The organism is Shewanella sp. VB17, assembly GCF_013248905.1.
In the GTDB taxonomy this organism is placed as follows: domain Bacteria; phylum Pseudomonadota; class Gammaproteobacteria; order Enterobacterales; family Shewanellaceae; genus Shewanella.
On the sequence record NZ_JABRVS010000001.1, the window covers coordinates 1,844,854 to 1,902,524 of the forward strand.

Consider the following 57,671-nt stretch of genomic DNA (forward strand, 5'->3'; position numbering starts at 1 on the left):
CCCCCAGGGTGACGGATAAAAAGTTCAACATTAAGCTGCTGTTCAAGCTGTGATATTGCTGCAGTTATAGAAGGCTGAGAAACGAAGCACTGGCGTGCAGCAGCTGTAATACTGCCTTGTTCATAGGTGGATTGAAAGTAGTATATTGATTTTAATTTCACTGAATATCCTTTAATCAGCCACTATCGATGAGATACGCTCTATTTACATACCTTCGGCACGTTCTATTTTACACTCGTAGGAGCCCATCTCAAACTCTCTACATACCCAAGGGCGATTTTCGTAGATAGTACACATTTTTGTTTCACGATCTAATGCAGCACACCAGCCATCATCTAAACGGCGCATTACATCTCCGCCCCAATCTGCCACTTCTATATATTCTTCCGGTACACCTGTTTCAGAGATAATAAGCACTTGAAGTCTACAGCAACAAGCCTGACAGGTTGCACAGGTTATTTCAGGATCGGGGAGGTTGATTAATTCTATTGTCATAGCAAGCTTTGGTGATCTTAGTGGCTGATAGGATAACGCAGAGTGAGGTGGTTTGTCAGTGCTAACCTTATGTCGGTATAAATTTGGCTCGATAGATATTCTGTTTTTTTGTAGGAATTCATCAATCTAGGCTTTTATTTTTTTGAACACTTGTAATTAGTCTAATGAGTTAATTCAGTAAAATAGACCACTATGCACAGATATCTAGAAACAGTTGCTCGGCTAATTCTTGCAGAACTTCAGCTTGAGGATGAGTGTGTGCAAAGGTCCTTAAACCATAAATTCCCATAGCTAAAAAACGTGCTAAATGTTGGCTATCACGCTTAGAAGTGAGTTCACCTTTTACTTGAGCTAGCTCAAAGATATTTGCTAGCCCTTGTTGCCAGTTTACTAGGTTATCGGTAATAATTTTCTGTACTTCTTCATCTTGCTGAGCCATTTCGTTGAGGGCTTTTGTCAGTAAGCAGGATTTTGCTGCTTCACAACTGATGCACTCCTGAACGGTATTATCCAGATAAGCTTTTAGTTCAACTAATACCGGTCTATTGCCAGAAAAAAAATACTGAAATTCAATATTTCTATCAATTTTATATTGTTCTAAAGCAGCTAACAAAAGGCCACGTTTATTATCGAATGCACAATAGATAGAACCCGGATGTAAGCCCGTGGCTTTAGTTAGATCTTGCATACTTGTTTTGCCGTAACCTTTGTCCATAAATGCGGTCATGGCAGATCTCAGTACTTTTTCTCTATCAAACTCGGCATTACGCATTAGTGGTTTGTGCTCATTAATGATCTATTCACTGATTGTACTTACTTTTTAATATTTGTTCAAAATAATTATTGAATGATCATTCAAATAAGGATATCTTGAATAAACATTCAAGATATAGAGATTGGTATGACTGATAACTTATTTCAAACAGTGACTCTTAACGAGACGATCACTTTACAAAATCGTATTCTGATGGCGCCCCTGACGCGTAGTATGGCAGATGAGAAGTTAGTGCCAACTCAGGCTATGGCCGTATATTATGCTCGTCGTGCTGAAGCGGGACTGATCATTTCTGAAGCCGTGATTATTCGCCCTGATGCTCAAGGTTATCCTAATACTCCGGGTTTATTTACCCCTGCTCAAATTAATGGCTGGAAAGTCGTGACGGATGCTGTCCATCAAGCTGGTGGTAAGATATTTGCGCAGCTATGGCATACTGGCCGAGTCGCACACTCTCACTTTTTCGACCAATCAGGTTCAACTCAGGTATTAGCTCCTTCCGCTGTTGGCGTAGAAGGAAGTGTTCCCAGGATGCGTGAGCTTACCTATCAAGTGCCTAAAGCTATAAGCCATGATGAGATAATTCAATTAATTGCCGATTATTCACAAGCTGCAGCCAATGCGATAGATGCAGGTTTTGATGGCGTCGAAATCCATGGCGCTAATGGCTACCTTATTGATCAGTTCCTGCATTATGACAGTAATCGTCGTACAGATGAATATGGTCAAACTGCTGAAAATATGGCTCGTTTCCCACTCGCTGTTGTTGATGCGATTACGGCTCGAATTGGCAGTGACAGAACCGCATTGCGAGTTTCACCTGGTGCTTATTTTAATATGAATGGAGATAGCAAAGACCGCGCAGTGTTCGATTACTTGTTAGCTAAGCTTGAAGAGCGTGATTTGGCTTTTTTACATATAGGCATTTTTGATGACGCTATGGAGTTTGATTACCTTGGCGGGCGCGTGTCTAGCTATATACGCAGTGTTTATAGTAAGACGCTCGTTGGTGTTGGCAGTTACAGCCCTGAAACGGGTAGTAAAGCAATTGCTGAAGATAAATTTGATTTATTAGCGATCGGGAGACCTTTTATTGCCAATCCAGATTATGTTACCCGTGTTCGAGAAGGTAAAGAACTCGTAGAGTATTCAGCTGAAATGCTGGCCAGTTTACTGTAAACAAATCGTTTTAAATAGCATTCGTATTGTTTAAGGTCGAAGAGGTTAATCATTAGGTTAACCTTTTTTCTTTATTGGTAATGCTTAAGAAAAAGTTTATTTAGCCGATAAATAAGTATTCTGTTATGAGAAAAGGAAAATACAGTGGTGAGAGTATCTCAGCATGGTGATTAAAGGAGACGGCTATGAATATTTATGGCTTAACGAATGCGATTAACTCAGTGGGAAGATCTGTCGCTGATGTAAATATGACGTCAAAGCCAGAGACCGTTATGTTAACTAAAAAGGGAGAAGGTGAAGTTGTTGCTATCTCAGAGATGGGAAAAGCTGCACATCAGTTAGATGTTGGCCGTTTTATGGTCAAGCGGCAAGAGAAAACGTCCGAGGGGATAAAAGACGTCAAGATTGGGCCCACATCAATCATTGATGAACAAATTGAGCATATTAAATTGCGCATTGAGGCATTGAAACAGGCGCTAAAAGCATTATCTGGAGATAAGTCGGAATCGGCTGAAAAGAAGCGTGAGATGCTCAATGCAGAGATCATGCAATTATCTGGTATGCTTATGGTGTTATACAATGAAAAATCTAAAAATGAGGGATCTGAGTAACACAGCTCTTAAAGGTTACTTGATTACATTGTGATGAAAAAGACAGATAAAAAGATTGAGAACAGTATCAGAGAGACTTTGACTCTAGTGTGTGAAACCGCTCAGAATAATGTAGATGGTTTTGAATGGCTTACTCATAGCGTTCACTACGGTAATGTCGAAGCTTCTATGCGTATTACCTGTATCTTTGATACTAACTCAGCTCTTAGTAATATAAAAATATCTAAGCATGATGAGTATCTTTATCAGCTGATTAAACAAGCCCTTTCCTCAATCGATATACACATCAAAGACATTAAGCATCATGTCTATTTTGATACGGAAGAGAACTGCATTGATAAACATAATGGAAAATGGCGAAAACGATTAGCCCATTAATGCTTAGAGTTAACAGATCCACCATAGGCTGATGCTATCTTGCTCGTTTACTTGAAGTGATCTAGCGCTTTAAATTTCCACATTTTATCTTAAATCAATTCTAAGTGAGGTCACCCTTCTCGCTAATATCAAAGCTGAATTAGAGCCATTTTATTTGTAATGAGTCAATGGGTAAGGTAAATGACAAGGTATTAAAACAATCGGTTTACAAAAAAGGCCTAGCAGTGTTATTTTAACAAATAATTTACATATTGGTGGGTGTAGAACCCCACTATTATTGAATAAACGTTTATGATTCTGTGAGGTTACATGCAAAGATCTGAAGAGTTAACATGGCTATTATCTGATCAAATATATGATTTGACGATATCAAGGGCGGTTTTCTTAGATTATTTTGAAAATGGCAATTACGATCTTACCAATAAGAAATATGAAGCCATCACTCGTATGACAGTCAGTTACGCTATTTTAAGTTTATCAAAACTGTGGGAGACACTTGATCACTATGGCGGTGAAATTAATTCATTACCAGAGCCTTTGAGGCTGAAATGTGTTGATTTACGTTCTAAATTAGTAGCATTAGATGTATTCCAATTTAGGAGCGTACATATATCTCATGTAATCGATAAAGAAACAGAATTGCCTATTGATTTAGAAATGAGTAAAACAAATCTAGCTAAAATTATTGGTAATAATATGAATGAGCTATTGAATTTTTTTGATTGGCTATGTCCACCGCAGAAAAATTCTGTTGTCAGTATAGTGCAAGAGCTTAAAAATTATTGCCATGTACTATCTAAAGAATCAGATAGTGTGTTATAACATTAACAGTTAATATTTTCAGAGCTGTGGATAAGATATGAGGGGTTAATTATATTAGCTGTATCCCCATATTGATAATAGTATTATTTACATTTTAGATTGCAAAGGAAGGTGTGTAGTTATGGATTTTAATTTAATAACAGGCTTTTTATACAATGCTCTATATTTTACTGTTTCACTATTGATAATTATAGGTGTATTTAAGCGTCCTTATTTTAATGTATTGTTAAGTGATTTTATAATTACATTTATGCTTAGATTATTTTTTAATAAAAATAAATATCATTTAATTAGTGGTTTAAAGCTTTTTTCGGATGCAGGGGTTACTAAGGTTGATTATGTCTTTGTGTCAGTATACGGTATTTTCGTTATAGATAAAAATAATGTAAAAGGTCGAGTTTTTGGATCTAAAAATAAAAATGAATGGACACTGAAAATAAACAAAAGCTTAAGTAAGTTTACAAATCCTATTGTAACAAGCAATAAAAAAAGTCAAGTTTTAGCGGATTTTCTCAATATCAATTCAGATTCAGTTTATCCTGTTGTTATTTTTGTTGGTGATAGTGATTTTAAAACTAAAATGCCTGAAAATGTTACTCATTTAGGCGGTATAATAAGGTTTGTTAAGTCAAAACAAACCGAAGTGTTTACCAGTGAAGAAACTGCTGTCATTATAAATAATTTTGAGAAATGTAAAGTTAATAAAGAAATTATAACGAACAAAGGGAAAGTCGTTCATGTTAAGTCAGTGATGCTATCAAAATAAGTAAAGCAGGAAGGAAATTTATCGTGAAAATAATTTGGTTGAATGAAATTGGTATTATGAATGGTATAGGGATGTGAATACATTTTATTGCGTTTTATTCATTCTATTGAGGATAATCCAGATAAATTATGAATGAGCTAATTTATTAGAACTATTTTTGGATTATCTTTAACATCAAAAACGATTTAATGAGTAAAGTGTGTCGGTTATCTTTGGGATCTAAGATGTACCTATGTTGTTATTTTTAACCCAGCGGCAGAGCAGTCCTTTTTAATACTTCTCGTAATACAAAGCTTGAATGAACACCTGTTACTCCTTCTAATCGAGTAATGTGCCCGAGTAATAATTGCTCATAATGTTGCATATCACGTACGACGACTTTGAGTAAGAAATCTGCCGATTGGCCCGTTACAATTAAACATTCTAGTACTTCGGGTAATGCGGTTACGGCTTTTTCAACATAGTCAAAACGCTCCGGAGTGTGCCTGTCCATTGAAATGCCAATCATTGCCGTGAGGTTTAAGCCAAGTGCTGACGGTTTTAGTAAGGTGACATGCTTGTCTATTAATCCTGACTCTTCTAGACGTTTGACACGACGAGAACAAGGTGTAGGGGATAAACCGACACTATCTGCTAATTCTAAATTACTGATACGTGCATTATTTTGCATTAATTGTAATATTTTTTTGTCTGTTCGATCTAATTGAATCATTGCTTGCATCTAGGACTCCTAATGTATTAACTCACTACTAAAACTCATTTAAGTAGTGAGTTATTGCATTATTGTGCTTATTTTAAGGTGAATTTGCAACCATTCACTACAAAAAATTATTTATAGTTATACCATGGAATCTGAGCAAAGTTTCTAATTGGAAATAAAGGGTGATACGCCTTACTAAAGGTGCGCCAACTCGCCAATTCATTTTTCTCATTACTGCTGACTCCCCCAATTACAAGGATAATGAATAGTGTCTAATCATATCAATCATCACTTAAGTTTTAACCATAAAAAATACCGCGCTTTTACGCCAATACAGAAAGTAGATAGGCGCTGGCCTAATCAAACTATTCGGGTAGCACCGCAGTGGTGTAGTGTAGACTTACGTGATGGAAATCAAGCATTAATTGAGCCTATGAGCCCCAATCAAAAGCTGGAAATGTTTAAACTATTAGTCGATGTCGGTTTTAAAGAAATTGAAGTAGGTTTTCCAGCAGCTTCGGCCCCTGATTTTGACTTTGTACGCCAGTTAATTGAGCAAAATTTAGTTCCAGATGACGTAACCATTCAAGTATTAACCCAGGCACGTGAGCCGCTAATTGCACGCAGTTTTGAGGCCTTAAAAGGTGCAAAAAATGCGATTGTTCATTTGTATAATTCGACTTCTAAAGTTCAGCGGGAGCAAGTGTTTAGAAAATCGCGTGATGAAATTAAGGCGATTGCTATACAGGGTGCCAAATGGGTCCGTGACTTCTCTATACAGCAGCCTGAAACGAATTGGTCTTTTCAATATTCACCAGAGAGTTTTACCGGTACAGAAATGGATTACGCGGTAGAGGTGTGCGATGCAGTGATTGATATTTGGCAACCCACGCCTGAAAAGAAAGTGATTATTAATTTACCCGCCACTGTTGAGGTATCAACTCCTAATGTTTATGCGGATCAAATAGAATGGGTTTGTGACAATATTAGCCATCGTCAATCAGTCACCATTTGTTTGCATACACATAATGATCGAGGTTGTGGTGTCGCTGCTGCTGAATTAGGAGTGCTTGCTGGTGCAGATCGTATCGAAGGCACTTTATTAGGTAATGGTGAGCGTACTGGTAATATGGATATTGTGACCATGGCAATGAATATTTATAGCCAAGGTATTGATCCAAAGTTAAATTTTTCAGACATGGATCGTATCATTACGACTGTAGAGTCGTGCACGCAATTAGCTGTACATCCACGTCATGCGTATGCTGGAGAGCTGGTCTTTGCTGCATTTTCGGGGAGCCATCAAGATGCGATTAATAAATGCATGACTATAGATATTGAGCAGCGTAAAACGGATCCTGATGCACATTGGCAAGTGGCTTATTTACCCATAGATCCTCGTGATTTAGGGCGTACATATCAACAAGTGATACGAATTAATAGTCAATCAGGTAAAGGGGGCGTTGCGTACGTGCTTGAACAAGATTACGGCATCGAAATGCCACGTTGGATGCAAGTCGATTTCAGTCCGTATGTTCAAACGTTTGCAGAAGATAGTGAAGGTGAAGTGTCATCTCAGCTGCTTTACGATATATTTTCGAAAACCTATTTAAGTCCACTACAAAATACTAAGATAAACAGTTATCAACTGAGTCGTGAAGGTAATATTGATAAATTACACGCTGAGGTATTGGGTATTGATGGCATCGTTGCGATTCGTGGAGAAGGCAAAGGCTTATTAGGGGCCTTTGTTAAAGGATTAAGTGAAGTCATTGCAAGCGATATTGTCCTAATTGATTATAGCGAACATGCATTACCCCGAAAAATGGGAGCGAAAAACGAACAAGTAGAGGCCATAGCCTATGTGCAACTTAGTATTAAAGGCACGCGTTATTGTGGCGCAGCTCAATGTGAAGATATTGTCACTGCATCGATGCAGGCAGTATTAAACGCGTTAAGTAAGAGTCATCATATCATGGCAAGCACCATCAACTTGGCTTAGTCAGTGGCTAATGACAGGTTAGGTGATTGAATGTAATTTATGAGCGTGTTGGGCATGAGAAGGGCTAATCATCTATGCTTTAGTATTCAAATTTACTTGATAAAAAGAGAATATGAGATATGAAAACATTAGTAGGATTGCTCTGTGTGGCTGTGATGTTGTTTTCTAGCAGTATTCTGGCTCAGAATATGACTGTTAACATGGAGCTTTTGAGTCCAAACGGTAATAGTAAGATTGGTACTATTGGATTAAAAGATTCTGATTTTGGACTTGTATTGACTCCTAATCTCACTAGTTTGACACCTGGAATGCACGGTTTTCACGTACATCAGACAGGCAGTTGTGCAGCTGTAACTAAAGAAGGGAAAACCGTTTTAGGCGGCGCTGCTGGTGGCCATTATGATCCAGATAATACGAGTAAACATGGTTTGCCATGGAGTACTGCTAATCATCAAGGTGATCTCCCTCCTTTGTTTGTTGATGAGGAAGGAATTGCCAAAACAGCTGTGCTTGGCCCACGCTTGAAGGTTAAAGACGTTCAAGGTTTATCATTAATGGTACATTTTGGCAGTGATAATCACTCTGACCATCCTGAACCACTTGGCGGCGGTGGTGCTAGAATGGCTTGTGGCGTGATAAAATAACCTAGATTAACGCGCATTGATAATATGAAAGGTGTAGGTAAGGTCGTATGATACTTAATCAACTTTACCCGCACTTAGCTATAATACTATGTTTACTATATAAAATTTAGAACGTAACCACTTAAATTAAAAGATTTACCCCTTAGATTAGCATGGTTCAAGCTTGAATAGATTTATTGGCACTTCTGCGGTATTTAATATTCCTCAATAAGATGTGTCAATATCATTATCGACTTGTTTATTTTTAGTTTTGGTGAAAATAGCATACTCAGTCAAATTAACTCAAATGTATCATACTAATGGTGGATAATAGTGTTGTTTTTCAGTGTGTAATTTGTAAGTCGTGCAAAGTAAGACTATAAAATGTTTCTTAGTTGAAATAGCTAAGCGCTCGATGTGCTTCAAATCAACTTTAAGTAACAATAGGAGTTTTTGCATGAAAAACAACAATCTCTGTCTGCTTTTTGGTTTCACATTATTGGCCTCAGGGTCATCATTCGCCGATGACAATAAACACCATACAAGTAGTCCAATTATTGCAAATGTCGTTAATACAGATTTTAATCTTTCTCCCTTTATAGGCCTTCTATCTACTCAACATGAGCGTCATTTAACACTCTATCAAAGTGATGCTAATTTTATTAAGGTTCACTTTAGTCAGTTCAATATTCCTGACAATGCATGGGTCACAGTGTCCAATTTGGCAGGAACTGAAGTATACCGTTATGATAATAAAACAGGTACTAAACGCACGTTTAGTCAGTCTGCAGGCGAAAATGGTGTTAATCAGTTTTCTAGCATGTCGATATTCGGAGATACAGCAATTGTTACGTTGCACTTACCAGATGTGAATACATGGCGTTCTGAGCATGGTATCAAAGTCGACCATTTTTTTGCTGGTAATGAAGAGAATGATTCATCTGGCTCTGATTTTTCACCGATAACCAGTAACGCTGAAAGTCAGCTGTTTCCTGATAGTGTCGATAAATTGTCTACTTGTGGTGTAAATGAACGCCGTGACGTGCAATGCTGGGCTGGAGACTATTCTAATGAATTTGATCGCAGTAGACCGGTAGCACGTTTGTTGATGGGAGGACGTGGTCTGTGTACGGCTTGGCGTGTTGGTGACAGTAATCATATGTTTACCAATAATCATTGTATGTCAACGCAGAATGAAGTTGAAAATAGTGAAATTTGGTTCAATTATCAATATCTTGAGTGTAATGGTAGGGTGCTGGATAAAGTGGTTAAGGTGACAGGGGCTCAGCTGCTAGATACGGATTATAATTTAGACTACAGTCTATTTACTGTTAATGATTTTGCTGATATTACTCAATTTGGCTACTTCGGTCTTGATGTTCGCACACCTGAAAAAGGTGAACAAATCTTTATTCCTCAGCATGGTGCTGGCAACCCTAAAGAACTTTCGATAGAGAGCGATCAAAATGCGGGTGGTTTATGTCAGATAGACACGGCAATGACTGGAGGACGTGGTACTAATACCGATACTGGTTATTACTGTGACACAACAGGAGGATCTTCAGGATCACCAGTATTGGCTAGCAGCAGTAATAGTGTGATCGCATTACATCATTTTGGTGGTTGTGAAAATCAAGGGGTAAGAATTGACTTAATTTGGCCTAAAGTGGCCAATTTCTTTAATAATAATATTCCCTGTGGTGATGATAATGACAGTTGTGATAACCCAGATCCCATTGCAAAACAATTAGTATCAGGTGTTCCAGTGGTCGATCTGAGTGATGTAAGAAGCAGTGAAGTACTGTATGTACTGACAACAGAGGAGGACAATCTTACGATTAGCGTTCAACTGACTGGTAGCTCTGGTGATGCTGATTTATATGTGGCGAAAAATAGGCTCCCTACCCGAGTTGATTATGATTGTCGTCCTTATAAATCAACAAGCAATGAAAGTTGTGAAATAGTACTTCAATCTTCAGGTAAGGTTTATATCATGCTTCATGGCTACTCCAGCTATGATGGTGTGACATTAACAGCTACGGCAACCCAGCAGCAAGAGCCTTAGTAAGGTGTGGACACGCTTTTGCTGGTAGTTGCTGACAATCATTATTTTTGCTATATCGCGAAAAATGATCGTGTCAGTAAAAAGGTTACCCCCAGTATTTTACTGGGCATTTTCTTTTTATTTAAGATAACGCTGACGTGTCCATATGTTAGTTAACCTAAACGGCTAGGCTAAATGTAAGAGATCTCTCACATGATTGTGAGAGATCTGAAATAGTAGGTAACGAATAAGGACTATGCTCATAGACTTTCTTCTTTATAAACAGTGTTTTGGTATTTGTTTGGATGAATATCTCTTACTTTTTTAAATATTGATTTTTTACAGCCCCTCATTTTTACTCACATTTACTCTAGAATTTAACTCGTAGAAGGAAATACTTTTGATGAATGGATTCATTGTTCGGGATGAGCAAAGTGCTGAAGGATAAGCGCTAGAGGGAATTATCAAGGATGAGACACACTAGGATGGTGTGGTAATACTGACTAAGGAGAGTTGAACAATCTAGGATAGAATGTTGACTGTCAGGAAGACAGTAATACAAGGATAGTGCAGCAAGGATGCAATAAAGGATTTATGTGGACACGCTTATGGATGAGCTAGCTTAGTAAATGGATTAACTGAGATCATGGAAGAGTATTTGTTTATTTATAAACAGAGACATGGAAATAAAAGGGATGTAATAAGGATATAACAAGGATGTGCTAGGACACGCTTATGGATGGGCTAGCTTAGTCAATGGATGGCTAAGTTCATGGATGAGTACTGACTCGCTAGCGAGTTTGTTACAAGGAAAAAGGGAAGTATCAAGGATGAAGCAAGGAGCATGTTAAACGCATGGACGGTGCAGGGAGCACAAAAATAGCAGGATTGCTTAACAAAAGAAATAAGGAGCGCGATTCCATTGGAGACGCGCTTTTTCTTTTTGTGGATGTTATTTAATATTGATAGTATCTAGATGAGTGACACTTACCGAAGTCATCGCTATTTTCGAGAATGACAACTTCCTCCCACGGAACCTTTAGCCTCAGGAGCATCAAACCATTCAGGTTCTGGAAAAATAGGCCATTGGATATGATGTATTTTTTTGCCATGCATCAATATGTGAGCTTGGTATTGGTTAATACCATCGGTGCTAAACTCTAGTAAATATTTTGTTTTCCAGGTAAGCCCACTGCTACCACCAATACATGGCCTAGCTTTCTCCATGGCAATAGCAACCAGCTGCACTTTTTGTTTTTGGCATTCCTTATTGGCAAATATTCGACTTAGTTCTGCCATTTGGCGCAGCTGCCAAAAAAATGCAGCAATCAGTATTACAGCGATAAAAAATAATAAATCGGTCATAATTCCTTTGTCACCTTAAATAATCCACCTATAGCAGCAGAAAGCGTTGCACTCCTATGTGGATTGCGAAGCTCAGATAGTAGTAAAGTTCTTAATGAGGGTATTGCGACAATATCAGCAAAAATTTGATTAAATAAATGTGGTTCTTGCTTTGAAAGCGCTTCTAAGAAAATACTTCGAATTTGGGGATTTTTTAATGCAGTCCAATTTCGTGCTGCAATGGTGATTAATGCATTAGTATCGAGTAACGCTAACTCATCAAGGTGAGATATTCCCATTTGAGAGCTTATTTCATCTGAAGCTAGAGCGCGCAGGAAATAAGGTTTTAATTCGTTATCTACAGTAATGAGTTTCTTTAGTACAGTATCGATAAGTTGGTTATCGATAGTTAAATGTTCGAGACACTGACATACCGCAACTTGTACCTCTTGACTTGCATAATCAAAACTATTGATAATCATTGAGAGGTGTTTGGGTTCATGAAGGCGTACGCAGACATCTGCTATCCCTTGCAATCCAATTTTTTGCCAATTTTCAACACTCATTTGCTTGGAAAGATATTGATAGGCTAATTGATATTGAGGAGATGCTTTTTGACCCAATCGTTTTTTCACTAGTGCATTAAATAAGGCTAGTTTTTCTGGTATTGGCTTGAAAGAAAAAGGGTGGTTGGCCAATTTCTGTTGCTGCTCTTCTGAAATCACTTGTGCAGGATCTCGACCTAATGCTTCGATGATCATTCTAATAAATTGCGTTCTTGGTGCGGGCGACAGTAGGCCTCGTTCATCTAATGGCAATTTTAGAAACCAGATATAATGCTGTTGACTAGCATTCCAAAAAACAATGGCAAATTGTGCATGCCCTTGAATAGGGTATGGGTAAGCAGATGTTAAATTTTCTATTTTTTGGAAGGTTGGCATATCGATATGCTGGACTCTTCTTCCCATGTCATAGATCTGAAATTGAGTATTTGCTGTTGTTAAGAATTGAGTTAAGGTCGTTATTTCTGTCATTTTCCTGCCATAACACTGAAGATTTGCCTTTTTAGTGGTGCTATTATAGTGATAAGTGCGTTGAGATGATATTATTGCATGCTAAATATAATGCGTTGATGTAAGTGGTAAGCGAGTAGATAAAAATAAGGTTTAGTGGCATGCTGTATAGTAAAGTAATCAAAAAACTACGCCAGTTAGAAAGTGAACTTAATGCTCATGGCTTGTGGTCAAAAGAGCCTCCTTCCCAAGAAGCAATGATTAGCACATCACCGTTTAGTTGTGATGTGATGTCATTTGAGAATTGGTTACAGTTTATTTTTATTCCCAAAATATATGCATTGATAACATCAAATAGCGAACTTCCATCAAATATCGCCATTGCTCCTATGGCTCATTATGTGTGGAATGTTAAGCCCCACCTAGAGGCTTTAATTATGATTTTATATGATTTGGATAATTTACTCAGTGAACAATGATAACAATGTTGAGCCAGATAATATTAGCCATTTATCAGAAAATGAGCATGAGATAGCGTTTGAAATAGACATATTATTCGAAGATGATGATATTGTTGTTATTCATAAGCCTGCTGGTTTACTCGTTCACCGCTCATACCTCGCGCGTAGAGAACGCTTCTTTGCTATGCAAATGACACGAGATAAAGTGGGTTGTCATGTGTTTCCCGTACACCGCTTAGATAGGCCAACATCGGGGGTATTATTATTTGCTAAAAGCAGTGAAATGGCGAATGTGTTATGTGAACAATTTGCGGCTAAAAAAGTTGAAAAATATTACCTAGCGATTGTGAGGGGGAACATGTACGATGATGGTACTCTCGATTACGCGTTGAAAGTTGAACTTGATAATCATGGCGATAAAGATGTTGATCCAAACAAAGCTGCTCAAGATGCGGTGACCAGTTATCAGCCTCTACTCAATGCGGAGATCCCCTATTCATCTGGGCGATATTCAACGAGCCGATATGCCATGGTTAAGCTTTCTCCGCATACTGGACGCAAGCATCAATTAAGGCGTCATATGGCACATTTGAGGCATCCTATCGTGGGCGACACAACTCATGGAGACGGTAAACAAAATCATTTTTTTAGAGAGCATTTCGCAATAAACAGACTTTGGCTAATCGCCAAAAGCCTTTCTTTTTGGCATCCAAGGACAGGCATAAAAATGACGGTTGAGACAGAACTTGAACCAGAGTGGTTTAAGTTATTTGATGCTTTTGGTTGGGATGATGAAGAATTGGCTTTAGAGCCGTCATTATTGATTGTATAAATGCGCATTTAACACCATACGTGTAGATAGAGTCGCTCAGGTTATTTAGTGACTTTATTATCGTCTTCAGGGTCAATATTCAAATCTTGTGTGTTTAATGGTGGGTCTTGAACTTGTGAATGACTGGCATTATCAGATCTAACGGTTCTAAAGTAACACATACGTCTGATGTGCGCTGCTCGATGTAAATGTTTGAGATGTTTCTGTCGACTAGAATGACGCATTGAGTTTATATCCTTGCAGTTTCATGTAAAGTGAGTTGGCATGAAGCTGTCAATAAAGTATTGTTTAATTATAAAGCTAAATTAATATCTGAGCGATGTATACCATGAAAAAAGTGAATCTGATTTTTGGAACTGTGTATGGAAATGCCCAATTTGTGGCAGAAAGTTTAAGGGATGATATTCAAGCGAAAGGTAGGGAAGTTAAATTATTTCAAAGTGATGAGTTAACAGATTTTATCCCCCCTCAAGATGAAGTGCTGTTAATCGTGTGCTCAACAACGGGTCAAGGTGATGTGCCAGATGATATTCTTCCTTGGTTTGAGATGCTTAAATCCAAGGGGCCTTATCTTCAACATCTGAAATACGGTGTAATAGGGCTAGGAGACACCAGTTACGATACTTTTTGTCGAGCAGGTATACAGTTTGATGAGTTACTGACAGAGTTAGGGGCTCAGCGTATAGGCGAAGTGTTAAAAATTGACGCTTGTGAAACGATGGAGCCTGAAGCAGATGCTAAAGTATGGTTGGAAATTTGGAATCAACAGATAGAAAGATAAATGCCATTTTTTTGGATGAGATGGTCGTAAATAAAAGAGCCGTATAGCTCTTTTATTTACGCTAAATCCTAATTGTTGATTGCCAATAATTTATCAGAGCTGTAGATCGTAGCGATATCTTTAATCTTAACATTCCCTTTGGTATATCGACTGATGTATTTTGCTGTTTTGTCGGCACCATGATTAACGGTAAATTGATGAAATGTTTCACCGTTGCAGACTAAGCGGGGGTAGATTCTTCGTTCATTAATACGGTAATGTTTTACTGTATTATGCAATTTATGCATGCTGTTACTTGCACCTGCTTTACACACATTAACCAGTGCTTTTTCTATGTCAGAATCCATTGCTTCTGAGGTATTAAAGACCAATGGAGTGAAGATAAGTGTTGCAATGATGAGTGGTTTTTTCATAGGTAGCGCCACGTTTTTTCTCATTATGGATACTACAAAGTAAAGTTGTTTTTAGCAGAATAGCTTGTATCAATATCACGCTTAAATGTATCAAAATGTTAATATGGTTTTGATCTTTTGCTTATGTCGATTAAATAAAAAACCCGTCAAAATACGGGTTTTATTTATCTATCAAGTAATTAATAATGCACTTGGCAAAAATTAGTCAACAATTCTGAGTAATTCGTTAATGCCAACTTTGCCACGTGTTTTAGCGTCGACTTTTTTTACAATAATGGCTGCGTAGAGGTTATAGGTACCACATTTTGATGGTAATGTTCCCGAGACGACGACAGAGCCTGCAGGTACTCGTCCATAGTGAATTTCACCTGTTTCGCGATCAAAAATACGCGTACTTTGCCCGAGGTATACGCCCATCGAAATGACGCTACCTTCTTCTACTATAACACCTTCAACCACTTCTGAACGTGCACCGATAAAGCAGTTATCTTCAATAATCGTTGGCCCTGCCTGTAGTGGCTCTAAAACACCACCAATCCCTACTCCACCTGAAAGATGTACATTTTTACCAATTTGAGCACATGAACCAACGGTTGCCCATGTGTCGATCATCGCGCCTTCATCTACATAGGCGCCAAGGTTAACGTATGATGGCATTAAAACGGTATTTTTACCGATAAATGAGCCTTTGCGAACTGCAGCAGGTGGGACGACTCTGATGGCTTCTTTTTTGAAGCGAGCTTCATCGTAATCGGCAAATTTCATCGGGACTTTATCGAAATATTTTGTTTCCGCTCCATCGATAACGGCATTATCGAAGATGCGAAACGAAAGTAATACGGCTTTCTTTAACCATTGGTGAACATGCCATTGGCCATTAATTTTTTCAGCAACCCTAGCTTCGCCGCTGTCCAGTAGGCTAATTGCTTGCTCTACATCTGCACGTACACTCGTGTCTACAGTATTTGGACTGATCTCTGCCCGCATTTCGAAAGCAGCTTCTATGCGTTGGCGTAAAGCTTCCATGAATGTCTCCTGATTATATCATTGACGAATTTATAGTAAAAAATGATTATATACCTAAGTGGTATAAAAATATCTTGGTGAGCAAAAAATAAAATAATGATCCAGTATAATTGATGCGAATGGCCCCTTATTTGATTATTGACTCGGATAAGATGAACGGATCTTATTTTCAGTTAATCTATGTTTGTTTGTCCAGTGCTTTTATTAGGCTTTGTTGGAGGAGATCCTGTTGTTCAAGATCGAGTGCATCACCTTCGATATTTTGCAGCATAAAAAAATCTTCTGCTCGTTCACCAATCGTTGTTATTTTTGCTGCAAGCAAGCTGATGTGACATCGATATAAGGTCTCACCGACTTTTGCTAATAATCCCGGACTGTCTAAAGTAATCAATTCCATCATGCTGGTGCTACTACGTCGAGAAGGCAGAAAACTGACTTGAGTTCTTACTTTAAAGGGCTTCATTTGTCGTGATATTTTTTTAAATTTGGGTAATTTAACCGTATCACTACTCAGTGCTCTGATCAGTGTTTTTCGCAAGCCTTGAATGCGAGATATTTGTGATACAGAGCTGCCATCTTGCTCTAAAATAACAAAGGAATCGAGTACATAGCCATCTTTAGAGGCCATGACACTGGCATCATGAACATTGATGTTTTTATTGTCTAAAATAGCCATGACAGTTGCAAACAATTTAGGTTTATCGGGTGCGTAAATAAAAAGTTCTGTTCCTCCCCGAGTGATGTGTTTTGAGATAAGCACTAAAGGCTCTGCGTGTTGGTGTTTTAAGATGGCATCGCAATGCCACGCAATTTGACTTGCTTGGTAGCGTAAAAAATAATCAGCTTTAAATCTTTGCCAGAGAATATCGATGCTTTTTTCTTTAACACCGCGTCTGAGTAGCTCTTTCTTTGCTTTAGCTTGATGTTCACGTACTCTAGCACGAACATCCACAGGTTTTTCTTTTCCGCGAGCGAGCACTCGTTGGGTGGAAAAATAGAGATCGCGCAATAGAGAACTCTTCCAGCTATTCCAAGTGTTTTCGTTCGTGGCACAAATATCTGCAACAGTGAGGCAGTAAAGATAACTTAAATGGACAGCATCACGGACTTTATCGGCAAATTCTCCTACAACATCAGGATCGGAAATGTCTCGTCTTTGCGCGGTAACAGACATCACTAAGTGATTTTCTACGAGCCAACTGACCAGCCGACCATCGTGATCGTTGAGCCCATGAAGCTTACAAAAATCTAATGCATCGATAGCCCCCAATTTACTGTGATCCCCACCGCGACCTTTGCCTATGTCATGAAAAATAGCAGCGAGTACCAATAGCCCTTTTTTAGGTAATTGATTGATGAGTACAGAGCCTAAGGGGAATTCCTGTTTTTGCTCTGGTTGTGAGAATCGGTCAATATTTTGTAATAACCGATGTGTGTGCTCATCAACTGTATAGGCATGGAAAAGATCGAACTGCATTTGGCCTTCAATTTCTCGCCAAGCTGGCAGGTAGGCTGATAATACTCCATGCCTGTGCATCAAAGAAAGTGACGCTATGCCCCTGGGATGCCGCAATATTTCAGAGAAAATGGCACGGCAGGAAGCCTTATTCATTAAAGCTTCTGTTTGTGAACGTCTCGCTTTTCGTAAGCTTCTGAGGGTGGGGGCATAAATGCCTTGAATATTTGGGTTTTTAGCAGCATGAAGAAATACGTTTAATATTTCCATTGGATCATCAAACAAATGTTCAGTTAAGCTTTCTAGAAAGAGGCCACGTAATTGATAATGTTGATTAATCACCTTTATTTTTAGTGCTTTAGTATCGCCAAGGGTGGCACGCTTAAAAAGCTGAAGCAGCATTTGATTGAGTTCCATTACACGTCGAACTGTACGATAGTAACGTTTCATCATTTGCTCTACGCCAAGCTCCGTAGCGTCTTCATAACCGAGCAAATCGGCTACCTGACGCTGGAGATCAAACAGTAAGCGATTTTCATCTCTGCCGGAAATTATATGCAGCGCGAATCTAAGCTCCCAGAGAAATGACTGGCATTCAAGTAATTCGTCGAGCTCATCAGTTTCTAAGAAACCATGCCCGACGAGATCTTCTGTTTTGGATGCATCGAAATAGCGCATAGCAACCCAGGCCACAGTGTGAATATCTCTTAAACCGCCAGGGCATGTCTTAAGGTTGGGTTCGAGATCGAAGGCATTGGCTTTTGCATGGCGTGCCAGTTGTTCATCACGTTTGGCGATATAAAATTGACTCGGTGGCCAGAACTCATCATTTCTAATACTTGAATAGAGCGTTTGGTATAGGGATTGAGGACCTGATAATAGTCTGGACTCAATTAAGTTTGTGGCGATGGTTACGTCACATCTTCCCAGTGTTAATGTTTCTTCGATACTGCGAACACTATGGCCGACTTCAAGACCGGCGTCCCATAAAAAAGCGATATAGCCACTTAGTGCTTTTTCTTCACAAGGGGTTAACTGGGTGTCAATCAGAAATAATAAGTCTATGTCTGATTGAGGGTGCAGTTCTGCTCTGCCATATCCACCGACGGCAATGAGTGCGATGGGGTAGCTATCAAGCGCTTGTTCGCGCCATTGTTGCTGCAATAAACAATCGACAAATTGGCATCGTAGAGCCACTAACTGCTTGATGTCGCCTTTGAGACGAAATAGGGAAAGTAGTTCATTGTTTTGTTCAAGTAATGCAGTCTTGGCCAGTAGTGCGGGTGAAGTGGTCATCGAGTCCCTTGAGCAAGCTAAGTATTACCGATTTACATCAACAATATCTTGTTGGGTAAATCAGTAATAGCAATGACGTAACTGAAATTAATGATTAATAATTCTTGGGAAGTCCTCTTCACCACGAAGGGTTAATATTTCGACCCCAGTTTTAGTCACTAGTAAGGTATGCTCCCATTGAGCTGATTTTTTACCGTCAGAGGTGGTGACCGTCCAGTTATCATCTTTATCTAAAATACAGGTGTGGCGTCCTGCGTTAATCATAGGCTCTATGGTAAAACACATGCCTGGGCGTAACACGGTTTTATCACTATTTTTGTAGTGCATAACCTGAGGTTCTTCATGGAAACCAGCACCGATCCCATGTCCACAATAATCTTTAACGATACTGTATTTTTCAAGGCCCGTTTTTTTGGTTTTAATAAATTTTTCTACAATGGTGCCAATTTCACCTAATTTCATACCAGGACGGACCTTACGAATACTGGCATAAAGGCTTTCTTGAGCGACACGGCATAGACGCATATCTTTTGGGCTAACGTCTCCTATAAGGAACATTTTTGATGTATCACCATGGAAACCATCTAAGATCACAGTAATATCTAGATTGGCAATATCTCCATCCTTAAGCGGTTTGTCATTAGGGATCCCATGACAAATGACCTCGTTGATTGACGTGCAAATCGATTTTGGAAAACCATGATAATTGAGAGGGGCTGAGATCGCGCCATTTTCTTCTGTAAATGCCGCACAGATATCATTGAGTTCATTCGTCGTCACGCCTACCTTTACAAAAGGGGCTATCATTTCTAATACTTTAGCGGCTAATTCCCCAGCGGCTCGCATTTTTTCAATTTCTTCAGCAGTCTTTATTACTATACTCATTATGCTATCTCTCGGGTCTCATGTGATGACGAATTCAACGTGCAATTTACAGCAAAAATTTGTGTTTGCAATCAGAATATGATATAAAGCGCGCCGTTATGTTTGACTCTAACATCTCTTTATCGCAAATGCCAAGACGGCTCTAATATTCTGTATTAGCGATTTTAGCAGCTGCTGAGAGGTGGGGATTAAAGTATAGCGGCCATTATACATGGCTAAGTTCGTAAACACTAAATCACACACGTGTCGACACATTCTCCGGGGTGCCTGCAAAGGTCGGGGATATGGGATACGTGGAGGTCTAACCCCTAAACTATTTAAGGTATTAAAATGACAACAGTTTCAATGCGCGATATGCTACAAGCCGGTGTTCACTTCGGTCACCAGACTCGTTACTGGAATCCAAAAATGAAGCCATTCATTTTTGGTGCTCGTAACGGTGTTCACATCATTAACCTAGAGCACACTGTGCCTATGTTCAATGAAGCACTTGCTTTCATTAGCAATGTTGCATCAAAGAAAGGTAAAGTTCTTTTCGTTGGTACTAAGCGTGCTGCAAGCGAAGCTATCAAAGAATCTGCTATCTCTTGTGATCAGTATTACGTCGATCACCGCTGGTTAGGCGGCATGTTGACTAACTGGAAAACAGTTCGTCAATCAATCAAACGTCTTAAAGATCTTGAGAGTCAGTCTGTTGATGGCACTTTTGACAAGCTTACTAAGAAAGAAGCGCTGATGCGTACTCGTGAGCTTGATAAGTTAGAAAAATCTCTTGGTGGCATCAAGAACATGGGCGGATTACCAGACGTTATTTTCGTTATTGGTGCTGATCATGAGCATATTGCGATTAAAGAAGCGAATAACTTGGGCATCCCAGTTGTCGCAGTTGTTGATACTAACTCTTCACCAGATGGTATCAACTACATCGTTCCAGGTAACGATGATGCAATGCGTTCTATCCGTTTATACACAGGTTCAGTTGCTGCAGCTGCTAAAGCTGGCCGTGGCCAAGATCTTGCTGTACAAGCAGAACAAGACGGTTTTGTTGAAGCTGAGTAATAGGATTGATGATTTTCATCTCTCATTATTAGCTTAAGCTAGTTGATTGGCGAGCAGGGGCTAAGGCCCCTGTTTTCCTATTTGAAGAATTATTGATAGAGGATTTAACAATGGCAATTACTGCTGCCCAGGTTAAAGAACTTCGTGAGCGCACTGGCGCTGGCATGATGGATTGTAAAAAAGCATTGACAGAAACCGCTGGTGACATTGAACTTGCGATTGAAAATATGCGTAAAAGTGGTGCTGCTAAGGCCGCTAAAAAAGCGGGTAATATTGCTGCTGAAGGTGCAATACTGATTAAAAGTGGTGAAGGTTTTTCTGCGCTGTTAGAAGTCAATTGTCAAACTGATTTCGTGGCAAAAGATTCAAACTTCCTTGCATTTGCTAATTCTGTATTAGAAGTTGCAGCTGCAACTAAAGTGACAATCGAAGACTTACAAGCACAGTTTGAAGAGACACGTGTTGCATTAGTGACTAAAATTGGTGAAAACATCAACGTACGTCGTGTTGTATACATCGATGGTGAAAATGTTGCTTCTTATCGTCACGGTGATCGCATTGGTGTTGTCGTTGCTGGTGATGCAGATCAAGAAACGTTAAAGCACATCGCTATGCACGTTGCTGCTTCTAAGCCTGATTACGTCAATCCTGAAGACGTGCCAGCTGATGTTGTTGAAAAAGAGAAAGCCGTTCAAATCGATATCGCTATGAACGAAGGTAAGCCAGCGGAGATCGCTGAGAAAATGGTTGTTGGTCGTATGAAAAAATTCACCGGTGAAATTGCACTTACTGGTCAAGCTTTTATCATGGAACCTAAGAAAACAGTTGGCGCTATTCTAAAAGAGAAGGGTGCGACTGTATCAAACTTCATTCGTTTAGAAGTGGGTGAAGGCATCGTAAAGAAATCTGAAGATTTTGCAGCTGAAGTTGCTGCAACGCTTGCTGCTACTAAGGCTTAATCCCCTTATTTAAGCCTCCTAGGACCGTAGCAATCGCTGCGGTCTTATTGTATCAACTTACCCATCGGCATAAACCAGGACAATAATAATGAGCACAAACCCTAAACCTGCATTTCGACGTATTCTTCTAAAATTGAGTGGCGAAGCCTTAATGGGAGAAGAAGGCTTTGGTATTGACCCTAAAGTGTTGGATCGTATGGCTCAGGAAATAAAAGAGTTGGTTGAGCTTGGTATTCAAGTCGGTGTGGTTATCGGTGGTGGTAATTTATTCCGTGGTGAAGGACTTGCAAACGCAGGTATGAATCGCGTTGTAGGCGATCACATGGGCATGCTAGCAACGGTAATGAATGGTTTGGCAATGCGAGATGCTTTGCATCGTGCTTATGTAAATGCAAGATTAATGTCAGCTATCCCACTTAAAGGTGTCTGTGATGATTACAATTGGGCCGAAGCGATTAGCTTGCTCAAAACGGGCCGTGTGGTTATTTTTGCCGCTGGAACAGGTAATCCTTTTTGTACGACGGATTCCGCAGCGTGTTTACGTGGCATTGAAATTGAAGCTGAAGTTGTATTGAAAGGAACAAAAGTAGACGGCGTTTACTCAGATGATCCAGTTAAAAACCCAGATGCTGTAAAGTACGATGAAATGGGTTACGATGAGATACTTGAAAAAGAATTAAAAGTAATGGATCTTGCTGCATTTACAATGGCCAGAGATCACGATATGCCGTTACTGGTATTTAATATGAACAAGCCTGGTGCTCTACGTCGCGTGATTATGGGCGAGCAGGAAGGAACGATGATCAAAGCTAAAAATAAATCCACTGTCAGCGAGTAACTTAGTTGGTTTGTGCATTAACTAAGCGTGGTAAAGTCAGCTAAACGAGTGATGGATTTTTAATCATCTCTTTTTTTAATTGAAAAGAAACAAGCATTCAGAGACCCATAAGGATAATTGACGTGATAAACGAAATTAAAAAAGATGCTAAGGAACGCATGGAAAAATGTGTTGAAGCAACTAAGACTCAAATGGCTAAGGTTCGTACAGGCCGTGCACATCCGAGTTTGTTAGATTCGATTAAAGTGCCTTACTACGGTTCTTTAACGCCATTAAAGCAGGTGGGTAATGTCTCAATTGAAGATTCTCGTACACTGGCTATTTCAGTATTCGACACCACAATGATCCCCGCTGTTGAAAAAGCGATCATGAGTTCAGATCTTGGTTTAAACCCAATGTCAGCCGGTGCAACGATCAGAGTGCCTCTTCCAGCGTTGACAGAGCAACGCCGTAAGGATTTAATTAAGGTTGTACGTGCAGAAGCGGAAAATGGCCGTATTGCTGTTCGTAATGTACGTCGTGACGCTAATTCAGATGTTAAAGGATTAGAAAAAGATAAAGAATGTACCGAAGATGATGTTCGCCGTAGTGAAGATGAAGTGCAGAAATTTACTGATGCTCATATAAAACTGATTGACGAAATATTAGCAGCAAAAGAAGCCGAATTGATGGAAGTCTAATCTCTGACTAAGACACTAGAGTTAATGCGCCGTGTAGAGGTATAATACGCGGCGTTTGTCTATTTAAAAGGTTCTAATAGATGTCGATCGATTCCCAATCAGGTTCAGAGCTTTCAGCTGAGGCATTGGCTGAGCTTGTTAAGCTTTCTACTCCAAAGCATGTTGCTATTATTATGGATGGCAATGGTCGTTGGGCCCAGGCGCAAGGGAAACCTAGGGTCATGGGGCATAAAGCAGGCGTTAAAATGGTGAGACGTGCGGTAAGCACGGCCAGAGAAATGGGGATTGGCTCATTAACACTCTTTGCTTTTTCGAGTGAAAATTGGCGTCGGCCCGATAAAGAAGTGACTCTTTTGATGGAGCTGTTTTTTACCGTGCTTCAACGAGAAATAAAACTGCTGCATAAAAATGGTGTGAGACTGAATATCATTGGCGATGTGAGTCGTTTTTCTCAGCGACTGCAAAAACAGATCGCTGCTGCTGAAGCCAAAACGATTGATAATAGCAGTATGACCCTCAATATCGCTGCGAACTATGGTGGTCGTTGGGATATTATGCAGGCCGCTCAAATATTGGCTAAAAAAGTCGAAAGTGGTGAAATGAACAGCAGTCAGTTCACTGAACAGGCTTTAAATGCGCATTTAAGCATGCAAAATCAACCTGAAGTTGATTTAATGATCCGTACGGGGGGGGATTATCGAATTAGTAACTTTATTCTCTGGCAAGCAGCTTATGCAGAACTGGTGTTTACCGATACACTGTGGCCTGATTTTGATGAATGTGCATTTAAGCAAGCAGTGGCGACTTTTGCTTCACGACAACGTCGATTTGGTTTGACGGGGTGTCAAATAGAGTCGCTGAAAAAAACGACATAATTTTTAGAAGGGACAGTTTTGCTAAAACAACGAATAATAACGGCAATTTGGTTAATACCCTTAGTTTTTGGGGCTATTTTTGGGCTCTCTACTGAATTTTTTTCATGGATTCTTATTGGTGTATTTCTAATAGCGGCAAAAGAGTGGGGACAGATAATTGATAAAAGTTGCCAGATGACACAATGGAGCTTCACTATCACTATTGGCATCTTATTGGTCGCGCTTAATGTGTTTGTGCCAAGTGACGAACTTTGGTTTAAAGAAAAGCTTCACCCTGTCTATTTATCGATTATCTTAATTGGCACTATGTGGTGGTTTTTTTCTTTTTTATTAGTGATTTCATTCCCTAAAAGTGCCAAGTTATGGCAAAAAAGTCATATGTTCAAATCAATGTTTGGTCAGTTGACGCTTATTCCATGCTTTACCGCTTTGGTGGCATTGAAAGGATTGAGCAGTGGATCAGATCCTTATTATGGTGGCTCATTAGTTTTTTTAGTCATGTTAGTGGTATGGGCAACTGATAGTGGTGCTTATTTTGCAGGTAAGGCACTTGGACGTACTAAGTTAATGCCTAATGTTAGCCCTGCTAAAACCTTAGAAGGGTTAGCTGGGGGATTGGTGATGAGTATGGTTGTCGCCTTTGGGATCATGCAAGTCTCACCCCAACAGGAACTAGGATTGGTCGTTTGCGTGACTCTTTTTATTGCTTTGGTTTCTGCTGTTGGTGATCTATCAGAGAGCATGTTTAAACGGGTTGCACAAATTAAAGATTCTGGTAAAGCTTTACCTGGCCATGGTGGAGTGTTAGATCGTATCGATAGCTTAACTGCAGCACTGCCAGTATTTACATTAATCTATATCGTATTCTGGATGTAACGTTATGCAGAAAATGGTTATTTTAGGCGCAACAGGTTCAATCGGGACAAGTACTCTCAGTGTGATCAGTGTTAACCCTGAGGCATATTCAGTTTATGCGCTAGTGGCCAACACTAACGTTGATAAAATGCTTGTTTTGTGTGAACGGTATAAGCCTAACGTCGTTCATATGGTTGATACGCAAGCGGCGCTATCTTTACAGGCTCGTTTAGATAATAAGTTACATATTGAAGTGACGACAGGTGAAGATCAGCTTAATAGTTTGGTGACAGCAAGCTGTGTCGATACTGTCATGGCTGCGATTGTGGGAGCGGCTGGGTTAGTGCCGACTTTGGCGGCTGTTAAAGCTGGTAAACGAGTGCTATTAGCCAATAAAGAGTCTTTAGTGATGTCAGGGAGACTCTTTATTGAAGAGATGCGCAGATCGGGTGCTCAAGTCTTGCCTGTTGACAGTGAGCATAATGCTATATTTCAAGCATTACCAGAATCGGTACAGCAAAATATTGGTGTGTGTGAATTAGATCAAGCTGGGGTTTCTCACATATTGTTAACTGGATCGGGTGGGCCATTTTTGACATCAGATCTCAATTCGTTAGCACAAATGACTCCAGCACAAGCCTGTCAGCATCCCAATTGGACTATGGGTCGCAAGATATCGGTTGATTCCGCGAGTATGATGAATAAGGGACTTGAATATATTGAGGCGCGTTGGCTATTTAATGCTTCGGCTGAGCAGCTAAAAGTCGTGATCCATCCTCAAAGCGTTATACATTCTATGGTTCAGTACCGAGACGGCTCAGTGCTTGCCCAATTGGGGTGTCCTGATATGCGCACTCCTATAGCACATTGCCTGTCTTACCCACAAAGAACTTACTCTGGAGTTGAACCTTTAGATTTTTTCAAAGTCGGACAGTTAAGTTTCTTAGAACCTGACTTTACACGATTTCCCTGTTTATCATTGGCGATAGAAGCCTGTGAACAAGGGCAGGAAGCTGCCACAGTGTTAAATGCAGCAAACGAGATCTCAGTGGCTGCATTTTTGAATAATGAAATTAACTTTACCGATATCGCAAAAGTAAATGAAATTTGTTTAAGTCAAGTTGAAAAACTAAACCTAAACAGTATTGATGATATTTTAGCATTGGATGTACAGACTCGTGTCTATGCTTCAGAATGGGTAAGCAAAATTTAACGGAGCGTAGAGGAAGGGAATGACTGATTTTTTATGGAACTTAGGTTCCTTCATCATTGCATTGGGTATATTGATAACCGTACACGAATATGGCCATTTTTGGGTTGCCAGACGTTGTGGTGTTAAGGTCGAACGTTTTTCTATCGGTTTCGGCAAAGCGATTTGGCGCAAAGTTGGTCAGGATGGAACTGAATATGTACTTGCTCTGATCCCACTGGGTGGCTACGTTAAGATGTTGGATGAGCGTGTCGATGAGGTACCCGAATCCTTAAAAGATCATGCTTTTAATCGAAAAAGTGTTTGGCAGCGAATTGCTATTGTCGCAGCAGGTCCGTTAGCGAATTTTATTTTTGCGATTATTGTTTTGTATTTTATGTACATGATCGGTGTTCCATCGGTCAAACCTGTCATTAGTGGCACTATTTTAGGCACACCTGCTGCACAAATTGACGTGAAAGAGCCCATGCTAATCACCTCAGTAGGTGGAAAGTCAGTGAGTAATTGGGAGGATGTCACTTATGCTTTAGTGGGGCATATCGGCGATCCTAAGGTTGAATTGTCACTGACTCCTGTGAGCAGCATGATTGAGGTTAATGATTCAACGATACCCAATTATGTTAAGCAGTACACATTAAATACTGAGAACTGGCAATTTGATCCTGAAAAAGAATTCCCGGCAACCTCATTGGGTTTGATAAGTTACAGGCCTGAAATTACGCCAGTATTAAGTCTTGTTACTGCTGATGGGGCTGCTGCTGCTGCCGGTATCAAAGTGGGTGATAAACTCATTGCAACGCATGGACAACCTTATGTAGGATGGAAGGCGTTTGTAGAGGTGATAAAGTCATCGGCTAATGTACCTCTAGAGATAACGGTACAAAGAGCCAGTGAATTGCTGACGTTTATTGTCACTCCGCATGAAATAAAAAATGGCGAAGGAAATGTAGAAGGTGTGATTGGCATTGCTCCAACTCAAGCTGCTTGGCCAGACAAGATGAAATTGCAGTTAGAATATGGTTTTATTGAATCATTTGTCGTCGCAACAGATAAAACATGGCAACTTGTCGATGTCAGCTTTAAGATGATCGGTAAGTTACTCACCGGAGATGTTTCGGTGAAAAATTTAAGTGGCCCAATATCCATTGCACAAGGTGCAGGCAATAGTGCTGAATTTGGATTGGTTTACTTTTTAGGTTTCCTCGCATTAATCAGCGTTAACTTAGGTATTATGAATTTGCTACCTTTGCCAGTGCTTGATGGAGGACACCTGTTATATTACTTCATAGAAGTGATCAAAGGCAGCCCTGTACCAGAAAAGGTTCAGGAAATAGGATTCAGATTTGGGGCAGCGATGCTGCTAATGTTGATGAGCATTGCGCTTTTCAATGATTTCTCCCGACTCTGAGCAAGGACACACACATAATTAGAAGTGCTCTATGAGATTGAATAAACTTTTTGCCTCGATGGTATTAGTCGGTGCGTCTTTATCAGGGAACGGTTGGGCAGACACATTCCAGCCTTTTGAAGTCACAGATATTCAAGTGCAAGGTCTACAACGTGTAGCCCTTGGTGCCGCCTTACTGACAATACCAGTCAAGGTGGGGGATACGGTTGATGAACTTAAGCTTCAACAAGCGATAAAAAGCTTGTATGCCTCAACTAATTTTGAACATATTGAAGTTAGTCGTGATGGTGGTGTATTGGTGGTCATGGTCAAAGAAAGACCGACAATCAGTACTGTGACCTTCGAAGGCAACAAAGATATTAAAGATGAGCAGTTGCAAGAGAGCTTAGATGGTTCGGGGGTGAAAGTGGGTGAATCACTCGATCGAACCATGCTATCAGGTATTGAAAAGAGCTTACAAGATTTCTATTATGGTGTTGGAAAGTACGGCGCTAAAGTTGAAGCTCAAATCATTAATTTACCCCGTAATCGTGTTGAACTTAAATTCAACTTTACCGAAGGCTTAGCCGCAGAAATTAAGCAGATTAATGTCGTTGGCAATGACGTTTTCACTGATGCAGAATTAATAGGCCAGCTAGAACTTAAAGATTTTGTTGCTTGGTGGGATTTGTTTGGTGAACGTCGTTATCAAAAACAGAAGCTACAAGCAGATTTAGAAACGGTTAAATCGTTTTATCATAACCGTGGATATATCCGCTTTAAAGTGACCTCGACTCAAGTTACGATGACACCTGATCGTAAAGGCCTTTATATCACCATTAATGTCGATGAAGGTGAGCAGTATAAGGTCAAAGATGTTCAGCTTACTGGTGATTTGATGGGACGAGAGGAGCAGATGCAAGCCATGCTTCCGGTTAAAGCTGGTGATACCTATAATGGTGCAGATGTGACCTTTGCCGAAGATATGTATGGTAAGTATCTAGGTCGATTTGGTTACGCTTATCCTGAAGTGAAAACGTTTCCTGAAATTGATGATGAGACTAAAGAGGTCAACCTCAATATTAATATCAAACCCGGTAAACGTGTTTATGTCCGCAGCATAAACTTCACAGGCAATCAAATTACTAAAGATGAAGTCATGCGCCGTGAGCTTCGCCAAATGGAAGGTGCTTGGCTTAATTCAGCGCAAGTCGAGCACTCAAAAGGACGTTTAAATCGGTTAGGGTATTTCGAAACTGTTGATACTGAAACAGTCCAAGTGCCTGGTACTGACGATCTTGTCGATATTGCCTTTAATGTAAAAGAGCAACCTTCAGGTTCTTTTAACGCCGGTGTCGGTTATGGTACAGAATCTGGGTTGAGCTTGACATTTGGAGTGCAGCAAAGCAATTTCTTGGGGACGGGTAATCAAGCTGGCATAAACTTAAGCACCAACGATTATTCCAAAAATGTTAATTTATCCTTAACTGATCCTTATTTTACTAAAGATGCCATCAGTTTAGGTGGCAGTATCTACTGGAGCGAATTTGATGCTGATGAAGCGAATTTAGAAGCTTATAAAAACAGCTCATACGGTATTGCTGCTACTTCAGGCTTTCCCATTAATGAATCTAATAACCTTAACGGTGGCCTAGGTTTCCGTCATAACGAAATTTCTGAAATTTCAGCTTATGAGCAGGCAAAGCGTTTCTATGATATTTATCGCGATAGTGATGATCCTAATGCGGCATTATCTTTTAACAACTTTGAAGCGAGCTTTGGCTGGTCACGTCGTACTTTAAATAGAGGCAGTTTTCCAACATCAGGCTCATCTCAACGTTTGAGTACCAAGGTAACGGTACCAGGTTCAGATCTTCAATACTTTAAAGCTGATTTAGATACTAACTTTTATTTTCCTCTCAATACTAGCCATAGTTTTGTCTTGTTAACGAAGGCGCGTTTTGGTTATGGTAATGGATATGGTCAATTTGAAGATAATGATCAAATTTTACCTTTCTGGGAAAATTATTATTCAGGTGGTAGCACTTCATTACGCGGTTTTAAGTCTAATTCAGTTGGGCCTCGTTCCTTCTATTTGTATCGGGGCGGTGAGCCTTGTTCGCCTAATGGTTCTGGGGATGGTTGTTACCTACCCGGTGATCCTAATTCTGTAGAGGTCAGTGATGGCCGCTCTATTGGTGGTAATGCTATCGCCACTGCTAGCGTTGAAATTATTGTCCCTACGCCTTTCTTAGATGAGGCGTACACAAATTCAGTGCGCACCAGTGTGTTTATTGATGCAGGTAATGTGTGGGATACAGAATTTGATTATGACTCGTACCGTTATCTGCCGGCGAGTGAATTTGATAAACTTGAAGATTATTCAGATCCTGGCCGGATCCGTGCGTCATGGGGGATGAGTGTACAATGGATATCCCCTATGGGACCTATGGTGTTTAGTCTAGCATTACCACTGAAAGAATATGAAGACGATGAAACTGAAATATTTTCATTCAATTTTGGTAAAACGTTCTAAATATAATCTAATTTACATAAAAAATCGGCAAATAATTGCTGAAAAAAGGAGAATTGTGATGAAAATGTTTAATCGTGCCATGACGGTATTGGTATTGCTTTCAGCCCCTTTAGCCGCACAAGCTGAAGAAATTGCAGTCGTTGATATGCAAGCGGTTTTTGAGCAATTACCTCAGCGCGAGCAAGTCGGGAAAATGCTGGAAACAGAGTTTGGTGATCGAGTTGCATTGGTGAAAAAGATGCAAGAAGATCTTCGTGGCATGTTAGAGAAGCAGCAACGTGATGGTGCGCTAATGAGTAGCACTGAAAAAACTGAAATGGTTCGTAAAATGGAATCATTGAAGTCAGAGTTACAGCTTAAGGGCAAAGCTCTTGATGAAGATATGCGCCGTCGTCAAGGAGAAGAGCAAAACAAGCTATTGGTTAAAGTTCAAGAGGTTATTAATAAAATAGCCGCAAAAGAAAGCTACGATATGGTACTGCAACGCGGCGCGGTTATTTATGTTAAACCTACAGCGGACATCAGTAGTAAAGTGGTTGATGCGCTAAGTAAAGGCTAATTATAGATGAAAAGCTACACGTTAAGAGAGCTTGCTGAAGTGATTGGCGCCGAGATCCAAGGTGATGAAACACTGGTGATTTCCAGTGTTGCAACACTGGAAAATGCTGTCCAAGGGCAGCTTTCTTTTTTAGCGAATGGCAAGTATCGCGCTCAGCTTGAGATGACTCAAGCGAGTGCGGTATTGATCTCACCTAAAACGCTTGATGGTTTCACAGGCAACGCCCTTGTGTTAAATGATCCTTATGTTGGTTTTGCTCGAGTTGCTCAATTACTGGATAACACACCTAAATCTGCAGTTGGTATTGATAAGACTGCAGTGATCCATTCAAGCGTAAGCGTGGGTGAAGGGGTCGCTGTTGGAGCCAATGCTGTTATTGGTGAGCATGTTATTTTAGGTGAAAATGTCCAAGTGGGTCCTGGTTGTGTTATTGGACAAGACTGTATTGTAGGCTCAGGTACTCGTCTTTGGGCTAATGTAACTCTTTACCATAATGTTCATTTAGGGCAAGATTGTATTATCCATTCAGCTGCAGTGCTTGGCTCTGATGGGTTTGGCTATGCTAATGAGCGTGGTCAATGGATTAAAATCCCTCAAACAGGTGGGGTTCGAATAGGTGATCGTGTTGAGATTGGCGCAAGTACAACCGTTGATCGTGGCGCTATCGAACACACTGAAATTCATGATGGCGTCATTCTCGATAACCAAGTTCAGATCGCTCATAATGATGTGATTGGTGAAAATGTCGCAATTGCAGGTAACTCCACTATTGCAGGCAGTACTAAAATTGGCAAATTCTGCATAATTGGCGGCAATAGTGCTGTTGCCGGTCATTTAACCCTTGCTGATGGGACGCATATTTCAGGCGGCACAAATGTGATTAATAGTATTCATGAATCTGGGGTTTATACCTCTGCAACAATTGCTATGCCGAATAAATTATGGCGAAGAAACACCGTCAGATTTAAGAAAATAGATGAATTGTTTCAACGTGTTAAAAATTTAGAAAAATCTGTTAAAACAGAAAGTTAACTGCTTATAAGCTAGTTTGAGGAATGTTGAGTGTCAGAACAAATAAATACCATGGACATCAAAGAAATCATGGACTGCTTACCTCATAGGTATCCATTTTTATTGATTGACCGTGTGTTAGATTTCACACCTGGTGAGACGCTGCACGCAATCAAGAATGTCTCAATTAATGAACCTTTTTTTCAAGGGCATTTTCCAGTACAACCTGTGATGCCCGGTGTCCTTATTTTAGAAGCCATGGCGCAAGCAACAGGTTTGTTGGCGTATAAAACCATGACAGCAGCAGCTGAAGATTCGCTCTATTATTTTGCCGGTATTGATAAGGCGCGTTTTAAGCGTGTTGTTGAACCAGGCGACCAGCTGCATTTCAAGGTTAAGATGGTGAAAGAGCGCCGTGGGATTGGGGTGTTCACTGGTGTTGTTACGGTAGATGGCGAGTTAGTGTGCTCGGCTGAAATCATGTGTGCTCGTAGAGAGATCAAAAAGTGATAGATAAATTAGCGTTTATTCATCCAGATGCCAAAGTGGGCAACAATGTCACGATTGGTCCATGGACTTATATTGGTGCTGATGTTGAAATTGGTGATGATTGCTGGCTGAGTTCTCACGTCGTCGTGAAGGGGCCAACAGTCATAGGCAAGGGCAATAAGATTTTTCAATTTGCCTCTGTGGGTGAAGATTGCCAAGATAAAAAGTATGCAGGTGAGGCGACACGTTTAATCATGGGTGATCATAACATTATTCGTGAGTCGGTCACTATACACCGAGGTACAGCTCAAGATAAAGGTGAGACACGCATAGGTTCAAATAACCTGTTTATGGCTTATGTACACATTGCCCATGATTGTGTTGTTGGCAATAATGTCATCATGTCTAACAATGCATCGATTGCTGGCCATGTGCATGTGGGGGACTGGGCTATTTTAGGTGGCTTAACTGGCGTCCATCAATTTGTTCATATTGGTGCTCATGCATTTACTGCTGGTTATTCACTGATTTTACAAGATGTGCCTCCTTTTGTGATGGCATCGGGTCAGCCAGCTATTCCTCGGGGCTTGAACAGTGAAGGCATGAAACGCCGCGGGTTTTCGAAAGAGAGTCAGATGGCAGTTCGCAGAGCGTACAAGACTCTTTATCGTAAAGGAAACACAATTGAAGAGGCATTAGTGGCTTTGGCAGACGAGCCAGATGACGATCAAGTGAAGCTGTTAGTTAACTTTGTTAGCAGCTCAAGTCGTGGTGTCATTCGCTAAGGGTTTCTCAACAGAACTTGTTGGTCAACAAACGCTAAGTTCCTCATTTTAAAACGACTGTAAGATCCGTTATTTATGAACGTAAATAAACACATTACATTTGCCATGGTTGCTGGCGAGCTTTCTGGAGATATTTTAGGGGCAGGTTTAATAAAGGCACTTAAAAGGCAATACCCTTCGGCTAGATTTGTCGGCATTGGCGGCCCCCAAATGGATGCATTAGGCTTTGAGTCTTTGTTTTCCTTTGAAGAGTTGGCGGTAATGGGGATTGTTGAAGTGCTGTCTCGCCTTCCTCGGCTATTGAAAGTTCGTCACACCCTGATAGATGAAATTTGTGCTATCGAGCCTGATTGCTTTATCGGTATTGATGCGCCAGATTTTAACCTTGGCGTTGAATTACGGTTAAAGCAGCGAGGGATAAAAACAGTCCATTATGTGAGCCCATCAGTGTGGGCATGGCGTCCTAAACGTATTTTTAAGATAGCCAAAGCCACCAATATGGTGTTATCTCTTTTACCCTTTGAAAAAGCGTTCTACGATAAATACAAGGTTCCTTGTACCTTTGTTGGCCATACCCTTGCGGATGATATTGATTTAGTCAGTGATAAATCAGCCGCAAGAGCAGGATTAGGACTCGATCCTAATGCCGAGTATTTAGCCATATTGCCAGGCTCCCGTGGTGGAGAGTTAGCCCAGCTTGCTGAGCCTTTCATTAAAGCGGCTCAGCTTATTAAACAAAAATACCCTGATATACATTTTGTTACGCCATTGGTTAACGACAAAAGGCGGGCGCAATTTGAAGATGCGTTGAAACGTTATGCGCCGGATCTTGAGATCACTTTAATCGAAGGACAGTCACGTGAGGTGATGGCTGCCTCTGATTGTATCTTACTTGCTTCAGGTACGGCGACACTCGAAGCATTACTGGTTAAGCGTCCGATGGTGGTGGCATACCGGGTTAATTCTGTCACATATGCCATTGCCAAACGAATGATGCACATTAATCAGTATTCGTTGCCAAACCTACTCGCCGGTGAAGAGCTAGTGACTGAGCTTATTCAGGAAAACTGCAAGGCTGAGTTAATTGCAGATGCTGTGTGTGAGCAGTTGGATAACGATTTTACGCCACTGCAGAACACATTTATGGCAATGCATAAGCAGTTAAGGCGTAATGCCAGTGAAAGGGCGGCGGATGCCGTGGCAGAATTAATTAGTTCGTAATATTATAGAGAGTACTGGTAGGTTATATGGCTATTTTCAAAAACATCACTCCGCAACAAATAGAGGAGCTTTGTTGCCACTTACATGCAGGAGTAGATGAAGTTGGCCGTGGTCCATTGGTGGGCAATGTGGTCACCGCTGCTGTGGTTTTAGATCCTGACAATCCAATCAATGGACTTAATGATTCTAAAAAACTCACGGAAAAAAAGCGTGAGCAACTCTTTGTTGAAATACATGAAAAGGCATTGTGCATCAGTGTCGGACATGCAACCCCTGAAGAGATAGATGAGTTAAATATCCTGCATGCCACCATGCTGGCGATGCAGCGGGCTGTGGCAGGACTTTCTGTCAAACCTTTATCTGTGTTAGTCGATGGCAATCGAACCCCTGTTTTTTATCATGGCGAACAAAAAGAGTTCTCTATTGAAGCGCATGCGGTGATAAAAGGCGATGGACTTATTGCTGCGATCAGCGCAGCGTCAATCATTGCTAAAGTGATCAGAGATAGAGAAATGGGTCTACTTGACATGGAGTATCCGCAATATGGTTTCGCTAAGCATAAAGGTTACCCAACTAAAGCCCACTTTGAGGCGCTTGAATTGTATGGAGTGCTGCCTGAATACCGTCAAAGTTTTAAACCTGTAAAAAAGCAGCTTTTAAAGAACTCAATTTAAATAAATTTATTTATTTATTTATTTATTTAAATTGACCAGTTACTATAACGAATTTTTTATTCCTTATAGTAGCGGGTACTATGTCTCATTTTCGTTTTGTCCATTTACGTGTTCACAGTGATTTTTCGATGTCAGATGGGCTGGCAAAAATAAAGCCCATTATCGCCAAGGTCTCTGCGTTAGGCATGCCTGCCATTGCGTTGACGGATCAGACTAATCTGTGTGGTTTGGTCAAATTCTATGGGGCGTGTCATGGCGCTGGGATAAAACCGATAATCGGTGCTGATTTTTGGGTCAGGGTGCCAGGTTTTGATAAAGAGCTGTGTGCTATTACCGCATTGGCCATGGACAATGAAGGCTATGCGAATTTAACTCAGCTTATCAGTGACGCCTACCTAAGGGGACATATTCACGACAGGGCTGTTATCGATCAACAGTGGTTAGCTAACTATAATAAAGGCATTATTTTACTGTCAGGCGGAAGAGAAGGCGATATAGGCAAGGCTTTATTGAAGGGCAATAAGGCACAAGTCGATTCTTTGGTCACATTTTATCAAGTTTATTTTCCCGAAAGATATTACTTAGAATTATTGCGTACGGGTCGTCCTGATGAAGAACGTTACCTGCACATGGCCGTCGAGCTGTCTTTGAGTACTCATTTACCGGTGGTGGCGACAAATCAGGTGGTGTTCAATCAACCTGAGCAGTTTGATGCCCATGAGATCCGGGTTGCCATTTCAGATGGTTTTACGCTAGCAGATCCCCGTCGGCCTAAAAAATACAGCGCAGAGCAGTATTTTAAAAGTAGCGATCAAATGTGCGCGCTGTTTGACGATATTCCTGAGGCGATTGAGAACACAGTTCAAATTGCCAAACGGTGTAACGTAACGGTGAGATTAGGTGAATATTTTCTGCCTAACTTTCCAACTGGCGATCTGAGTATTGAAGATTTTTTGGTTACAGTATCAGAAAAAGGCTTAGAGGAACGGCTCGCGTTTCTTTTTACAGATCCTGAAGTCAGGATGGAAAAACGGGCCAAGTACGATGAGAGACTTGATATTGAACTGAAAGTGATTAACCAGATGGGGTTTCCCGGTTATTTCTTGATTGTGATGGAGTTTATTCAGTGGGGGAAAGATAATGGCATCCCTATTGGTCCCGGTCGAGGCTCTGGGGCGGGTTCTTTAGTGGCTTATGCGTTAAACATTACCGATCTTGATCCACTCCAATACGAACTACTGTTTGAACGATTTCTGAATCCGGAACGAGTTTCTATGCCGGATTTTGATATTGATTTTTGTATGGATAGACGCGATGAGGTGATTGACCATGTCGCCGAGCTATATGGCCGTGATGCAGTATCACAAATTATCACTTTCGGCACCATGGCAGCCAAAGCGGTTATTCGGGATGTAGGGCGAGTATTAGGTCATCCTTATGGTTTTGTTGAACGGCTATCAAAAATGGTTCCTGCTGAGCCAGGTATGACCTTGGCCAAGGCATTTGAGGTTGAGCCTGGGTTACAGGAGTCCTATGACGGCGATGAGGAGGTGAAAGATCTTATCGATATGTGCCGTATCTTAGAGGGCGTGACACGTAACGCGGGTAAACATGCCGGTGGGGTTGTGATATCACCAACTAAAATTACCGACTTTGCGCCCATTTATTGTGATGCAGATGGTCTCAACCCGGTTACCCAATTTGATAAAAATGATGTTGAAACGGCAGGTTTAGTCAAATTTGATTTCTTGGGTTTACGAACCTTGACGATCATCGACTGGGCATTGAAGATGATCAATGCTAAAAAAGTTGAACAAGGACAAGAATGCATTCAAATTGAGACGATACCTCTGGATGATCCCGCGAGCTTTAGATTGCTGCAACGTTATGAAACTACAGCAGTATTCCAATTGGAATCTCGAGGGATGAAAGATTTGATCAAACGTCTTCAACCGGATTGTTTTGAAGATATGATCGCTTTGGTAGCACTTTTTAGACCAGGCCCATTGCAATCTGGCATGGTTGATAACTTTATTGAACGTAAGCATGGTCGTGAAGCTGTCTCTTACCCTGATGCTGAATATCAGCATGATTGTCTACAATGGGTACTTGAGCCTACCTACGGTATTATTCTCTATCAAGAGCAGGTGATGCAAATTGCTCAGGAGCTAGCGGGCTATACTCTTGGTGGTGCAGATATGCTTCGCCGTGCTATGGGTAAGAAAAAACCTGAGGAAATGGCTAAACAGCGTGGGACGTTTGAAGCTGGTTCGATAAACAATGGTGTCGACGGTGAGCTGTCGATGAAAATTTTTGATCTGGTAGAAAAATTCGCCGGTTACGGCTTTAACAAATCTCATTCGGCTGCTTATGCGTTAGTTTCTTATCAAACCCTTTGGTTAAAGACGCATTACCCTGCAGAATTTATGGCGGCGGTCATGTCTGCTGATATGGACAATACTGATAAAATTATTATCTTGGTGGATGAGTGTGAGCGCATGGGCATGCCGCTGCAGCCACCAGATGTTAATAAGGGCTTACTTAAGTTCAATGTGGATAATGAGGGGCAAATTATTTACGGGATCGGTGCTATTAAAGGTGTTGGAGATGGCCCTGTTGATTCGATCCTAGCCGCCAGAGAAGCTGGGCCTTTTAAAGACTTATTTGATTTCTGCGCCCGTGTTGATCTCAAAAAACTGAATAAACGCATCATAGAAAAGCTTATTTGTGCTGGTGCTTTAGATACATTAGGCCCTCATAGGGCTGCAATGATGGCCACGCTGACTGAAGCGATCCGCGCAGCGGATCAAAATAGTAAAGCGGAAGCGATTGGTCAGCATGATATGTTCGGCCTGTTAAACTCAGATGATGAAGATGTTAAACAACAATTTGTCGAATGTGCGAAGTGGCCAGATAAAGTATGGTTAGAAGGAGAGAGAGATACGTTAGGGTTATATCTGACTGGGCATCCAATTAATCAATATCTTAAAGAATTAACGCACTATACTTCAGGTCGTCTTAAAGATGTTCATCCAACAGAGCGTGGAAAAACGATGAAAGCGGCAGGGCTTGTGGTCGCTACTCGAGTAATGATGACCAAACGCGGATCAAAGATGGGGCTCGTGACTTTAGACGATAAAAGTGCTCGTCTTGAAGTCATGTTGTTTACCGAGGCTTTTGAAAAGTTTAATCACCTTTTAGAGAAAGATAGAATTCTTATTATTGAAGGTGAAGTGAGCTTTGATGATTTTTCCGGTGGCAACCGCATGACAGCCAGAAACATTATCGATATAGGTGAGGCTCGTAGTCATTTTGCTAATGCCGTTGAGGTCGATATCGCAAGTCATTCTTTGTCACTTGACTGGGTCAATCAATTTAAAGGGGTTATTGAGCCGTGGAAAAATGGCGCTGTACCAGTTATCGTTAACTATGCCCAAGCTCAAGTGAAAGCGCAATTTACACTCGGCGATATTTGGAAAGTGGATCCAACGGATGAGTTTATGCTCGCCCTAGAAAGTTTAGTTGGCGCAGGTAAAGTCAGGATTTTATTTTAAGATGGCGATAGTCGAATTTGATGCGGCGGCGTTAATTGCAGCCAGTGTTCGATCCATTTCAGCTGCCACTGGTACTAAATTGGTATTGGCCTACAGTGGCGGGGTTGATTCTGAGATCTTGGCGCACGGTTTGGCTTCTTATGCTAAACAGCATCCGGAGTATCATTATTTACTCGTCCATGTTCATCATGGTTTGAGCGTCAATGCTGATGCTTGGGCTGCACATTGTGAGATGCAAGCTTTACACTATCAATTACCAATCGACATCATTCACGTTCAAGTTAACACAGGCCCTAGGCTGAGTATCGAAGCTGAGGCTCGTCGCGCTCGTTATAATGCGATTAAAACAGTAATGGCCACTGGAGATGTATTGTTAACTGCACATCATGTAGATGACCAGTTAGAGACAGTGTTATTGGCGCTAAAGCGTGGGCTCGGACCTAAAGGATTATCCGCGATGGGATCGGTGCAGCAATTTGATGAGGATAAAGTATTATTACGCCCCTTATTGAGTATTGAACGCGCACAAATAGAAGCAAAGGCGGCAGAATTAACATTGCCACACATTGAAGATGAAAGTAATGGCGATGATACATATGACAGGAATTTTTTACGTTTAGAGATCATTCCTAAACTGAAAGCAAGGTGGGGCGCTATTGCCACAACGGCCAGTCGTAGTGCAGCACTTTGTGCGCAGCAACAAGATGTTATCGACTGTGAAGTCAGTTTGCGTTTGCCTGACTTTATTGAAAAAGTGATTTATGGCAAGGGGACAGCATTAAATCTGACTTTATTAAGTCAGCAAACATCGCATTGGCAAATGCTACTGCTTAGAGGTTACGTTGAACAACTTAAGCTACCTCCCGTATCTCAAGTGCAACTTAAGCAGTTAATTAATCAGTTACTCTTGGCTAAGTCAGATGCGAAAATCGCATTAAGAATGGGAGATATGCTTGTACGTAGATTTAAAGACAAGGCGTATTTTTCGTCGTTTAAACAAGAAGAGTTTGAGCAAATGACCTCGTTAAACATTGAGGTCAACCTGAGCTTAATGAACAAGCAATCAGCCATTAAACTCCCGTTGTCATTGAATCGATGTGTGGATGTGATCCAGTCCGATGAGCATGAAAGAGTGCGAATGCCAGATCAAAATGAAGTCATGACGGTGCGTTTCTCTCTCCTTGGTAGCACATGTTGTCATCCACATAACAGGCAGCAAGGTCGGCCACTTAAAAAGTTATGGGCAGAGTACGGTGTACCTCCATGGGAAAGAGAAAAAGTGCCGTTTATCTTTTATAACAATAAATTGGTTTGTGTCGTTGGATATTGGATTGAAAAGCCTTTTGTGTGTCTTGATGGTTCAACAGGTTTACTCTTTACGGTAAATTGACTGTTGAATCTTGCTATTAACCCGCTTGCAATTACGCCGCCTTAACTTTAAAGCAATGCCTTCCAGCGGCTTTTGCTTGGTATAGTGCTTTATCTGCACGTTCATAAACGATTGTTGCGGTCTCATTTTGTTGCCATTGGGATACACCTAAACTGCTGGTAGCTTGGTACTGATTAAAAAGTTGATTGGAAGACATCAGTGAAAGTATTCGCTCACATAGGATACTTGCCGCATTGGCATCACCGCGCACAATGATCACAAATTCATCGCCTCCGATCCGAAAAGCTTGATCCGTATCTCTCATTGCAATCGTTAATAATTGGCCAAATTCAACCAGTATTTTATCTCCTAACAGATGACCATGGCTGTCGTTGAGAGTTTTGAAGTTATCAAGATCGAGAATGATCATCGAAAGCGAACTTTCATGGCGGGTGGAATTTGCGATGGCTTTTTGTAAGCTTTGAGCATAATAATGGCGATTACCTAGTTTGGTTAATGAGTCATACATAGCTTGCTGAGAGATTTCTTTATATTGCATCGCGTTGTATAGAGGCAATAACATCAGAGTTTGTAGCATTTTTAGCTGCTGAGATTGAGAGTGAGTTAACGGTTTTTTTATACTATAAGTGAATTTAGCTTTCCCACCTGAGAAATTTATTTGATGGCTAATTTTAATTCCCTGATGCATGCCCCAAGTTAAATGAATACGAGGAAAGGTCATTTTTACCGCTTCAATAGGCAAATGTTGGCCTAATATATGACCATAACAGGCAAAAACTGTCCGAGGATCTAAACTTTCATGTAGATGTTGAATGATGTTAACCAGATTTAGCTCGCTATCGTTCACTGGATTGATGTCGGGTTGATATTGATATTCTTCAGTCGAAAACTCTGTCATTAGGCCTAAACTCATAATAAGCACTCCAAAATTTGCGGGTTTTTGAATACTAAACCCTGTACAGTGGTAAATAGTTAAGCAATATACGTGCCTAATGATTTGTTGATTAAATTTGTCTTTATTTGTCATTAGGTTAATCTTCAGGTGTCGATGAGTAGAATCGTTGGTCATTTTTTTGACGAGGGGGAAAAATTTAGCATGGAACACAGTTTTCTTATTAAAGTCCTCATGATGCTTGTAGTAGCCATTATCTGCATCGCCATATTGAGACGTGTTGGCCTACCTGCGATCTTGGCCTATCTACTCACTGGTGTCATCAGTGGGCCTTCCAATTTTAATTGGTTTAGCCAGCACCAGATGCAATCAGTGGCTGAACTTGGGATCGTATTGCTCATGTTTAGCCTCGGGTTGGAGTTTTCCTTGCCTAGACTTTGGGCTATGAGGCGGACAGTATTTGGTTTAGGCAGTGCTCAAGTAGTGATAACCACTGCACTGGGAACAGGTATTGCTTGGCTTAGTTCCTTTACCATTGTTGAGTCCATTGTTGTTGGCTCAGCGATTGCTCTGTCATCAACAGCCATAGTATTGAAACTCCTTAATGAACTTGATTGGTTAGGGCGCAGAAATGGTGAATTGTCTGTCAGTGTACTTTTATTTCAAGATTTAGCAGTGGTTCCGTTACTCATCCTTTTGCCTTTAATGGCATCAGGGGAAGAGATGCTCTCTTTTACGAGTGTGACTTCTGCTATGTTGGAAGGTGGGCTACTTTTCGCCGCTTTGATGGCATTTGGTAAGTGGGGATTACCAAGAATGTTTGATGAGGTGGCGCGTTCTCGTTCCAATGAACTCTTTATGCTTTCGACTTTAGTGGTTGCTCTGTTAACTGGTGCTCTGACGCATTGGTTGGGATTATCAATGGCATTAGGGGCCTTTATGGCTGGTATGCTCTTAGGTGAAAGTCAGTACAAACGTCAGCTTGAAGCCGATATTCGCCCCTTTAGGGATCTATTGATGGGGCTCTTTTTCATCTCAATAGGTATGTTGTTGGATTTCTCTTTGGTACTTGAATTTTGGGGAGAAATTTTACTATTGTTGTTTACTGTCATTTTAGGTAAAGCTTTAGTGATATTTGTCGTTCTAAGGTGTGCACGAGAATCATTCAGTACATCTATTTCAACAGGCTTAATTTTGGCTCAGGTGGGTGAGTTCAGTTTTGTGGTCTTAGCGTTAGCAGTTAATTCACAGCTGTTGGATACGGTTTTAAGTACCAAGTTGGTCATGGTTGCCGTTTTGTCTATGGCCATTGCTCCTTGGCTGGTACGTCACAGTGTCGATATTGCTCGAATGATGCAAGGAGTGAGGCCCAAAGAGATTGAAACGCCATTGATTGTGCCTAGTATTGAGCACGATGAAGATCATGAAAAAGATCTGGTATTGATATTAGGCTATGGCCGTGTCGGGCAAACGATAGCCCGATTTATGAAAACCGAAGCGGTGCCATTTTTAGTATTAGATTTAGATCCTACTCGTGTGTCAGAGGCAAGAAAAGCCGGAGAGCCAGTCTATTTTGGTGATGTCTGTAAACGGAGTATATTAAAAGAGGCGAAAATAAAAGAAGCTAAACTGATAGTGATCACGTTCAGTGATAGCCGTATCCTTGAAGAAGTATTGCCTCTGTGCCGTTACCTTTCACCCGATGCAAAAATTTTAGTCCGTACACGAGATGATAGTCATCTCGCTGAGCTTGAAGCCGCAGGTGCGAGTCAAGTTATCCCTGAGAGCTTGGAGGGGAGTTTAATGTTGGTCTCGCAGGTGTTGTATCAGTGTGGGGTCCCTTTGACTCGGATTTTAAAGCGATTAGAATTTGAGCGTCGTAATCATTACAAATACCTTCATGGTTTTTTCTCAGGCGTTGAAACAGACGTTACCTTAGAGCATTTACATGCTGTTGCTTTACCTAAAGATGCCCATGCCGTAGGGCTAACTTTGGCCGACATTCCATGGGACGTACTTAGGGTTGAACTTAGGGCGATCAGGCGCAGTGGTGCTGAGGTAGAAAGTCCTGAATTAAATTGGAAAATACGGTGTGGGGATACATTGATTTTATTAGGTAAGCCTAGGCGAATAGAAAAGGCTGAGCACTTTTTATTGCAAGGCTAAGCAAGGTAGTGTTTTGCCTCAAATTGTTATTGAAGAAACTGAGAGTATCACCCTGTTAACAAGTTAGATATGATGGTAGCCTAGTTGCAACAAAAGGTTGTAGAAAGGGTTGTCATGTTTAAAAAAGTATTAACATATATAGGGGTGTTTTTATTCATTACTTTGGTTTCTGGTAGTGCACTTTTTACGCATGAATGGATTGCCGAAAAACCTTTTTTCTTTCGGGCCTTTTTAGAACGAAGTGTTATTCAGCTCGCTTTTGACAGTCCCGAAACGTTAACTTCGTTAGGTTTTCTTGAGTCTGTGGGCATTAAAAGTCATAACGCTGAACTTGATGATGATAGGCCTGAGAAACTTGACGAATTTTTTGCACAGCTCGATGCCATGCATAAAACGTTGTTGACCTATGAAGACGTTAATTTAGATGAAGACCAGCAGCTTTCAAAAGATATCGCCCTATATCTACTCGACTTTTCCGCTAAAGCCAAAGCATATCGTTATCATAATTATCCGGTTAATCAGTCGTTTGGTATTCAAAGCGGTTACCCAAGTTTTATGGAGTCACAACATAAAATTGAAACCCTTGGTGATGCAGAAAATTACTTAGACAGACTTAAAAAGGTGCGACTTAAATTCGAACAGAATCTACTCGGTTTGAAGATTAGAGAGCAACAAGGAATTATCCCGCCTCGATTTGTTATCGAACGTGTATTTACTGAAATGACTGATTTTGTCAACACTCCCATCGAACACAATATTCTTTATACGTCTTTACAGACTAAATTGGCAGAAGCTCAAGGTATTCCAATTAAAGACCAAGCTAACATTTTAATCTTAGCAAAACAGAATATTCAGCAATATGTTTATCCTGCTTATGGTTTGTTTATCGACTACTTTTCTACATTAGCTCATAAAGCAGGCAATGATGATGGATTATGGCACCTTCCTAATGGTGATAAAGCATATCAACTTTTACTGCAATTTTTCACCACTACTGATTATAGTGCTGATGAGATCCACCACATGGGTTTAGCTGAGGTGGATCGTATTCAAGCTGAAATACTGACCATTTTAGAGAGCCAAGGATTTGACATTAATGACGGTTTTTCGGTTGCGATTGAAACGATGGCAGCAGATCCTCGGTTCTATTACGAGGACAGTGATGCCGGCAGGGCTCAAATTTTAGTCGACTACCAAAGTATTCTTGATGAAATTAATGCTGGTCTCGACGATGCTTTTCGAATTCGTCCTAAAGCGGCGATGGAAGTGGTGCGTATTCCAGAGTTTAAAGAAAAAACAGCGCCTGGTGCTTATTATCAGCAGCCTGCGATTGATGGCAGTCGCCCAGGCCGTTTTTTTGCCAATCTTTATGATATAAAAGCGACACCTAAATATGGCATGCGTACTTTGGCTTATCACGAGGCGATTCCAGGTCATCATTTTCAAATTGCAGTTGCCATGGAATTAGAAAATATGCCTTTTATCCGTAAGATGGCGCCATTTACTGCCTATATCGAAGGCTGGGCACTGTATTCTGAGCGTGTTGCTTGGGAATTAGGGTTTCAAAAAGATCCTTTTGATAACATTGGTAGATTGCAGGCGGAGCTTTTTAGAGGCGTACGCTTAGTTGTCGATACCGGGATCCATGATAAGCGTTGGACACGTAAGCAAGCCATTGATTATATGAAGCGCAACACCGGAATGGTTGACAGCGATGTTGTTTCTGAAATCGAACGTTATATTGTTATGCCAGGCCAAGCGACTGCTTATAAGGTAGGTATGATGAAGATTTTATCTTTACGCGCGAAAGCACGTTTAGCTTTAGGTGATAAGTTTAATTTAAAAGACTTTCATGATGTAATGCTAAAAAATGGCCCTGTCCCCTTAGATATATTGGCACGTTTAGTTGACAGATATATTGCTCAAGAGAATGAAAAAAATAGTGTTTAAGTCTCTTAATCAAGAACTTGTCAGTAATTTTATGTAAGCTCTGAAATACTCATTGCGAAGAGACTTTGGTGTCGATATTGGTTATCTTCAATATAGATCTATTATATTTCAAAAAAGTCTCTAATTTCATCTATTTGGCACATGGCATCTTGATAGCCTAAATTGATTAAGGCGCTGCAATATGCTCGTTCGAAAAGTAGATAAGAGACAATACTCGAATCCGTTTGTTGATTTATCCCTATAGGCTTAAGCATCGATTTTACCGCAAAAGGCATTTCGTCATAGTATCGAGATGCCAGCTGACTTAAGTCTTCACTGGGTTTTATCACTAAAGTTTGGATCGGGTTTAATGAGAGTTTTTTACGGTTTTCTTCAGGGATTAAGGTTAGAGTGTGATTGACTCTTTCCAGCCGTTCTAAATCACTATTAAGCGTATCTGAAAAAATGGTATCGAGTAGATGCCCTGTTATCGTTGCTGTCTTTGGGTGATGTTCTAATTCTTGAGGGAGCTGCTTATGAGGACTTTCAAGATTAATGACCATTATTTTCTTAGCCCCTAGATGAATAGGGCTGCTCAAGGGGGCAAGTTGATGCACTGATCCATCGCCATAATAAGCTTGGTTAAGTTTTATTGAGGGAAAAACCAGTGGAATGGCAGAGCTGGCCAATAGGTGGTCAGTATTGAGTTGAGTTCGCTGACCACTTCGTCTGTCTCTGTGCCATTGAGGAATATCATGACTGCCTTGAAAAAAGGTGACTGAACGTGCTGTGTTGTAACAGGATGTATCAATACTTAAGGCGTTAAGTGAGCCACTACTAATATTTCTGTCGATACGGGTAAAATTAATGAGTTGGTTGAGTAGACCTCGTAATGGCTCATTATTAAATAGGCTTCCAGGATTAGTACTATTCTGATCATTTTGCATGCTCATGAGTAGCATTTTACCTAAGTGGGTTAAAACACCTGAGATGGATGAGCTGTATATTTTTTCGGTGCGAAAATTACGCCAAACCCATTCAAGTTTTCTTACACCAAGATGAAAACAAGAGGCATGAGTGGCAATCGAGGTGCCATTTATTGCCCCAGCAGAAGTCCCACAGATAATCTTAAAAGGTATACCGTGATTTCTAGGATAGAATTGAACAATGGCTTTCAGTACGCCAATTTGATAGGCAGCTCGTGCGCCACCTCCACCCAGAACTAAGGCTGTTTTGTCTGGCAAAAGTGCTCCTTAATTATGTCAACAATAATTAACGTGTTGTACCCAGTAGTGTTAATTCAATTAAAGCTCTTAATGTAGAAGAAAATCAAGCAGATTTGTAAATTTATACTCATAATCATAAAAAAACGCGCATTCTCCAAAAGAACACGCGTTACAGTGCAGCATTAACTAAATAAGCGTTTTATTTTGCCGCTTTAAGAAATTCGATGATGTCATCGAATGGTATATCTTGCTTTTCACCGGTGCGACGGTTTTTGTACTCAAACATGCCGTTATCGATATTACGATCACCAATGACCACCACGTGAGGTAGGCCTATCAGTTCCATATCGGCAAACATCACACCTGCGCGCTCTTTACGGTCATCAAATAATACTTCGATACCCGCATCGTTTAAGTCTTGATAGAGCTTTTCAGCCATATCTTGAACGCGGTGAGATTTATGCATGTTCATTGGTAATATGCCAACTCGAAAAGGGGCAATGGCATCAGGCCAAATGATCCCTCTGTCATCATGGTTTTGCTCAATTGCTGCAGCAACCATACGGCTCACACCGACGCCATAACATCCCATTAATAAAGTTTTAGCTTTACCATTTTGGTCTAGTACATGAGCGTTCATGGCTTCTGAGTAATGCGTACCCAGTTGGAAAATATGGCCGACTTCAATGCCGCGAAGTAATGCAATAGTACCTTGTCCGCAAGGGCTTGGTTCACCTTCAATGATGTTACGTAAATCGAAGGTTTCAGCTTGCGGTAAGTCTCGTTCCCAGTTGATGCCAAACCAATGTTTGTCATCTTGGTTTGCGCCCGCGCTAAAATCGTTCATTACGCTAACACCATGGTCAATATAGACCGGAATATTTAGCCCAACAGGACCGATAGAACCAGGACCTGCACCAATGGCTTTACGGATATCGGCTTCGTCTGCCAGTTCAAATGGGCACAATACAGCCACAACTTTTTCAGCTTTTACTTGGTTAAGGCTATGATCGCCACGGATCACCAGCGCCACTAAAGGTGCATCTTCAGTCGCTCCTTTGACAATCAGTGTTTTAACTGTTTTTTCAATAGCAATGCCCTGTTGTTCAACTAGCTCAGCGATAGTCTTAGCATTGGGAGTGTCAACTAACGTCATGGTTTGAGTAGCAGCTTGCCGAGTCTCTGAAGGCATGGGGGCGTCAGCTTTTTCAATATTGGCAGCGTAATCGCTCTCAGTTGAATAAGCAATTAAGTCCTCACCGCTATTGGCCAGTACATGAAATTCGTGTGATGTGCTGCCACCGATAGAGCCTGAATCAGCCATGACTGGGCGAAACTCGAGTCCAAGACGCGTTAAAATGTTGCTGTATGCTTGGAACATATTTTGGTAAGTGTCATCTAGGGTTTCTTGATCCAGATGGAAAGAATAAGCATCTTTCATCAAGAATTCACGTGAGCGCATAACACCGAAACGTGGGCGAACTTCATCCCGAAATTTAGTCTGAATTTGGTATAGATTTAATGGTAATTGCTTGTAGGAGTTGACCTCTTTACGCACGATATCAGTGATCACTTCTTCATGAGTTGGGCCCAGTACGAAATCACGATTATGACGATCTTGAAAACGAAGTAATTCAGGGCCAAATTTTTCAAAGCGGCCTGTTTCATTCCAAAGATCGGCAGGTTGAACCATTGGCATTAGAATTTCAACAGAACCTGCTTTATCCATCTCTTCACGGACAATGGTTTCTATTTTTCGCAGTACACGCAGTCCCGTCGGCAACCAGCTGTATAAGCCTGAAGCGCTACGACGGATCATACCAGCACGTAACATTAATTGATGACTTATGATCTCTGCATCAGCAGGGTTTTCTTTTTGTGTTGAAAGCAGGTACTTGCTAACGCGCATGACTGATATCCAGTTCTTAAAATGTAATTAGATAACATTTTATCATCTGTAGGGCTGCTGTCATTAAGTTTCTTTTTCACTGAAATATAAGGCAGATAAATGAAAAATAAATTAATACTGACTTTGGCTGCATTGGGGATGGGTTTTGGTTTAGCTGCATCGGTTAATGCTGATGACGGGAATCGACAGTATTGTGCCGAAAATCCAAGCCAATGCCATTGCTATATCAAATCTGGTAGTCTTATTTGTGTTGTGTTATAAAATAAAAATATTAACGGCTACAAACATAATGTTGTCATAAAATCTAGCTAGATTTTCGACATCATAAAAAAACCAGCCTGCATGTCCAGGCTGTTTTTATCTCAAATACTGTTTTTGACGTTACACTAGCGTTTCTGTACTCTTGAGTGATTTTCACGCGTCATGCCATTTTGTCGGGCACTACGAGCACGGTCTAAACCTTGTTGATCAAATCCACCGCGTTGCCTATTGGTTTGTTGGTGTTTCATCGTCGATACTCGGTTCGTATTATTAAGCTGCTGGGTCTTTGCTTGCGAAATAGAAGACTTAGGCATCTTTGCGCTTGAGGCTGAGGTCGCTTTATCAGCAATGTTCTTTGTATTCCATTTACCCTCGTTAGAGTATTGCCATTTACCTTGATTGTCTCGTGCCACGTTGCCGTGTTTATCGGCAAAGATATTATTGCTACGATCTTTGTTATAGCTGGCCTTTGTTAACCCCTTATTTAGCTGGGCTGAGTTGGCGATGCGAGAGCGGGTTTCAGGTCGATTGTAGAGATTGTTTTTCGTCAATTTATTCGCTGTAATATGATTAAAGCTATTGTTTCGATTGCCAATATTGATAGTGTTGCCGATATTTATATTACCAGTATTGATCACCACTGGACGGCGATGGCCGCCGCCATAATAGCCCCCACAGCAGGGACGAGCATAGCCGCCGTAACTTCCATGCCACGTGACTCCCGCACGATAGAATCCATTACTCCAACTTACACCCACATTCCAGCCTGTCCAAGGGTTATAACCAATATGCAGTCCCCAAGTGGGTGGGCGTGGATAATAATAATGACCCCAATATGGTGGATAATACCAGCCAGTACCGTAAACAGGGACGCCATAATAAGGATAAGACCATAAATAACCAGGAGTGTAGCCAACATAAACTACATCGGGTGTTGAATCATAGACTTGGACGTAAGTGGTATTATAGACAGGTGAAGTGGCTGGAATTTTAGCGATGGCTTCATTGGGAATATTATCAGCAACAATCCATGGACCTTTAGCTGACTTTGCTGTGAACCACACCCCATTATCAACGGCATAATAAACGTCATTTATCAGTAATACTTGTGCGGCAGTATTAACGGCATAGGAGACTTGAGTACCGTTGATAGCGTTAAATTTTGGCTCGCCATCGTATTCAACATTCAGTGTTGCTTCACTGCGTTTAATTGCTGTGGTTTGTGGGATCTGTGCATCCATGAGTGCTTGATTGGCTTCGTCGGTACCCGCAACAGAGACCCTTAAGCCACCAATGTCAGATCCTGGTGGAATGTCTTTAAAACTCGCAGGCAATTTATCGGCCCTGACAAACGTCCAAGGACCTGCTTGTTTTTTAGATGTAAACCAACGTCCAGACAGTAATAAGTACATATCTCCTGATGTGGTTTCACGTACCCAAGCAGTTTCAGTATTATTGACATAAAGTAGTTTTCCGTCGATTAAACTTTGCCATTGTGGCGCTCCATCGGTGGCAATTAATTCTGCTGGTTTATCCACTGCGATGATATTGGGTGCATTGGTGAGGCTTTTAGCTAAATTGTCATCTTCACTGGCGACCATGGCCACTAAATCTGCTGGTGGAAATAAGGTGGCTATCCAAGGACCCATGGGATCTGTCGCGGTATACCAATATTGACCACTACTTAGATAAAGCTTTTTCGATTTTGTGTCACGGGCAATGGCAAAAGGAGTATTAAGCACGCGTTCATAGGGACTATTATCAATTTTTTTATATTGAGGTTTGCCGTCATAAGAAAGCAGCACACTTAATCGAGTGCTAAACATAATCTCAGGGGCATCATTGTTTAAATTATCTAAACTGTGCTTTTCTTGTTCAGCAAGCTCCAGGCTAGTTGATAATCGGGCCATTGAGATCTCAAAGCTTGAAGAGGCTAGGGCTTTAGAGGCTGTATCAGTAAAGTTTTGCTGATCTTCAGTGCTTGAATTTGGCCAGCGCACTTCGTTAACGACAATATCGCGTACCAATGCAATATCACCATTATTATCAATTTTGGCATTAAACCAAAATGCACCAAAGACCGGCTCTGCTTGATCTTTGAGTTCAAAAGACATGGCCGCTCGTCCTTTTAGCACATTACCATTAAGCGATTCTGGTTGAGGTTGATAGACGACTAAGGTGCCTTTATCGGTTTGTACATTTTGAGGCCAGTCAATTGCCGATGCAGAAAGTGGCTGTAAAATAACCAACCACAAAAGCTGTATACTGGGCAGTAAACGCCAGTATCGATTTTTTAAATTAAATCTCATACTCATCCTCTATGATCATATTGCACAAATTTTAGTATATTAAAAACTTACCGCCCTAGCAGTAGGCTTTACGTAACTTTAATTAGCTTTTTATCGAGTAAGAAGGCAAGGCTTACTGTGCATTTCCCCTCAACTGCTTATAGTCTTAGTGGTGATGACTCCAATTTCCACCTTTATTTACGATTGACAGTGTTACGCTGCCATTGTTCGTGAAATTTTACTAAATTAAGTACGACTACCTGTTGTTGATAATGTGTCTTACAATAGTAAGTATGATTTTCTTAGGTTGAAAATTAAACTAAAAGAGGTGATATGGTACACACTCTTGTGGTATTTTTTATTTTTTTACTAATGAGTCTATTTTGTCATCGTGCTAGCGCGACACCGATGTCTGAGTTGCGTTTACTTACTGAACAATGGGTTCCAGTTTCTTATGAAAAAAATGGAGTTAATACCGGTTTTGCAGTTGAATTAGTCAACCAATTACAGATAATTATAGGTTCAGAACAAAAGGTTGAAGTTTTACCTTGGGCTCGTGCTATGTCTATTGCGAATTCGACACCCAATGTGATGCTGTTTGCCACTTCTATCAATAAGGCTCGCCGTAAATCATTCGACTTTGTGGGCCCTATTATAACCAGTAATATTTCACTTTATGCTAAAGCAAACGATAACATTGAATTAAATGATGTTAGTCAACTAAAAACTGCTGGACACATTGGGGCTTATCGAGGCTCTATAGGTGCTAGTATGTTAAAAGAGTTAGGTTTGGATCAATTACTGATATCCAGTTTTCCGACTCAGTCAGCAAAACAATTGCTCAGAGGACGTATTAGGCTTTGGTGTCAGGCGGATATTGCGGTGAACAGCCTGCTTGATGAAATTGGCTCTAATCTTGATGCCATTAAACCTGTTTTAGTTATTTCCGAAATTAGTTTGTATTTGGCTTTTTCAAAAGGGACACAATTGAGTGTCATTGAGACGTGGGATAATGCTTTGACAGAGTATAAACGTTCAGGGAAATTCAGACGTCTTTATTTTTTATGGTTTGGTGAATTACCCGTGCCTGAGACTGCTAAACTCATTAGGCGTGAAAAGTAATGTTAACCATGAGGAGTTATAAAATATATTTTATTCAGTAGTTATAATATGGCTGGCCACTTATTCAACGTCATCATTTACTGCTGGATATAACATAAAAAAGTTACGTTTGTTGCAAATTGATGCATTTTTCTTTTAGGTTTTTTCAATAAAATTAAATATATTAGCTCAGTGTAAATTTATGCTTGCTTATGTTTTATTAAAAATTTGGAGTTGTAAAATTGAAAAATAAAAAAATTTGGTTGGCTGTATTATTTCTTCCTATTTCATTTGGATGGGCTGATAATAGTGGTACTGAAGTTCCTGAAAGTGGAGGGAATGAATTCTATAGTTCAATTGGGAAACTTAATGGAGCATTAACTTGCACGGTATCATTTGTTCAATTTAGTCATAACCTTAATGCTAAAGCGAGTTTTATAACAAATGGACATTGTGTTCAGCAGGCATTTAATTCAGCAGCTGGCAATAATGTTATTGTAAATGAAAATGTTAATTTTACAGCTAAATTTAATTATTTTAAGGATACAATTATATCTGAAAATGTTATTGATATTGCTGTGAATAAAGTTGTTTACTCGACGATGAAAGGGGTCGATGTTGCCGTTGTATCAGCCAATGAAACTGTTGCTGATCTAATAGAAAAAGGCTTAACGCCATATTATATCTCCACTGATGCATTAGCTGTAGACACCCCAATTATTATTGCAGGAGTTCCCCAAGATGTTAATGCTCTGCAGTTATCTTTTTGCCAGTCAGAAAAAAGCTATGATGTGGTTGAAGGAGTTTGGCATTGGTATGGTTTTGCTGAAAATGATTGCCAAGGTATATCGGCTGGTAGTTCAGGCTCGCCAGCATTTGATGATAATAATCGCATCGTTGGAATGATTAATACCACTACGACAACAGCGGTTGGAAAGACTTGTTATAGCGGTAATCCCTGTGTCAATGATGCCAAAGGTGCACATGTGAAAAAAAATAAAAATTATTTAGTTCCGCTTCATAATCTAGCGCTCTGTTTCGATGACGATGGACAATTTTTAGATGATAATGATGGCTGTCCGCTTCCTCCACCGAGCAATGTGGCTATTGCAAATTACCCTTATATTTTTAGTGGGTTAAACTCTGATAATACATTTTGGGATATTAATGTTGAAAATAATGAAAGTAATATTAGATACAAAAAAATATTACTATCTGACAATTCTCAATCTTGTCAAAATATTGATGGTTATAGTGTGCCATTAGGAGCAAGTGATGCACACTTTAGTGAGATGATGATACCAACGTCAGTGGAAGGAGTGCATCAGATTTGTATTATTTCAGAATTTGATGATGCGATGTCACCTAGCGTTGTTCAAGTTATCGTTGATAATATGCCTCCTTTAACTAAACCTGATTTATATATAACGCCAAGGGGATTTGAGCCACTATTTAGTGTCCCTGAATATGTGGATTTTTGGATAGCATCTGGTTCTCCTGAAAGCCTTAGTTGTGATTCAGCAGATTACAAGCAGTACAATAGAATTCCTACAACGATTGATGAGACGCCTTTAAAGATATGCTTGTATGGGTTTGATGCTGCGCACAATCAGAGTCAAAAATTTCAATATTTAATACGCTAGATTTTATAATTTAGTGGTTAATAAGGCAGAATCGATAAACATGAATTTGTCGATTTTTTATTGTCTGTATAGAGTAATGATGATTTATATCATCTTTAATCGTCATGTCTGCTTTATAAGCAGATATGTCATAAAAATAAATAAAATACTAGCAATTTTTATTTATATAGATGCCCCTAATTAATTAGATGGATGTCGAATATTAATCTTTAGTGTTAACCTTAATTATCTCGTTATTCAGTACCTCTGTGACAAAACAGATTGTAATCAAATTAATCTTATGGTGTTAAAGTGTTTTTTTAGGTGATGGTTTTGTTGATTTTGTGTTTTTTAAATGTTTTTTAACATGTTATTTGGTTAAACTTTGACTCGGTAACATGTTAGGTTGACTGGAATTTGTAAGCCGTATCACTTTTGATGTGTAAGACTGACATAACTAAAGCTGTTCAGTAGTAGGTTTTTGTATCTAGTTATTGGTATCCATATGGTCAATAAACGAAAGTATTTCGTGATTCGTGATTCGTGATTTGTGATTTTTCTTGGTACTGTAGCGAGAGTTGACTATAATTTCATGATGAGCATTAAATGTAAGCCACTAGATGTAAACTAATGAGTCATTATGAAAAAAATGATGAATATTTTTATACTTATGTCGTTATATTTTCCCTTTAATGTGTGGGCGAATAATGTACTCGATTTAGTGATAGATGAGTACCCTCCTTATACATTTGCTACTAACAATACCATTGATGGCATATCAATTCGAATTGTTGAAGCTGCCTTTAAACGTATGAATCAACCAATAAACTTGCGAGTGCTTCCTTGGTCCAGAGCGCTTAAACTGCTTAAGGAAGGAAAAGTCGATGGGCTGATTGAAATCTTTAAAAATGAAGAAAGAGAAACTTACCTTGATTACAGTAAGGTGGTTCTGATTGATGAAGTGGTTAGCCTTTTCGTTGTCGAAGGCTCAGAAATAAACTTCGATGGTGAATTGAGCAAACTAAGTGATTATCACTTTGGAGCTCGGCATGATTATAGTTATGGCACTGAGTTTGATCAGGCTGTTGCCGATAAAGTTATTTCTCATATATCATTAGATGTTGAGCATGAACGTTTAATATTGAAACTGTGTACAGGGGAAGTTGATATATTAGTGGGCGAAAAAAATGTCGTTGCTTATAGAGTGAGTCTACTCAAAAGCCTTAAAACAAATTCAAATAAGCGGTGTAAAAAAATTGAAGAATTATCAACCCCTGTTCAGTCAACTCCAGCCTATATCGTGTTTTCTAAAAAACGCGAGTTAACTGATATTAGAGATAAGTTTGATATCATATTAATGAAAATGAAACAAGATGGCAGCTACCAAAAAATTATCGATGCGTGGAGGGAAAGTCATTAGGCATAGTACCTATAACATTAGAGCTAGTGCGTCTAAATGAGCGAGGTTAATGTTGGAGTTATTATTGAAAGTAACTAGTTGCGAATGATCAGTTATACTTGTACCGAATTGAAGGGCGACTACACTTTTATCATAGTGGTTTAATGTAAGCCACTGGATGTAAACTAATGAGTCATTATGAAAAAAATTATTTATCTTGTTATGCTTATGTCGTTATATTCCCCCTTTAATGTATGGGGGACTAACGTACTCGATTTAGTCATAGATGAATATCCTCCCTATGTATTTACCGATCCGGACACTGGTACCATTGATGGTATATCGATTCGTGTGGTTAATGCAGTTTTTAAGCATATGAACCAGTCGATAAGCTTAAGGGTGGTTCCTTGGTCTAGATCGCTTAAATTAATTAGAGAAGGAAAAATTGATGGTATCATTCAAATTTTTAAAAATGAAGAAAGGCAAACTTACCTTGATTTTAACAATGTGGTATTAATGAATGAAGTAACGAGTCTCTTTGTCGTCGAAGATTCAGATATTCATTTCGAGGGTGAGTTGGCTAAATTAAATAAGTATCACTTTGGGGCTAGGCAAGATTTTAGTTACGGTACAATATTCGATCAAGCTGTTACTGACAACGTTATTTCTAATATATCATTATACGTAGAGCATGAACGCTTAGTATTAGAACTGTGTACGGGGGAGCTAGATATCGCCATTGGCGAATCTAATGTGCTTGCTTACAGAGAGCATTTGGTCAAATCTGTTAAAAAGAATTCAGTTACACGGTGTAAAAAAATTAAAGAACTATCTCCCCCAGTTCAACTCACTCCAGGCTATATAGCATTTTCTAAAAAGCGTGAGTTAACAGATATTAGAGATAAATTTGATGCAATATTAATGAAAATGAAACAAGACGGCAGCTATCAAGAAATTATTGATATATGGGGGAAAACTCACTAAGTGTTAGGGGGAAAATGAAGTATGACTATCCCTATCCCTAAGTAACCTTAAGACGCAGAATTCAGCGTGTCGAGAAGTGTCGGATATATGATTGATCCAGCATGAATAGGACTTGTACTACATTGAGAGTCGGCTACACTTTTTATGATAAGAATTGAATATAAAAGCCACTAAATGTAAATTAATGAGTCATTATGAAAAAAATGATCAATGTTGTCATACTTATGTCGTTGTACTTACCTTCTAATCTGTGGGCGGCTCATGTGCTCGACATTATGGTCGTTGAATACCCCCCCTTTATGTTTACCAATACCGATACCAATACTATGGATGGCAAAGTCATCAACGTTGTTGAAGCTGTTTTTAAACGTATGGAGCAGCAAATAGAATTAAGGATTGTACCTTGGTCCAGAGGCCTTAAGCTCCTTAGAGAAGGTAAAGCTGATGGTGTCATTGAAATTTTTAAAAATGCAGAAAGACAGACTTACCTTGATTTTAGTCATGTATCATTGATGAATGAAGTGGTTAGCTTCTTTGTTGTCGAAGATTCAAAGATCCGCTTCGATGGTGATTTGGCTCAATTAAGTCAATATCACTTTGGTGCTAGACAAGATTATAGTTATGGATCTGAGTTTGATGGGGCTGTAACTGATAAGGTAATTTCTAACTTATCATTATATGTAGAGCTTGAGCGCTTACTATTGGAATTGTGTACAGGGGAGCTAGACATCGTTATTGGTGAAAGACATGTGGTTGCTTATAGAGAAAGTTTACTAAAAGGCCTTAAAACACATTCAATTAAACGTTGCAAAAAAATTAAAGAACTATCACCTTCTGTTCAATCAACCCCAGCCTATATTGCATTTTCTAAAAAACGTGAATTAATCGACATTAGAGATAATTTCGATAAAATATTGACGAAAATGAAACAAGATGGCAGCTATCAAAAAATAATTGATGAGTTTGACGTTTTACATTAGTGTTTAATCATATTATCTCAGAGTTATTTTTAATCAATTCTCAATATTGATTGATGAATAAAGTAACGGTACCAGTACCAGGGGGATTTTACTTGGTATGGCACCGTTGACTTTTGTGTTTTATTTTCGTTCAGCGATAGCCTTTTTCATGGCTGCATCTGCAATGTTTTCGAGTTGAATGAGATCGATGTGCTGATGGGATTCACAGATAAACCAAGGTTCGCGAGAATCAGGCTCGAGCATTATCCCGCTCTCAATTAAGTTATGGGCAAACTGGGTATATAAGTCGCTATCAGTTTTTTTCCAATCACGGTAGTTATTTGGTATTTGATGACCAAAATGAATGCCAAACATGGCGTCCGGTCCAGCGAATTGATGTTCGATACCGTGTTTAGTAAATACACGTGACAATAGATGCTGAATATCGGCACCGACTTTATTAATGGTGTCATAGGCGTCGGTTTCATTCAAAATGGTCAATGTTGCTTTAGCGGCACTTAAGGCAATCATATTGGCAGTATAAGTGCCGCCATGGGTGACTCCATTGTTGCCGAAACCTATTACGTCCATTACATCAGCACGCCCCCCAAAGGCTGCTACCGGATAACCATTACCCATTGCTTTGGCATATGTCGTTAAGTCAGCATAGATACCATAGAGTTCCTGCGCGCCTCCTTTAGCGACTCGAAAACCTGTTTTTACTTCATCCATAATTAATAAGGTTCCGTTAGCATCACAGATATCACGTAATTTCTGCATGTATTCTTGTGAAGATGCAATACTGCCGCAGTTACCTAAAATAGGTTCGATAACTATCGCTGCGATATCATCGCCGACACGAGCAAAGACTTCATCAATGGCAGTGAAGTCATTGAGTGGAACTGTTTCTAGGTGTTCACGAGTTGCTGGAGGAATTCCGCCACCAAAAGC

Annotated in this window: 51 protein-coding genes and 1 pseudogene (2 of these 52 only partly in view); 36 read left to right on the forward strand and 16 right to left on the reverse strand. The window is 40.1% G+C overall.

The features are described from left to right. The 3 genes from HQQ94_RS07780 to HQQ94_RS07790 all read right to left on the reverse strand — a co-directional run. Positions 1–161, reverse strand: partial view of a LysR family transcriptional regulator gene (locus HQQ94_RS07780; RefSeq protein ID WP_173293881.1) — the 5' portion only. The gene continues 676 nt to the left of window position 1, outside the view; the window shows 161 of its 837 coding nt (coding positions 1–161); the start codon lies at positions 159–161; its stop codon lies off the left edge, out of view. Positions 162–204: 43 nt separating this feature from the next. Beyond that, the gene (locus tag HQQ94_RS07785) at positions 205–495 is read right to left on the reverse strand and encodes a YkgJ family cysteine cluster protein (RefSeq protein WP_173293882.1); all 291 of its coding nucleotides are present in this window, start codon (positions 493–495) and stop codon (positions 205–207) included. A 190-nt stretch (positions 496–685) separates the two neighbouring features. After that, positions 686–1,267 (reverse strand): TetR/AcrR family transcriptional regulator, encoded by a 582-nt coding sequence (locus tag HQQ94_RS07790; protein ID WP_173293883.1) that lies wholly within the window; start codon positions 1,265–1,267, stop codon positions 686–688. A gap of 129 nt (positions 1,268–1,396) precedes the next feature. On the opposite strand from HQQ94_RS07790, the gene HQQ94_RS07795 reads away from it, so the two are divergent. The 5 genes from HQQ94_RS07795 (at position 1,397) to HQQ94_RS07815 (ending at position 5,026) form a co-directional block, all read left to right on the forward strand. Then, positions 1,397–2,449, forward strand: a complete 1,053-nt coding sequence (locus HQQ94_RS07795; protein ID WP_173293884.1) for an alkene reductase — start codon at positions 1,397–1,399, stop codon at positions 2,447–2,449. A gap of 185 nt (positions 2,450–2,634) precedes the next feature. After that, positions 2,635–3,060, forward strand: coding sequence for a hypothetical protein (locus tag HQQ94_RS07800; RefSeq protein WP_173293885.1), 426 nt, complete (start codon positions 2,635–2,637; stop codon positions 3,058–3,060). Between the two features lie 33 nt (positions 3,061–3,093). Next, positions 3,094–3,438 carry a Fis family transcriptional regulator gene (locus tag HQQ94_RS07805; RefSeq protein ID WP_173296562.1) on the forward strand — a complete coding sequence of 115 codons (345 nt, stop codon included), beginning with the start codon at positions 3,094–3,096 and terminating at the stop codon, positions 3,436–3,438. Positions 3,439–3,747: 309 nt separating this feature from the next. Beyond that, positions 3,748–4,260 carry a hypothetical protein gene (locus HQQ94_RS07810; RefSeq protein WP_173293886.1) on the forward strand — a complete coding sequence of 171 codons (513 nt, stop codon included), beginning with the start codon at positions 3,748–3,750 and terminating at the stop codon, positions 4,258–4,260. A gap of 121 nt (positions 4,261–4,381) precedes the next feature. Then, positions 4,382–5,026 (forward strand): nuclease-related domain-containing protein, encoded by a 645-nt coding sequence (locus tag HQQ94_RS07815; RefSeq protein WP_173293887.1) that lies wholly within the window; start codon positions 4,382–4,384, stop codon positions 5,024–5,026. A gap of 244 nt (positions 5,027–5,270) precedes the next feature. Here HQQ94_RS07815 and HQQ94_RS07820 read toward each other — a convergent pair whose 3' ends face one another. Next, entirely contained in the window at positions 5,271–5,738 is a 468-nt protein-coding gene (locus HQQ94_RS07820; RefSeq protein ID WP_217274139.1) for an Lrp/AsnC family transcriptional regulator, read from the reverse strand. 256 nt (positions 5,739–5,994) lie between these two features. On the opposite strand from HQQ94_RS07820, the gene leuA reads away from it, so the two are divergent. The 3 genes from leuA (at position 5,995) to HQQ94_RS07835 (ending at position 10,416) form a co-directional block, all read left to right on the forward strand. Further along, the gene (leuA, locus tag HQQ94_RS07825; protein ID WP_173293889.1) at positions 5,995–7,728 is read left to right on the forward strand and encodes a 2-isopropylmalate synthase; all 1,734 of its coding nucleotides are present in this window, start codon (positions 5,995–5,997) and stop codon (positions 7,726–7,728) included. A 119-nt stretch (positions 7,729–7,847) separates the two neighbouring features. Then, on the forward strand, positions 7,848–8,372 hold the full coding sequence (sodC, locus tag HQQ94_RS07830) for a superoxide dismutase family protein (RefSeq protein ID WP_173293890.1): 525 nt from the start codon (positions 7,848–7,850) through the stop codon (positions 8,370–8,372). A gap of 436 nt (positions 8,373–8,808) precedes the next feature. Beyond that, on the forward strand, positions 8,809–10,416 hold the full coding sequence (locus tag HQQ94_RS07835) for a serine protease (protein ID WP_173293891.1): 1,608 nt from the start codon (positions 8,809–8,811) through the stop codon (positions 10,414–10,416). 935 nt (positions 10,417–11,351) lie between these two features. On the opposite strand, the pseudogene HQQ94_RS07840 reads toward HQQ94_RS07835, so the two are convergent. Then, positions 11,352–11,763, reverse strand: a pseudogene (locus tag HQQ94_RS07840) (DUF3301 domain-containing protein). Further along, the gene (locus tag HQQ94_RS07845) at positions 11,757–12,773 is read right to left on the reverse strand and encodes a DUF3549 family protein (protein ID WP_173293892.1); all 1,017 of its coding nucleotides are present in this window, start codon (positions 12,771–12,773) and stop codon (positions 11,757–11,759) included. The pseudogene HQQ94_RS07840 and the gene HQQ94_RS07845 overlap by 7 nt, the downstream one beginning before the upstream one ends. A 140-nt stretch (positions 12,774–12,913) precedes the next feature. On the opposite strand from HQQ94_RS07845, the gene HQQ94_RS07850 reads away from it, so the two are divergent. After that, a complete protein-coding gene (locus HQQ94_RS07850) occupies positions 12,914–13,231 on the forward strand; it encodes a YqcC family protein (protein ID WP_173293893.1) in 318 nt (105 codons plus the stop codon). Beyond that, a complete protein-coding gene (gene truC / locus HQQ94_RS07855; RefSeq protein WP_173293894.1) occupies positions 13,200–14,045 on the forward strand; it encodes a tRNA pseudouridine(65) synthase TruC in 846 nt (281 codons plus the stop codon). Before HQQ94_RS07850 ends, truC begins: the two co-directional genes overlap by 32 nt. A 41-nt stretch (positions 14,046–14,086) precedes the next feature. On the opposite strand, the gene HQQ94_RS07860 is transcribed toward truC, so the two are convergent. After that, on the reverse strand, positions 14,087–14,269 hold the full coding sequence (locus tag HQQ94_RS07860; protein ID WP_173293895.1) for a hypothetical protein: 183 nt from the start codon (positions 14,267–14,269) through the stop codon (positions 14,087–14,089). 104 nt (positions 14,270–14,373) lie between these two features. On the opposite strand from HQQ94_RS07860, the gene HQQ94_RS07865 reads away from it, so the two are divergent. Then, a complete protein-coding gene (locus tag HQQ94_RS07865; protein ID WP_173293896.1) occupies positions 14,374–14,826 on the forward strand; it encodes a flavodoxin in 453 nt (150 codons plus the stop codon). A 68-nt stretch (positions 14,827–14,894) separates the two neighbouring features. Here the strand turns inward: HQQ94_RS07865 and HQQ94_RS07870 are convergent, their stop codons facing one another. The 4 genes from HQQ94_RS07870 to map form a co-directional block, all read right to left on the reverse strand. Beyond that, positions 14,895–15,239 carry a DUF3718 domain-containing protein gene (locus tag HQQ94_RS07870; protein ID WP_173293897.1) on the reverse strand — a complete coding sequence of 115 codons (345 nt, stop codon included), beginning with the start codon at positions 15,237–15,239 and terminating at the stop codon, positions 14,895–14,897. A 201-nt stretch (positions 15,240–15,440) separates the two neighbouring features. Further along, complete coding sequence (gene dapD, locus HQQ94_RS07875) at positions 15,441–16,265, reverse strand: 2,3,4,5-tetrahydropyridine-2,6-dicarboxylate N-succinyltransferase (protein WP_173293898.1); 825 nt, start codon at positions 16,263–16,265, stop codon at positions 15,441–15,443. 178 nt (positions 16,266–16,443) lie between these two features. Further along, the gene (gene glnD, locus HQQ94_RS07880; protein WP_173293899.1) at positions 16,444–19,017 is read right to left on the reverse strand and encodes a bifunctional uridylyltransferase/uridylyl-removing protein GlnD; all 2,574 of its coding nucleotides are present in this window, start codon (positions 19,015–19,017) and stop codon (positions 16,444–16,446) included. 87 nt (positions 19,018–19,104) lie between these two features. Continuing rightward, positions 19,105–19,902, reverse strand: coding sequence for a type I methionyl aminopeptidase (gene map / locus HQQ94_RS07885; RefSeq protein ID WP_173293900.1), 798 nt, complete (start codon positions 19,900–19,902; stop codon positions 19,105–19,107). Between the two features lie 330 nt (positions 19,903–20,232). Here map and rpsB point away from each other — a divergent pair, with 330 nt between their 5' ends. The 17 genes from rpsB to tilS all read left to right on the forward strand — a co-directional run bounded on the left by rpsB (position 20,233) and on the right by tilS (position 39,984). Continuing rightward, on the forward strand, positions 20,233–20,961 hold the full coding sequence (gene rpsB / locus HQQ94_RS07890) for a 30S ribosomal protein S2 (RefSeq protein ID WP_173293901.1): 729 nt from the start codon (positions 20,233–20,235) through the stop codon (positions 20,959–20,961). A 110-nt stretch (positions 20,962–21,071) separates the two neighbouring features. After that, complete coding sequence (tsf, locus tag HQQ94_RS07895; protein WP_173293902.1) at positions 21,072–21,920, forward strand: translation elongation factor Ts; 849 nt, start codon at positions 21,072–21,074, stop codon at positions 21,918–21,920. 88 nt (positions 21,921–22,008) lie between these two features. Beyond that, positions 22,009–22,758: a UMP kinase gene (gene pyrH / locus HQQ94_RS07900; protein WP_173293903.1), complete on the forward strand. Its 750-nt coding sequence runs from the start codon at positions 22,009–22,011 to the stop codon at positions 22,756–22,758. A gap of 122 nt (positions 22,759–22,880) precedes the next feature. Continuing rightward, positions 22,881–23,438 carry a ribosome recycling factor gene (frr, locus tag HQQ94_RS07905; RefSeq protein ID WP_173293904.1) on the forward strand — a complete coding sequence of 186 codons (558 nt, stop codon included), beginning with the start codon at positions 22,881–22,883 and terminating at the stop codon, positions 23,436–23,438. Positions 23,439–23,518: 80 nt separating this feature from the next. Next, on the forward strand, positions 23,519–24,313 hold the full coding sequence (gene uppS / locus HQQ94_RS07910; protein WP_173293905.1) for a polyprenyl diphosphate synthase: 795 nt from the start codon (positions 23,519–23,521) through the stop codon (positions 24,311–24,313). An 18-nt stretch (positions 24,314–24,331) separates the two neighbouring features. Beyond that, positions 24,332–25,189: a phosphatidate cytidylyltransferase gene (locus HQQ94_RS07915; protein WP_173293906.1), complete on the forward strand. Its 858-nt coding sequence runs from the start codon at positions 24,332–24,334 to the stop codon at positions 25,187–25,189. A gap of 4 nt (positions 25,190–25,193) precedes the next feature. After that, entirely contained in the window at positions 25,194–26,381 is a 1,188-nt protein-coding gene (gene ispC, locus HQQ94_RS07920; protein WP_173293907.1) for a 1-deoxy-D-xylulose-5-phosphate reductoisomerase, read from the forward strand. Between the two features lie 19 nt (positions 26,382–26,400). After that, on the forward strand, positions 26,401–27,786 hold the full coding sequence (gene rseP, locus HQQ94_RS07925; RefSeq protein ID WP_173293908.1) for a sigma E protease regulator RseP: 1,386 nt from the start codon (positions 26,401–26,403) through the stop codon (positions 27,784–27,786). A gap of 31 nt (positions 27,787–27,817) precedes the next feature. Further along, a complete protein-coding gene (bamA, locus tag HQQ94_RS07930; RefSeq protein WP_173293909.1) occupies positions 27,818–30,301 on the forward strand; it encodes an outer membrane protein assembly factor BamA in 2,484 nt (827 codons plus the stop codon). Positions 30,302–30,365: 64 nt separating this feature from the next. Continuing rightward, a complete protein-coding gene (locus tag HQQ94_RS07935) occupies positions 30,366–30,860 on the forward strand; it encodes an OmpH family outer membrane protein (protein ID WP_173296564.1) in 495 nt (164 codons plus the stop codon). A 6-nt stretch (positions 30,861–30,866) separates the two neighbouring features. After that, complete coding sequence (gene lpxD / locus HQQ94_RS07940; RefSeq protein ID WP_173293910.1) at positions 30,867–31,892, forward strand: UDP-3-O-(3-hydroxymyristoyl)glucosamine N-acyltransferase; 1,026 nt, start codon at positions 30,867–30,869, stop codon at positions 31,890–31,892. Between the two features lie 30 nt (positions 31,893–31,922). Then, entirely contained in the window at positions 31,923–32,381 is a 459-nt protein-coding gene (gene fabZ, locus HQQ94_RS07945; protein WP_173293911.1) for a 3-hydroxyacyl-ACP dehydratase FabZ, read from the forward strand. Beyond that, complete coding sequence (gene lpxA / locus HQQ94_RS07950) at positions 32,378–33,145, forward strand: acyl-ACP--UDP-N-acetylglucosamine O-acyltransferase (RefSeq protein WP_173293912.1); 768 nt, start codon at positions 32,378–32,380, stop codon at positions 33,143–33,145. Before fabZ ends, lpxA begins: the two co-directional genes overlap by 4 nt. A 75-nt stretch (positions 33,146–33,220) precedes the next feature. After that, complete coding sequence (gene lpxB, locus HQQ94_RS07955) at positions 33,221–34,366, forward strand: lipid-A-disaccharide synthase (RefSeq protein WP_173293913.1); 1,146 nt, start codon at positions 33,221–33,223, stop codon at positions 34,364–34,366. 26 nt (positions 34,367–34,392) lie between these two features. Beyond that, positions 34,393–35,040, forward strand: a complete 648-nt coding sequence (gene rnhB, locus HQQ94_RS07960; protein WP_173293914.1) for a ribonuclease HII — start codon at positions 34,393–34,395, stop codon at positions 35,038–35,040. Positions 35,041–35,120: 80 nt separating this feature from the next. Next, positions 35,121–38,594 carry a DNA polymerase III subunit alpha gene (dnaE, locus tag HQQ94_RS07965; RefSeq protein WP_173293915.1) on the forward strand — a complete coding sequence of 1,158 codons (3,474 nt, stop codon included), beginning with the start codon at positions 35,121–35,123 and terminating at the stop codon, positions 38,592–38,594. Between the two features lies 1 nt (position 38,595). After that, positions 38,596–39,984 carry a tRNA lysidine(34) synthetase TilS gene (gene tilS, locus HQQ94_RS07970; protein WP_173293916.1) on the forward strand — a complete coding sequence of 463 codons (1,389 nt, stop codon included), beginning with the start codon at positions 38,596–38,598 and terminating at the stop codon, positions 39,982–39,984. Positions 39,985–40,015: 31 nt separating this feature from the next. Here the strand turns inward: tilS and HQQ94_RS07975 are convergent, their stop codons facing one another. Further along, positions 40,016–40,897, reverse strand: a complete 882-nt coding sequence (locus tag HQQ94_RS07975) for a GGDEF domain-containing protein (RefSeq protein WP_173293917.1) — start codon at positions 40,895–40,897, stop codon at positions 40,016–40,018. 183 nt (positions 40,898–41,080) lie between these two features. Between HQQ94_RS07975 and HQQ94_RS07980 the strand changes: the two genes are divergently transcribed. Both HQQ94_RS07980 and HQQ94_RS07985 read left to right on the forward strand, forming a co-directional pair. Continuing rightward, on the forward strand, positions 41,081–43,042 hold the full coding sequence (locus HQQ94_RS07980) for a monovalent cation:proton antiporter family protein (protein WP_173296565.1): 1,962 nt from the start codon (positions 41,081–41,083) through the stop codon (positions 43,040–43,042). Between the two features lie 114 nt (positions 43,043–43,156). Then, complete coding sequence (locus HQQ94_RS07985; RefSeq protein ID WP_173293918.1) at positions 43,157–44,992, forward strand: DUF885 family protein; 1,836 nt, start codon at positions 43,157–43,159, stop codon at positions 44,990–44,992. Positions 44,993–45,093: 101 nt separating this feature from the next. Here HQQ94_RS07985 and HQQ94_RS07990 read toward each other — a convergent pair whose 3' ends face one another. Together HQQ94_RS07990 and HQQ94_RS07995 are read right to left on the reverse strand one after the other, a co-directional pair. Further along, on the reverse strand, positions 45,094–46,215 hold the full coding sequence (locus tag HQQ94_RS07990) for a patatin-like phospholipase family protein (protein ID WP_173293919.1): 1,122 nt from the start codon (positions 46,213–46,215) through the stop codon (positions 45,094–45,096). 181 nt (positions 46,216–46,396) lie between these two features. Further along, complete coding sequence (locus tag HQQ94_RS07995) at positions 46,397–48,106, reverse strand: proline--tRNA ligase (RefSeq protein WP_173293920.1); 1,710 nt, start codon at positions 48,104–48,106, stop codon at positions 46,397–46,399. A gap of 99 nt (positions 48,107–48,205) precedes the next feature. On the opposite strand from HQQ94_RS07995, the gene HQQ94_RS08000 reads away from it, so the two are divergent. Next, a complete protein-coding gene (locus HQQ94_RS08000; protein ID WP_173293921.1) occupies positions 48,206–48,367 on the forward strand; it encodes a hypothetical protein in 162 nt (53 codons plus the stop codon). A gap of 125 nt (positions 48,368–48,492) precedes the next feature. On the opposite strand, the gene HQQ94_RS08005 is transcribed toward HQQ94_RS08000, so the two are convergent. Then, complete coding sequence (locus HQQ94_RS08005; RefSeq protein WP_217274013.1) at positions 48,493–50,676, reverse strand: carbohydrate-binding family V/XII; 2,184 nt, start codon at positions 50,674–50,676, stop codon at positions 48,493–48,495. A gap of 312 nt (positions 50,677–50,988) precedes the next feature. Between HQQ94_RS08005 and HQQ94_RS08010 the strand changes: the two genes are divergently transcribed. The 5 genes from HQQ94_RS08010 to HQQ94_RS08030 all read left to right on the forward strand — a co-directional run bounded on the left by HQQ94_RS08010 (position 50,989) and on the right by HQQ94_RS08030 (position 56,741). Next, positions 50,989–51,777 (forward strand): ABC transporter substrate-binding protein, encoded by a 789-nt coding sequence (locus tag HQQ94_RS08010; RefSeq protein ID WP_254304022.1) that lies wholly within the window; start codon positions 50,989–50,991, stop codon positions 51,775–51,777. A gap of 221 nt (positions 51,778–51,998) precedes the next feature. Further along, complete coding sequence (locus HQQ94_RS08015; RefSeq protein ID WP_173293922.1) at positions 51,999–53,399, forward strand: serine protease; 1,401 nt, start codon at positions 51,999–52,001, stop codon at positions 53,397–53,399. 619 nt (positions 53,400–54,018) lie between these two features. After that, on the forward strand, positions 54,019–54,798 hold the full coding sequence (locus tag HQQ94_RS08020) for an ABC transporter substrate-binding protein (RefSeq protein ID WP_173293923.1): 780 nt from the start codon (positions 54,019–54,021) through the stop codon (positions 54,796–54,798). A gap of 177 nt (positions 54,799–54,975) precedes the next feature. Further along, the gene (locus tag HQQ94_RS08025) at positions 54,976–55,761 is read left to right on the forward strand and encodes an ABC transporter substrate-binding protein (protein ID WP_173293924.1); all 786 of its coding nucleotides are present in this window, start codon (positions 54,976–54,978) and stop codon (positions 55,759–55,761) included. A 194-nt stretch (positions 55,762–55,955) separates the two neighbouring features. After that, complete coding sequence (locus HQQ94_RS08030; RefSeq protein ID WP_173293925.1) at positions 55,956–56,741, forward strand: ABC transporter substrate-binding protein; 786 nt, start codon at positions 55,956–55,958, stop codon at positions 56,739–56,741. 120 nt (positions 56,742–56,861) lie between these two features. Here HQQ94_RS08030 and HQQ94_RS08035 read toward each other — a convergent pair whose 3' ends face one another. Next, positions 56,862–57,671, reverse strand: partial view of an aspartate aminotransferase family protein gene (locus HQQ94_RS08035; RefSeq protein WP_173293926.1) — the 3' portion only. It continues 519 nt past the right edge of the window; the window shows 810 of its 1,329 coding nt (coding positions 520–1,329); its start codon lies off the right edge, out of view — the gene reads right to left on this strand; its stop codon occupies positions 56,862–56,864.

Bases quoted from the DNA above. Each gene is read 5' to 3' on its own strand.
- HQQ94_RS08000 (WP_173293921.1), top strand. From the start codon at position 48,206: ATGAAAAATAAATTAATACTGACTTTGGCTGCATTGGGGATGGGTTTT.
- rseP (WP_173293908.1), top strand. From the start codon at position 26,401: ATGACTGATTTTTTATGGAACTTAGGTTCCTTCATCATTGCATTGGGT.
- lpxD (WP_173293910.1), top strand. From the start codon at position 30,867: ATGAAAAGCTACACGTTAAGAGAGCTTGCTGAAGTGATTGGCGCCGAG.
- dnaE (WP_173293915.1), top strand. From the start codon at position 35,121: ATGTCTCATTTTCGTTTTGTCCATTTACGTGTTCACAGTGATTTTTCG.
- HQQ94_RS07860 (WP_173293895.1), bottom strand. From the start codon at position 14,269: ATGCGTCATTCTAGTCGACAGAAACATCTCAAACATTTACATCGAGCA.
- HQQ94_RS07975 (WP_173293917.1), bottom strand. From the start codon at position 40,897: ATGAGTTTAGGCCTAATGACAGAGTTTTCGACTGAAGAATATCAATAT.
- tilS (WP_173293916.1), top strand. From the start codon at position 38,596: ATGGCGATAGTCGAATTTGATGCGGCGGCGTTAATTGCAGCCAGTGTT.
- HQQ94_RS08025 (WP_173293924.1), top strand. From the start codon at position 54,976: ATGAAAAAAATTATTTATCTTGTTATGCTTATGTCGTTATATTCCCCC.
- HQQ94_RS07800 (WP_173293885.1), top strand. From the start codon at position 2,635: ATGAATATTTATGGCTTAACGAATGCGATTAACTCAGTGGGAAGATCT.
- HQQ94_RS07845 (WP_173293892.1), bottom strand. From the start codon at position 12,773: ATGACAGAAATAACGACCTTAACTCAATTCTTAACAACAGCAAATACT.
- bamA (WP_173293909.1), top strand. From the start codon at position 27,818: ATGAGATTGAATAAACTTTTTGCCTCGATGGTATTAGTCGGTGCGTCT.
- rpsB (WP_173293901.1), top strand. From the start codon at position 20,233: ATGACAACAGTTTCAATGCGCGATATGCTACAAGCCGGTGTTCACTTC.
- HQQ94_RS08005 (WP_217274013.1), bottom strand. From the start codon at position 50,676: ATGAGATTTAATTTAAAAAATCGATACTGGCGTTTACTGCCCAGTATA.
- HQQ94_RS07865 (WP_173293896.1), top strand. From the start codon at position 14,374: ATGAAAAAAGTGAATCTGATTTTTGGAACTGTGTATGGAAATGCCCAA.
- HQQ94_RS07805 (WP_173296562.1), top strand. From the start codon at position 3,094: ATGAAAAAGACAGATAAAAAGATTGAGAACAGTATCAGAGAGACTTTG.
- dapD (WP_173293898.1), bottom strand. From the start codon at position 16,265: ATGGAAGCTTTACGCCAACGCATAGAAGCTGCTTTCGAAATGCGGGCA.
- sodC (WP_173293890.1), top strand. From the start codon at position 7,848: ATGAAAACATTAGTAGGATTGCTCTGTGTGGCTGTGATGTTGTTTTCT.
- HQQ94_RS08020 (WP_173293923.1), top strand. From the start codon at position 54,019: ATGAAAAAAATGATGAATATTTTTATACTTATGTCGTTATATTTTCCC.
- HQQ94_RS08010 (WP_254304022.1), top strand. From the start codon at position 50,989: ATGGTACACACTCTTGTGGTATTTTTTATTTTTTTACTAATGAGTCTA.
- uppS (WP_173293905.1), top strand. From the start codon at position 23,519: ATGTCGATCGATTCCCAATCAGGTTCAGAGCTTTCAGCTGAGGCATTG.
- HQQ94_RS07850 (WP_173293893.1), top strand. From the start codon at position 12,914: ATGCTGTATAGTAAAGTAATCAAAAAACTACGCCAGTTAGAAAGTGAA.
- HQQ94_RS07810 (WP_173293886.1), top strand. From the start codon at position 3,748: ATGCAAAGATCTGAAGAGTTAACATGGCTATTATCTGATCAAATATAT.
- HQQ94_RS07815 (WP_173293887.1), top strand. From the start codon at position 4,382: ATGGATTTTAATTTAATAACAGGCTTTTTATACAATGCTCTATATTTT.
- HQQ94_RS07935 (WP_173296564.1), top strand. From the start codon at position 30,366: ATGTTTAATCGTGCCATGACGGTATTGGTATTGCTTTCAGCCCCTTTA.
- HQQ94_RS07870 (WP_173293897.1), bottom strand. From the start codon at position 15,239: ATGAAAAAACCACTCATCATTGCAACACTTATCTTCACTCCATTGGTC.
- HQQ94_RS07785 (WP_173293882.1), bottom strand. From the start codon at position 495: ATGACAATAGAATTAATCAACCTCCCCGATCCTGAAATAACCTGTGCA.
- truC (WP_173293894.1), top strand. From the start codon at position 13,200: ATGATTTGGATAATTTACTCAGTGAACAATGATAACAATGTTGAGCCA.
- glnD (WP_173293899.1), bottom strand. From the start codon at position 19,017: ATGACCACTTCACCCGCACTACTGGCCAAGACTGCATTACTTGAACAA.
- HQQ94_RS07980 (WP_173296565.1), top strand. From the start codon at position 41,081: ATGGAACACAGTTTTCTTATTAAAGTCCTCATGATGCTTGTAGTAGCC.
- tsf (WP_173293902.1), top strand. From the start codon at position 21,072: ATGGCAATTACTGCTGCCCAGGTTAAAGAACTTCGTGAGCGCACTGGC.
- lpxB (WP_173293913.1), top strand. From the start codon at position 33,221: ATGAACGTAAATAAACACATTACATTTGCCATGGTTGCTGGCGAGCTT.
- HQQ94_RS07995 (WP_173293920.1), bottom strand. From the start codon at position 48,106: ATGCGCGTTAGCAAGTACCTGCTTTCAACACAAAAAGAAAACCCTGCT.
- HQQ94_RS07835 (WP_173293891.1), top strand. From the start codon at position 8,809: ATGAAAAACAACAATCTCTGTCTGCTTTTTGGTTTCACATTATTGGCC.
- map (WP_173293900.1), bottom strand. From the start codon at position 19,902: ATGAGTATAGTAATAAAGACTGCTGAAGAAATTGAAAAAATGCGAGCC.
- ispC (WP_173293907.1), top strand. From the start codon at position 25,194: ATGCAGAAAATGGTTATTTTAGGCGCAACAGGTTCAATCGGGACAAGT.
- HQQ94_RS07790 (WP_173293883.1), bottom strand. From the start codon at position 1,267: ATGCGTAATGCCGAGTTTGATAGAGAAAAAGTACTGAGATCTGCCATG.
- HQQ94_RS07820 (WP_217274139.1), bottom strand. From the start codon at position 5,738: ATGATTCAATTAGATCGAACAGACAAAAAAATATTACAATTAATGCAA.
- pyrH (WP_173293903.1), top strand. From the start codon at position 22,009: ATGAGCACAAACCCTAAACCTGCATTTCGACGTATTCTTCTAAAATTG.
- HQQ94_RS07985 (WP_173293918.1), top strand. From the start codon at position 43,157: ATGTTTAAAAAAGTATTAACATATATAGGGGTGTTTTTATTCATTACT.
- HQQ94_RS08030 (WP_173293925.1), top strand. From the start codon at position 55,956: ATGAAAAAAATGATCAATGTTGTCATACTTATGTCGTTGTACTTACCT.
- HQQ94_RS07795 (WP_173293884.1), top strand. From the start codon at position 1,397: ATGACTGATAACTTATTTCAAACAGTGACTCTTAACGAGACGATCACT.
- rnhB (WP_173293914.1), top strand. From the start codon at position 34,393: ATGGCTATTTTCAAAAACATCACTCCGCAACAAATAGAGGAGCTTTGT.